At 41.0% G+C, this 57,671-nt stretch carries 48 protein-coding genes (1 of these 48 running past the window's edge); 30 read left to right on the forward strand and 18 right to left on the reverse strand.

The genetic code is table 11. The features are described 5' to 3' along the window. Nucleotides 1-830: 830 nt before the first annotated feature. From EXT43_RS05870 to EXT43_RS05920, 11 genes are all read left to right on the forward strand, one after another. The gene (locus EXT43_RS05870; protein WP_130166558.1) at nt 831-2,267 is read left to right on the forward strand and encodes an alpha/beta hydrolase; all 1,437 of its coding nucleotides are present in this window, start codon (nt 831-833) and stop codon (nt 2,265-2,267) included. Next, entirely contained in the window at nt 2,251-3,123 is an 873-nt protein-coding gene (locus EXT43_RS05875) for a hypothetical protein (RefSeq protein ID WP_130166559.1), read from the forward strand. The genes EXT43_RS05870 and EXT43_RS05875 overlap by 17 nt, the downstream gene beginning before the upstream one ends. Nucleotides 3,124-3,331: 208 nt before the next feature. Then, a complete protein-coding gene (locus tag EXT43_RS20815) occupies nt 3,332-4,582 on the forward strand; it encodes a hypothetical protein (protein ID WP_240701473.1) in 1,251 nt (416 codons plus the stop codon). Nucleotides 4,583-4,610: 28 nt separating this feature from the next. Further along, on the forward strand, nt 4,611-5,987 hold the full coding sequence (locus EXT43_RS05885) for an SH3 domain-containing protein (RefSeq protein WP_130166560.1): 1,377 nt from the start codon (nt 4,611-4,613) through the stop codon (nt 5,985-5,987). A gap of 8 nt (nt 5,988-5,995) precedes the next feature. After that, entirely contained in the window at nt 5,996-7,108 is a 1,113-nt protein-coding gene (locus EXT43_RS05890; protein WP_130166561.1) for a dipeptide epimerase, read from the forward strand. Next, entirely contained in the window at nt 7,105-7,854 is a 750-nt protein-coding gene (locus EXT43_RS05895; protein ID WP_130166562.1) for a L,D-transpeptidase family protein, read from the forward strand. Before EXT43_RS05890 ends, EXT43_RS05895 begins: the two co-directional genes overlap by 4 nt. Before the next feature lie 80 nt (nt 7,855-7,934). Beyond that, complete coding sequence (locus EXT43_RS05900; RefSeq protein WP_130166563.1) at nt 7,935-9,503, forward strand: sodium:solute symporter; 1,569 nt, start codon at nt 7,935-7,937, stop codon at nt 9,501-9,503. Then, nucleotides 9,504-10,415, forward strand: coding sequence for a BadF/BadG/BcrA/BcrD ATPase family protein (locus tag EXT43_RS05905; protein ID WP_130166564.1), 912 nt, complete (start codon nt 9,504-9,506; stop codon nt 10,413-10,415). Beyond that, on the forward strand, nt 10,405-11,340 hold the full coding sequence (gene murQ / locus EXT43_RS05910) for an N-acetylmuramic acid 6-phosphate etherase (RefSeq protein WP_105174798.1): 936 nt from the start codon (nt 10,405-10,407) through the stop codon (nt 11,338-11,340). The genes EXT43_RS05905 and murQ overlap by 11 nt, the downstream gene beginning before the upstream one ends. Beyond that, nucleotides 11,340-12,518, forward strand: coding sequence for a DUF1343 domain-containing protein (locus EXT43_RS05915; protein WP_130166565.1), 1,179 nt, complete (start codon nt 11,340-11,342; stop codon nt 12,516-12,518). Before murQ ends, EXT43_RS05915 begins: the two co-directional genes overlap by 1 nt. A gap of 102 nt (nt 12,519-12,620) precedes the next feature. Beyond that, entirely contained in the window at nt 12,621-13,049 is a 429-nt protein-coding gene (locus tag EXT43_RS05920; protein ID WP_062564910.1) for an energy transducer TonB, read from the forward strand. Nucleotides 13,050-13,113: 64 nt separating this feature from the next. Here EXT43_RS05920 and EXT43_RS05925 read toward each other — a convergent pair whose 3' ends face one another. Next, on the reverse strand, nt 13,114-16,134 hold the full coding sequence (locus tag EXT43_RS05925; RefSeq protein WP_130166566.1) for a carboxypeptidase regulatory-like domain-containing protein: 3,021 nt from the start codon (nt 16,132-16,134) through the stop codon (nt 13,114-13,116). Nucleotides 16,135-16,512: 378 nt separating this feature from the next. After that, the gene (locus EXT43_RS05930) at nt 16,513-17,358 is read right to left on the reverse strand and encodes an SIS domain-containing protein (protein WP_054560797.1); all 846 of its coding nucleotides are present in this window, start codon (nt 17,356-17,358) and stop codon (nt 16,513-16,515) included. Between the two features lie 337 nt (nt 17,359-17,695). Between EXT43_RS05930 and pbp4b the strand changes: the two genes are divergently transcribed. Both pbp4b and EXT43_RS05940 read left to right on the forward strand, forming a co-directional pair. After that, nucleotides 17,696-20,143 carry a penicillin binding protein PBP4B gene (gene pbp4b, locus EXT43_RS05935; RefSeq protein ID WP_130166567.1) on the forward strand — a complete coding sequence of 816 codons (2,448 nt, stop codon included), beginning with the start codon at nt 17,696-17,698 and terminating at the stop codon, nt 20,141-20,143. Between the two features lie 94 nt (nt 20,144-20,237). Then, nucleotides 20,238-21,614 carry a Na+/H+ antiporter NhaC family protein gene (locus EXT43_RS05940; protein WP_054560796.1) on the forward strand — a complete coding sequence of 459 codons (1,377 nt, stop codon included), beginning with the start codon at nt 20,238-20,240 and terminating at the stop codon, nt 21,612-21,614. 222 nt (nt 21,615-21,836) lie between these two features. On the opposite strand, the gene EXT43_RS05945 is transcribed toward EXT43_RS05940, so the two are convergent. Continuing rightward, nucleotides 21,837-22,973 (reverse strand): PQQ-dependent sugar dehydrogenase, encoded by a 1,137-nt coding sequence (locus tag EXT43_RS05945; RefSeq protein ID WP_063703431.1) that lies wholly within the window; start codon nt 22,971-22,973, stop codon nt 21,837-21,839. Between the two features lie 510 nt (nt 22,974-23,483). On the opposite strand from EXT43_RS05945, the gene EXT43_RS05950 reads away from it, so the two are divergent. Next, nucleotides 23,484-27,386: a hypothetical protein gene (locus EXT43_RS05950; protein ID WP_130166568.1), complete on the forward strand. Its 3,903-nt coding sequence runs from the start codon at nt 23,484-23,486 to the stop codon at nt 27,384-27,386. Between the two features lie 766 nt (nt 27,387-28,152). Here the strand turns inward: EXT43_RS05950 and EXT43_RS05955 are convergent. The 3 genes from EXT43_RS05955 to EXT43_RS05965 are packed head-to-tail and all read right to left on the reverse strand — an operon-like array spanning nt 28,153 to nt 29,947. Next, entirely contained in the window at nt 28,153-28,752 is a 600-nt protein-coding gene (locus EXT43_RS05955) for a hypothetical protein (RefSeq protein ID WP_130166569.1), read from the reverse strand. Beyond that, on the reverse strand, nt 28,742-29,293 hold the full coding sequence (locus EXT43_RS05960; RefSeq protein ID WP_130166570.1) for an RNA polymerase sigma factor: 552 nt from the start codon (nt 29,291-29,293) through the stop codon (nt 28,742-28,744). Before EXT43_RS05960 ends, EXT43_RS05955 begins: the two co-directional genes overlap by 11 nt. 6 nt (nt 29,294-29,299) lie before the next feature. Then, nucleotides 29,300-29,947 carry an energy transducer TonB gene (locus tag EXT43_RS05965; RefSeq protein ID WP_062564916.1) on the reverse strand — a complete coding sequence of 216 codons (648 nt, stop codon included), beginning with the start codon at nt 29,945-29,947 and terminating at the stop codon, nt 29,300-29,302. 106 nt (nt 29,948-30,053) lie between these two features. Between EXT43_RS05965 and EXT43_RS05970 the strand changes: the two genes are divergently transcribed. After that, nucleotides 30,054-30,560 carry a DUF3087 domain-containing protein gene (locus EXT43_RS05970; RefSeq protein ID WP_058585678.1) on the forward strand — a complete coding sequence of 169 codons (507 nt, stop codon included), beginning with the start codon at nt 30,054-30,056 and terminating at the stop codon, nt 30,558-30,560. A 9-nt stretch (nt 30,561-30,569) separates the two neighbouring features. Then, a complete protein-coding gene (locus tag EXT43_RS05975) occupies nt 30,570-31,019 on the forward strand; it encodes a low molecular weight protein-tyrosine-phosphatase (RefSeq protein WP_130166571.1) in 450 nt (149 codons plus the stop codon). Between the two features lie 26 nt (nt 31,020-31,045). On the opposite strand, the gene EXT43_RS05980 is transcribed toward EXT43_RS05975, so the two are convergent. The 4 genes from EXT43_RS05980 to EXT43_RS05995 all read right to left on the reverse strand — a co-directional run bounded on the left by EXT43_RS05980 (nt 31,046) and on the right by EXT43_RS05995 (nt 34,657). Continuing rightward, on the reverse strand, nt 31,046-32,119 hold the full coding sequence (locus tag EXT43_RS05980) for an energy transducer TonB (protein WP_130166572.1): 1,074 nt from the start codon (nt 32,117-32,119) through the stop codon (nt 31,046-31,048). 189 nt (nt 32,120-32,308) lie between these two features. Continuing rightward, entirely contained in the window at nt 32,309-33,241 is a 933-nt protein-coding gene (locus EXT43_RS05985; protein ID WP_130166573.1) for a nuclear transport factor 2 family protein, read from the reverse strand. Further along, the gene (locus EXT43_RS05990; RefSeq protein WP_130166574.1) at nt 33,238-34,200 is read right to left on the reverse strand and encodes a TIGR03571 family LLM class oxidoreductase; all 963 of its coding nucleotides are present in this window, start codon (nt 34,198-34,200) and stop codon (nt 33,238-33,240) included. Before EXT43_RS05990 ends, EXT43_RS05985 begins: the two co-directional genes overlap by 4 nt. 1 nt (nt 34,201) lies before the next feature. Next, the gene (locus EXT43_RS05995) at nt 34,202-34,657 is read right to left on the reverse strand and encodes a nuclear transport factor 2 family protein (RefSeq protein WP_130166575.1); all 456 of its coding nucleotides are present in this window, start codon (nt 34,655-34,657) and stop codon (nt 34,202-34,204) included. Between the two features lie 97 nt (nt 34,658-34,754). On the opposite strand from EXT43_RS05995, the gene EXT43_RS06000 reads away from it, so the two are divergent. The 7 genes from EXT43_RS06000 to csrA all read left to right on the forward strand — a co-directional run bounded on the left by EXT43_RS06000 (nt 34,755) and on the right by csrA (nt 42,158). Further along, a complete protein-coding gene (locus EXT43_RS06000) occupies nt 34,755-35,684 on the forward strand; it encodes a LysR family transcriptional regulator (protein ID WP_055022021.1) in 930 nt (309 codons plus the stop codon). 395 nt (nt 35,685-36,079) lie between these two features. Continuing rightward, nucleotides 36,080-36,706 (forward strand): GTP cyclohydrolase II, encoded by a 627-nt coding sequence (ribA, locus tag EXT43_RS06005; protein WP_062564923.1) that lies wholly within the window; start codon nt 36,080-36,082, stop codon nt 36,704-36,706. 78 nt (nt 36,707-36,784) lie between these two features. Beyond that, nucleotides 36,785-37,579 (forward strand): BPSS1780 family membrane protein, encoded by a 795-nt coding sequence (locus tag EXT43_RS06010; RefSeq protein WP_062564924.1) that lies wholly within the window; start codon nt 36,785-36,787, stop codon nt 37,577-37,579. Beyond that, nucleotides 37,579-38,031, forward strand: a complete 453-nt coding sequence (locus EXT43_RS06015) for a regulatory protein RecX (protein WP_054551279.1) — start codon at nt 37,579-37,581, stop codon at nt 38,029-38,031. The genes EXT43_RS06010 and EXT43_RS06015 overlap by 1 nt, the downstream gene beginning before the upstream one ends. Before the next feature lie 17 nt (nt 38,032-38,048). Continuing rightward, nucleotides 38,049-40,649 carry an alanine--tRNA ligase gene (gene alaS / locus EXT43_RS06020; RefSeq protein WP_058585668.1) on the forward strand — a complete coding sequence of 867 codons (2,601 nt, stop codon included), beginning with the start codon at nt 38,049-38,051 and terminating at the stop codon, nt 40,647-40,649. A 6-nt stretch (nt 40,650-40,655) separates the two neighbouring features. Further along, a complete protein-coding gene (locus EXT43_RS06025) occupies nt 40,656-41,873 on the forward strand; it encodes an aspartate kinase (RefSeq protein ID WP_058585667.1) in 1,218 nt (405 codons plus the stop codon). Nucleotides 41,874-41,966: 93 nt separating this feature from the next. Continuing rightward, nucleotides 41,967-42,158 (forward strand): carbon storage regulator CsrA, encoded by a 192-nt coding sequence (csrA, locus tag EXT43_RS06030; protein WP_036970495.1) that lies wholly within the window; start codon nt 41,967-41,969, stop codon nt 42,156-42,158. Between the two features lie 27 nt (nt 42,159-42,185). Here the strand turns inward: csrA and EXT43_RS06035 are convergent, their stop codons facing one another. After that, complete coding sequence (locus EXT43_RS06035; protein ID WP_130166576.1) at nt 42,186-42,653, reverse strand: YcxB family protein; 468 nt, start codon at nt 42,651-42,653, stop codon at nt 42,186-42,188. Between the two features lie 124 nt (nt 42,654-42,777). Here EXT43_RS06035 and EXT43_RS06040 point away from each other — a divergent pair, with 124 nt between their 5' ends. Further along, entirely contained in the window at nt 42,778-43,701 is a 924-nt protein-coding gene (locus tag EXT43_RS06040) for a hypothetical protein (protein WP_062564926.1), read from the forward strand. Nucleotides 43,702-44,378: 677 nt separating this feature from the next. On the opposite strand, the gene EXT43_RS06045 is transcribed toward EXT43_RS06040, so the two are convergent. Continuing rightward, on the reverse strand, nt 44,379-44,570 hold the full coding sequence (locus EXT43_RS06045) for a hypothetical protein (RefSeq protein WP_054551284.1): 192 nt from the start codon (nt 44,568-44,570) through the stop codon (nt 44,379-44,381). Nucleotides 44,571-44,621: 51 nt separating this feature from the next. Further along, complete coding sequence (locus tag EXT43_RS06050; RefSeq protein ID WP_064971747.1) at nt 44,622-44,795, reverse strand: DUF1328 family protein; 174 nt, start codon at nt 44,793-44,795, stop codon at nt 44,622-44,624. A gap of 534 nt (nt 44,796-45,329) precedes the next feature. Here EXT43_RS06050 and EXT43_RS06055 point away from each other — a divergent pair. The 4 genes from EXT43_RS06055 (at nt 45,330) to EXT43_RS20665 (ending at nt 48,811) form a co-directional block, all read left to right on the forward strand. Then, nucleotides 45,330-45,578, forward strand: a complete 249-nt coding sequence (locus EXT43_RS06055) for an OadG family transporter subunit (protein WP_062564927.1) — start codon at nt 45,330-45,332, stop codon at nt 45,576-45,578. A 15-nt stretch (nt 45,579-45,593) separates the two neighbouring features. After that, nucleotides 45,594-47,366 carry a sodium-extruding oxaloacetate decarboxylase subunit alpha gene (oadA, locus tag EXT43_RS06060; protein WP_055198140.1) on the forward strand — a complete coding sequence of 591 codons (1,773 nt, stop codon included), beginning with the start codon at nt 45,594-45,596 and terminating at the stop codon, nt 47,364-47,366. 10 nt (nt 47,367-47,376) lie between these two features. Continuing rightward, the gene (locus EXT43_RS06065) at nt 47,377-48,507 is read left to right on the forward strand and encodes a sodium ion-translocating decarboxylase subunit beta (RefSeq protein WP_062564928.1); all 1,131 of its coding nucleotides are present in this window, start codon (nt 47,377-47,379) and stop codon (nt 48,505-48,507) included. Between the two features lie 127 nt (nt 48,508-48,634). Then, nucleotides 48,635-48,811, forward strand: coding sequence for a hypothetical protein (locus tag EXT43_RS20665; RefSeq protein ID WP_165385086.1), 177 nt, complete (start codon nt 48,635-48,637; stop codon nt 48,809-48,811). Nucleotides 48,812-48,936: 125 nt separating this feature from the next. On the opposite strand, the gene EXT43_RS06070 is transcribed toward EXT43_RS20665, so the two are convergent. Beyond that, nucleotides 48,937-50,253 (reverse strand): peptidoglycan DD-metalloendopeptidase family protein, encoded by a 1,317-nt coding sequence (locus EXT43_RS06070; protein WP_062564929.1) that lies wholly within the window; start codon nt 50,251-50,253, stop codon nt 48,937-48,939. 398 nt (nt 50,254-50,651) lie between these two features. Here EXT43_RS06070 and tyrS point away from each other — a divergent pair, with 398 nt between their 5' ends. Beyond that, nucleotides 50,652-51,851, forward strand: a complete 1,200-nt coding sequence (gene tyrS / locus EXT43_RS06075) for a tyrosine--tRNA ligase (protein WP_054560777.1) — start codon at nt 50,652-50,654, stop codon at nt 51,849-51,851. Between the two features lie 58 nt (nt 51,852-51,909). Here tyrS and EXT43_RS06080 read toward each other — a convergent pair whose 3' ends face one another. The 4 genes from EXT43_RS06080 to folE2 all read right to left on the reverse strand — a co-directional run bounded on the left by EXT43_RS06080 (nt 51,910) and on the right by folE2 (nt 55,268). Continuing rightward, a complete protein-coding gene (locus tag EXT43_RS06080) occupies nt 51,910-52,860 on the reverse strand; it encodes a cobalamin biosynthesis protein (protein WP_058585663.1) in 951 nt (316 codons plus the stop codon). 1 nt (nt 52,861) lies between these two features. Beyond that, entirely contained in the window at nt 52,862-53,569 is a 708-nt protein-coding gene (mtnN, locus tag EXT43_RS06085) for a 5'-methylthioadenosine/S-adenosylhomocysteine nucleosidase (protein ID WP_054551291.1), read from the reverse strand. A gap of 103 nt (nt 53,570-53,672) precedes the next feature. Continuing rightward, on the reverse strand, nt 53,673-54,266 hold the full coding sequence (locus EXT43_RS06090; protein WP_062564930.1) for a DUF2726 domain-containing protein: 594 nt from the start codon (nt 54,264-54,266) through the stop codon (nt 53,673-53,675). An 81-nt stretch (nt 54,267-54,347) separates the two neighbouring features. Then, nucleotides 54,348-55,268 carry a GTP cyclohydrolase FolE2 gene (gene folE2 / locus EXT43_RS06095; protein ID WP_062564931.1) on the reverse strand — a complete coding sequence of 307 codons (921 nt, stop codon included), beginning with the start codon at nt 55,266-55,268 and terminating at the stop codon, nt 54,348-54,350. A gap of 173 nt (nt 55,269-55,441) precedes the next feature. Between folE2 and arcB the strand changes: the two genes are divergently transcribed. Continuing rightward, a protein-coding gene (gene arcB / locus EXT43_RS06100) for an aerobic respiration two-component sensor histidine kinase ArcB (RefSeq protein ID WP_062564932.1) crosses the window boundary here: on the forward strand, nt 55,442-57,671 show its 5' portion. The gene runs 98 nt beyond the window's last position; only the first 2,230 of its 2,328 coding nucleotides appear in the window; its start codon is at nt 55,442-55,444; the stop codon falls past the right edge of the window.

A 57,671-nucleotide genomic window follows, 5' to 3' on the forward strand; every position in this document is an offset into this window, starting at 1 on the left:
GCGTAGCTCAGCTGGATAGAGTACCTGGCTACGAACCAGGCGGTCGGAGGTTCGAATCCTCCCGCGTCCGCCACTTTCTCTTTGAAAGTGACATAAACCGACGGAAGTCGGTTTTTTTTTGCCCGCAATTCGCGTAGGAGCGACTTCAGTCGCGAACAACTCACTTCCACGCCACAAATTAAACCCCAAACTCAAAATACAAAAAATGCACCCCGTACGCGTGAAACGTGTTTCAGGCGTATCAAGATGCTGTCGCCATAAATGACGACCTACAGGGTAGGAGCGACTTTAGTCGCGAACATCATGCTTCCACACCACAAATTAAAACCCAACTCAAAATATAAAAAATGCATCCTGTAGGTGTGAAGCTTGTTTCGCGCGTATCATGATGCTGTCGCCATAAATGACAACCTACAGGTAGGAGCGACTTCAGTCGCGAACACCTCACTTCCACTCCACAAATAAAACCCCCAACTCAAAATACAAAAAATGCACCCCGTAGGCGTGAAACTTGTTTCGCGCGTATCACGATGATGTCGCCATAAATGACGACCTACAGGGTAGGAGCGACTTTAGTCGCGAACACCTCACTTCCACTCCACAAATTAAACCCCAAACTCAAAATACAAAAAATGCACCCCGTAGGCGTGAAACTTGTTTCGCGCGAATCAAGATGTAGTCGCCATGAATGATGATCTACACCTCTCACATCTTGCTATCTATCCCAGAATAAGCATTTCTCAATGTTAGGTTCATGCTCATGCATTATTTACATTTAACCGACAAAGGGTACAATCTCGCTAATACAATAATAATTAAACCAATATCCCTTGCGTCTATTTCACTTATTCTTTTTTTATTGCATTTTGCTTGGTTCGTTTGCAGCGCAAAGCGAGCCAGTTGTATCGCAATCAACACCATTAAACCAACAACAAATCCAAGCACTCAAATTTGAATCTCCTATTAAAGCAGATTGGTTGTTTAGTACTTACCAAGAGTCCGTATTTAATTCATCAATTTTGGTCTTAGAGGCCGGTGATAAAATGGCGCCGCCTTTGCTGCTCGTGCATGGTTTAGGCGTATTAGGTATGCAAGATTGGTTTGGGGTTATCCCTGAACTCACTAAGCATTATCATGTTATTGCGATTGATTTACCTGGTTTTTCTCACTCAGAAAGCCCCGAAGGGCGTTACTCTCCTCGCAATTATGCTGCTGTTCTGGCAGAAGTTGTCGATCTCTATATTGCTGAACCAACCACGGTTGTGGGTCATTCGATGGGGGGCGCGGTCAGCCTGTATTTTGCTGGCAAATACCCGGATAAACTCAATAAACTGGTGCTAGTCGACGCAGCGGGTATCTTACATAAAGTGGCATTTATAAAGCCTATCTCCAACGTACCTAAGCCTAATACTAAGCTACCTAAATTTCTCTCAACTAAGTTAGCTCAGCTCAATGATTTTACAACCGGACTCATTGAAGAAGGGGCGATTGATTCATACCTGACAGAGTTATTGCAGCGTAGTGATGGTGCGTGGAAGCTAGTAATGGGTGAAACACCAAATATGAATGCAGCGCTGAGTTTAGTTGAAGAAGACTTTAGCGAGATTGTCAGCAATCTGAAAATAGAAACACATATTATTTGGGGTGAAGAAGATGCGGTAGCTCCATTACGAACTGCAAAAGTATTGAACAGCCAGCTAATCAATAGTGATTTAGCTACTTTGTCTGATGTGGGCCATGTGCCAATGAAGCAACAGCCCAGCCAGTTTTTAGCTTTATTAAATCGTGCATTAACTGGGGAAGTTAAAAAAGCAGCCAGTGCAGAAGTTTCTGATAAACAAATCGAGACATTTCATTGTGAAGATCAGCACAGCCGCGAGTTTTCAGGCCATTACCGTCATATGATCATTGAAGACTGTAATAATGTGTTACTTAAAAATGTGGTTGCTGAATCTATCCGTATTAAAGATTCTTTAGTGAGATTAGAAAGTGTAAGCTTATCAGGGGCTAAACTCGCTTTAAATATTAAGCGTTCTGTGGTTGAACTAACCAATGTCACTATTACGGCACAACAAGGTGTAAAACTGAATGAAAGCCGATTTGATGGTGCTGGTGTGCAAATCAATGCATCTGAGCATGCAATAAGCGTTGTCGATGACAGCAATATTATATTCTCGTTAAGTAGAATCCATAGCCCGATATACCAAGGTTTGGCACATGATGCCATAGAAGTAGAAAAAGGAATTATTGATGACCGCTTTAAATAGCATCCCTTTTGTTAAATTAGCAGCGTGCTCGCTGTTTTGTGTCGCTTTACTAAGTGGTTGCAAATCAACAAAGACTGAGCAACAACAATATGCTGATCTACAAGATAGTTTTAGTTATGAAACGTACAAGGGAGTGTCGAATTCCAGTGTCGATACCATTGCTTATGGTTATAACAAACTGCAAAAAGAACAGTTAGAGCAAATAGGTCCTATTGAGCCAACACTGACTCATGCCATGATGAGCTACATTTTGAGCCTTGGTGTAAGTAAAGATTTTGCAATTGCAGAAAGCGACTTAGCGCTTGCTAAAGCGACTGATATGCGGGGCAAATATTTAGCATACAGTGCTCAGTCTTTAGCTTTTTATAACAAAGGCTGGCGTAAAATGGCTAAACAAAAAGCTGACTTCATTCGCACCGATCCTTTGTTTGCGACAGTGAGCCAGAGCTATCCAAAAGAGCAGCTTATTTCTTATCTCATTATTGGCAGTGTTGCAGTACGTGATGGTGACCTAGCAACAGCACAAAACATGTTTTATGTGATTGGTGAGCAGATTGAAAAACCCTGGTTACCAAGCTTAGCAAAAGCGTTAACGGTAACCCTAAATGGCTCAACAATAGACTCATTAATCATGCTAAAAGATATCAGCACAGATCCCTCTTTAAACGGCTATGAACGTGAGAAAATAGCCGAGCTGATGGATGTTGCGCAAAGCAAATTAAGCGATAAAAAGAAGCGTCAAAAAATCACCCGTATTGCTGACGATTTCTTTCTCGACCGCATTAAGGATAAAAGCTCAACGCTATATCGTGATTTGATCACTGACTTACAAAAATACACTGAGCAAGTTCTGTAATCTCTTTATAAGTTGAGTGTAGTTTCACACTCAACTTTGCCTAAATCCTCACTGTTATAAATCCTTTACGCATTAAAACCGAGTTAATTTGCTTCACGGTCAATTTGTGTTAGATTTAATAAAATATTCCAAAAATAATAACAAGTGGGAATTTTATTTTATGTATGCGAAAGGTGCATATCAAAAACGGCTGGCTATAAGTTGCGGCTTGATGCTTTTGACTGGTTGTGAAGCCAACACAGAAAAAGCCCCATTAACCGACCAACAATACTTTGAGCAAGTAATGTTAGCACCCGCTATTTTGCCAAAAGACTTATCTAATAGCGGCTGTTTATCACTCGAAAATGAAAGCAACCTGCAAGGTTATAAATCAGCGGCTGAGGTTAATTACCAGCAGGCGGGTTGGCAAAACAGAGTTGCGGCCGATTGGCAGTATTTTTTAGCCCCAGAGCAACCGGGCAAGCTACTCCTAATTGATTATCAAGTTCAAGCAGGGCAATTAGCTTACCGGTATTTAAGTGACGGCAGCCACAATGAGTTGTATGAACCTTGGAGTTCATCAAAAATTCAAGCGTTTAGCGGTACGCTGTCAAAAGTAAGGCAAACCCATCCAGAGCTTGGTGCTGCATCTTTTGCCGGGGATACTGCACTCGCCGATTTGATCAGCAGTATTAATAGTTACGAAGCATTTGGCAAAGCCGATGGTAACTCAAATGCGATAGCCAGTTATTTTGTCAATGTGGCAGGGCGCGAATATTTACGTGGGCTTTTTAATGACGGCTGGCTAAAACTGCAGGATGAGCGTTTGTTATTTAACGGCGCATATGGCTCAGAGCAGTTTATGCCATCAGACGAATACTGGCATAACCCTGCCAATAATGAGCTTGATGCAAAGATAGCTCGGTTCAAAGCAAGCAGTGATGATCCTGGCTATTTAGGGTATCGTTGTGAGAGTTGTGGTTTAACGGGCAACAAAGCAATGACCACACTTGCTCAAGCGGAATGGTTAAAACGTCTGGTTAGTCATCGGCGTGAACCAAGTACGCAAATGCCTTATTTACAAGCAAGTGATGTTGATGTGCTACTTAACGGCACAGGTCATACAGATGAACATGCTCAAGTTGGCGGTATGATGGTAGGTATCAGTCATATCGTTACAAATGCATTGGCAAATGTTATTGCGCCAAATGATAGTCGCTCTGCAAAAGAAGTGCTCGATAGCGCAACGAATGGGCAGTGGCGTGTTTGGCAAAAAATTGGTTGGGGGCCAAGTGAAACGCGCTCCACCACAGAAACCGTAATGTTGGCACATGTGTGTTTAGGCAATTACCAAGGTGGCCGTGAGTTTACTTTTAGTGTGCAGCAATCAACTTCGGGGGCCGACGAAGCCAATTTGCCAATAGTCGGTAAGCAAATGCAGCAAAAGTTGCAGCATGCTTTTACAAAATTATTAGATTAACGCGTTCAATAAGAATTAAGGTACAGCTATGCGTCGTTCAATTATCGCTTTATCAATTACTTTAGGTGTTGCTTTTAGTGCACCTATGCATGCTGAGGGTTGGCAATCAGATGTTATCGGGGTCACGCAGTCACAGCTATCGCCCAGCTACTGGCTAGCACAAGGTGCATCGGCAAAAGTGATCATGACAGAGGCGCAAATTGCGGCCTTCAACGAGAAACTAGTAAAAGATAATAAATACATTGTTGATCCTCTGTCATTTCAAAAATCGCTCAGTAAAGACGAGTTAACAAGCGCCATTCATTCAGCAAGTTCAATTCCAAAAAGCCCGCGCTTTTTTACCGATGGCCGCCAACTTACCGCGAAAGACTTTGCCAAATATCAGGAAAACTTAAACCTTAACAAGGTCGTAGATAACAATGAGGTACGTTTTGCTGTAGTCATTAAGCGCACTGCATTACGTACTTTTCCAACTTGGGATCGGGTTTTAAATAGCGGCCTTGATCAAGACTTAGATCGCTTTCAAGAAAGCGGAATGTTTCCGGGCGAAGCGGTTGCTGTATTGCATCAAAGCGCAGATAAAAAATGGTTGTTAGTACGTGCTTACAACTACCTAGCGTGGACGCCTGCAGAAGATCTTGCCTTTGCTGATGCAGATAAAATAAAAGCCTATCGTGAACAAGATGACTTCTTGGTTGTAACCGGTGCAAAAGTAAATACTGCTTATGTGCCAAATGATGAAGGCCTCTCAGAAGTTCAGCTCGATATGGGAGTACGCTTACCATTGGTTGATAGTGAGCAAGTACCTTATTTGCTAAATGGTCAAAACAGCTATGCTAGCCATGTTGTACAGTTACCAACCCGCGATGAGCAAGGCAAACTTGTTATTAAACCGGCGATGATTAGTAAAACTGCCGATGTAAATTTAGGCTACCTAGACTACAACGAACAGAATCTGATTAAACAAGGCTTTAAGTTTTTAGGTGAGCGTTATGGTTGGGGTCATGATTATAATGGTCGTGACTGCACTGGGTTTGTTGGTGAAATTTATAAGAGCTTTGGCCTACTAATGCCTCGTAATTCAGGACAGCAAGGTAGTAGTGAATACGGGCAAAATAATCGCTTTGATAAAAATACTGCGGCAGATGATAAGTTGCCATCGGTTAAAAACATGGCGATTGGCGATCTAATTTATATTCCGGGTCATGTAATGATGTACCTAGGGGAGCATCATGGTGAGCCTTATGTTATTCATGACGTTAAAGGCTTAGGTTATAACAAAGGCGATGGTAGTTTTTATAATAGTGCCTTGAATGGGGTGTCGGTCACGCCATTATTACCACTTAGATTATCTCAAGAAACCAGCTACTTAGACCGTGTTTATAACATTAAGCGTATTCGCTAGAGGCCAATATGAAAATTAAAGCTGTTCGCTTTGCAAAGCTCAAAGTGCCATTAGTTACCCCATTTAAAACAGCACTAAGAGAAGTCAGTTTTATTGAGGATTTAGTGGTTTTAATCGACACCGAATGTGGCCAAATTGGCTATGGCTCTGCGGCCTCAACTCCGGTTATTACAGGCGATACTCATCAAGGAATGATAGCGGTCATTCAGCAGTTTATTGCCCCTAAATTAGTGGGGCAAGAAATCGAAAACATCAATCAGCTTACCCACATTATTCAATCAACGGTGGTTGGTAACAGTAGTGCAAAAGCGGCTTTAGAGTTGGCGGTTTACGACTTGTGGGGCAAGCTCTATAAAGCGCCTTTATATAAGTTACTTGGCGGTGGTAAGTCAGCGCTGAAAACCGATATCACCATAAGTGTCGATAACATAGATAAAATGCTCAGTGATTGTCAGCGAGCGGTTGAGCAAGGTTTTGATGTATTAAAAATAAAAATCGGCAATAACCTTAATCAAGATATTGAACGAGTAAAAGCAATCCATGCAGGGTTTGCCGCTAAGGCGCAGCTGCGTTTAGATGTAAACCAAGGCTGGAATGCAAAACAAACTGTGTTTGCACTACAGCAACTTGAGCAAGCAGGCGTGGTATTAGAGTTGGTTGAGCAGCCAGTAAAAAGCAGCGATATTCAAGGTCTCAAATATATTACTGAGCGAGTGAACACCCCGATTATGGCTGATGAAAGCGCCTTTTCACCGAAGCAAGTAATACAACTTTTAGAGCTTGGCGCAGTTGATATTATCAATATTAAATTAATGAAAACGGGCGGTTTAAGCCGAGCAATTGAGATTGCTAATATCACAGCCCAATACCAAGCAGAGTGTATGATAGGTTGTATGCTAGAGGGCAGTATTGCCGTTGCTGGTGCTGCACATTTAGCCTCTGCCAAAGCGCAGCAAATCAGTAAAATCGATTTAGATGGCCCAGCCCTTGGTCAGTATGACCCAGTTCAAGGGGGCGTTGAATTTAGCGGCCCACAAATACGCTTATCGGATGCCCCTGGTCTTGGCATTGAATCAATAACGGGGCTTGAACTAATTACAAACGGAGTATGGCCAGCATGAAAAAACTAGTCAGTCTTATTGCAGTTATGAGTTTATCGGCTTGTGCCAGCAAAGAATCACCTACACCTATTATTGATAACAGTCATCAGCAGCTCGTCGTGGTGGTAGCCAATGACAGTGATGCCATTGATGCCACTCTTTATCGCTTTGAAAAAACCGCTGGTAGCTGGCAACAACAAGGCCAGCAACACGCGGTGGTACTGGGTCGTACTGGCCTTGCGTGGGGAGTGGGGCTGCATCCTGCACAACCCGGTCAGCAAAAACAAGAAGGCGATGGTAAAGCACCTGCGGGTATTTTTGAGCTTGGTACTGCATTTGGTTATTTAGATTCATTGCAAACGAACCTCAGTTATCAAGCAATGACAGCAAATGATTATTGTATTGATGTGAAAGGCTCACCGTTTTACAACCAGTTGGTTGATAAAGCACAAGTAGGTGAAGACGCCGTAAAAGACTCTTCAGAATGGATGCGTCGTGATATTTACAGTCAAGATAACCTTTATAAAAAAGGCATTGTTGTTAAGCATAACCCAAGCAATATCAATGGTGCGGGCAGTTGTATCTTTATGCATTTATGGCGGGCACCAAGTAAGCCAACAGCAGGTTGTACAGCAATGACAGAAAGCGATATGGATGCGTTACTTGCTTGGTTAGATGAGCGTAAAAAACCGTTATTAGTCAGCTTGACCAAAGCGCAATATCAACAAAAGCAAAGTCAGTGGCAATTACCTAACTTAGCTAAATAAAAATAATAAAATAAAAGTATTTTAATTTTGTCATAATGGTGGAATAATATATTCCATCAAGGTTTGGGTTAGGATAATAAATGAGTGCAAATTACGCTTTTCTCGATTGGCTCGTATTCGCAAGTTACGGTGCAATTTTATTGCTAAGTGGCTGGTGGTTTAATCGCAAACGCGCTAACTCAAGCCAAGATTTTTTTCTAGGCGGAAATAGCATGCCAACTTGGATGGTGGCTATTTCTGTTTTAGCTACTTCGCAATCTGCGGCAACGTTTATTGGTGGGCCTGATCAAGGCTATCAAGGTGATTTTTCATATATTGCGACCAATATCGGTGCGTTTATTGCGGCATTTATTGTATCGGCGTTTTTAATTCCAAAGTTTTACCAGCAAAAAGTGTATACCGTTTACGAACTGCTTGAAAAACGTATCGGACCAAAAGCTAAGCGCCGTAGTGGCTTGATGTATTTATTTGGCCGTGTGTTTGCCAGTGGCGCCCGTTTGTATATGGCAGCGATTGCTGTGGCGATGATTCTATATGGCAATATCGATGCAGATAGTGTGGTTATCGCAACTTTAGTACTGGCGCTTGCAGGTCTGCTTTATACCTTTTTGGGTGGCATTCGCAGCGTTATTTATTCTGATGTACTGCAAAGTATCGTTTATGTGAGTGCAGCTATTGCGGTTATTTGGTGCTTGCTGAATGTTATTCCGGCTGATTTCTCAACCATAATTGCAACTTTGAGTGAGCCAAGTCCTGGTGCAGACTCAAAACTTGCGCTGTTTAAATTTGATTTAGACTTTGGCCCGTCAGGGGTGTTTAACATGGCCTCTGTGTTAACGGGGTTTGTGCTATTAAATATCGCCGCATTTGGTTTAGACCAAGATATGACGCAGCGCTTATTAACTTGTAAAAGTCCAAAAGAAGGCAGTAAAGCGTTATTACTATCGGTAGTGATGGTGATCCCGGTTATGGCTATTTTTATCTTTATTGGTTTGCTGCTTTATATTGTTTATCAGCAACCTGCATTAATGAATAACGAAGCTGGGCAAACGGTTGTACAAGAATTTAATGGCGAAAAAATCACTATCTTTATGTACTACGTATTAAACGAAGTACCAGCCGGGGTTAAAGGTTTAGTCAGCGTGGGTATTATTGCTGCGGCTATTTCTACTTTGAACTCTGGGCTTAGTTCGATGTCTTCAGTCATCGTACAAGATATTTATCGCCCGTATTTAGAAAAACATAACAAGCAAGTAAGCGATCATCACTTTGTAAAAGCGGGTCGTGTAGGGATGGCACTGGTTAGCCTTGCCTTAGCGCTGATGGCTATTCTTTGTTATTTCTGGCAGCAATACAGTGATATGCCATTATTAAAATTTGCGCTAAGTGTCATGGTGTTTTCGTACAGCGGCTTGTTAGGTGTGTATTTTACGACCTTGTTCACCAAACGAGGCAGTGAAGGCTCAGTGTTAGCTGCGCTAATAGCGGGCTTTATGGTGACCTTATTAATGCAGCCGTACATGATTGACTGGCTACTACCCGAATCAATGCGTTTTTACTTAGGCTTTACTTGGCAGCTGTGCATTGGCACTTTGCTTGCGACATTGGTGTGTTGCCTTGGTAAAGCGGCAGACGAGAAGAGTGCGTAAATGGCCGTACGCTATGTTTTAGCCATCGATGGTGGCGGCACCAAAGTGTTAGCAGAGCTAAAAGAGCAGGCAAGTGGCGCGACTTTTCGTGCCCAAGCGGGTTCGGCATCAATTTCGAATGATCTTGATTTAGCGTTAGAAAACATTGTTAAAGTAACCCGTGATGTTTGCCAGCAAAGTGGCGCAGATCCAAGTGAAATTGTCACCGTTATGGGTGTTGCTGGTGGCTCATCGCAGAGCCTTGCAGAGCAATTAACAGTGATGCTCAAGCTGGTGTACGAAATAGAATTTGCCAGTTTGCAAATTACCAGTGATGCAATTACGTCATTATATGGTGCTAATCTTGGTGACCCATGTGTGGTTATTGCCCTTGGCACCGGTGCTGTTGGCGCACGATTAAACGCCCAAAAGCAAACTAAGTTGGTGAGTGGCTGGGGTTTTACCGTTGATGATTTTGGCGGTGGCGGACGTATAGGCCTGATGGCTGTGCAGCAATTATTAAACGATATAGATATTTATGATTTACCAAAAAGCCGATTAACGATTCGTTTGAGTGAGCAGCTAGGATGCACTCGTCAAACAATTAGTAGTTGGCTTAAACAAGCAAAACCCGCGGATTATGCTGCATTTAGCCCGTTGGTGTTTAGCTTACAAAACGACTGTGAGGCGGCAAAAGAGGTATTAACGGAGCACACCCAATCGGTGGTTCGGTTAATAAATAAAAGCCGAGGTAACTCGCCGTTACCGGTGATTTTAATTGGTGGTTTGGCGAAAGTCAGCCAACCGTTATTGCCACTTGCCTTACAAAACGAATTATCTCCTTGTAAGGGAGATTCATTAACTGGTGCCGCCATTTTAGCGGCAAAGCATTACCATGACATTATTGAAAAAGGACAACCCAATGAGCCCTGAGCACGTCTTTAAGCAACAACGTGAGTTACTCGAAGAGTTAAACGGTATTGTCTCTGAAGGACAAAACCCAGACACTTTGGATATCGATCTGCTCAGCTCCACTGAGATCCTCACTAAAATCAATAATGAAGATCACAAAGTAGCGGGTGCCGTGAAGCTTGTGATCCCACAAATTAGTGAAGCTGTCGATCATGTGGTAGAAGCATTTCAACAAGGTGGCAGGTTAATATACATTGGTGCTGGCACCAGTGGTCGTTTGGGTATTTTGGATGCGGTTGAATGTGCGCCTACTTACAGCGTAAGCGATCAACAGGTGCTCGGTATTATTGCTGGTGGTGACACCGCGGTTAAAAAAGCCGTAGAAGGCGCTGAAGATAGTACCACGTTTGCTATTGAAGACTTAAAAAATGCCAATTTAACCAGTAAAGATGTCGTGGTTGGTATTGCCGCCAGTGGTCGTACACCGTATGTTTGCTCGGCAATTGAATACGCTAAATCACTTGGTTGTGTCACTGTGGGTGTCACTTGTAACCCTGATTCAGCGGTGATGCGTTTGCCACAAATTGGTATTTGCCCCGTGGTGGGTGCTGAAGCTGTGACTGGCTCTACACGTATGAAATCGGGCACTGCACAGAAACTCGTACTGAATATGCTAAGTACAGCCAGCATGATCCGCACAGGCAAGGTGTATAAAAACCTGATGGTTGATGTGAATGCTAGTAACGAAAAGCTGCACGCTCGTGCTATTCGTATTGTGATGCAAGCAACAGATTGTACACAGCAGCAAGCAGTGGATGCATTAAAGCAAGCAGAGCAAAGCGCAAAACTGGCTATTTTAATTGTGTTAACCGGAAAACCAGCTCCTGAAGCAAAACAGTTATTGTCAAAAGCGGGTGGCTTTTTACGTAAGGCGGTTGAAGAATAATGCGTTTTTTAGCTGTTTTACTCGTCAGTTGTTTTGCGCTTTTAGGTTGCCAAGAAGCGCCTGAAAATGTGCCTAAAAATGCACAGCCTTTACAGGTTGGCGCAGCCAATTTTCAAGCTTATGTACCTGCATTAACTGGGAAGCGTGTTGGCTTGGTCGTTAATCAAACATCAGTGGTGAATGGCCAACATTTGGTTGATGCATTACTTGATAAAGGCGTTGTGGTTAGCAAAATATTTGCCCCAGAGCATGGTTTTCGCGGTGATCATGACGCTGGAGCTCACGTTAAAAGCACAGTAGATGCTAAAACCGGCATTGATGTTGTGTCGATTTATGGCAGTAATAAAAAGCCAAGCCCTGAGATGCTTGCTGATTTAGACGTCATTATTTTTGATATTCAAGATGTTGGTGTTCGTTTTTACACTTATATCAGCTCAATGCACTACGTGATGGAAGCTGCCGCTGAAAATGGTAAAGAGGTTGTGGTACTCGATAGACCAAACCCGAATATAGCTTATATGGATGGGCCTATCCTTGACCCAAAATTTCGCTCATTTGTTGGTATGCACGAAATACCTGTTTTACACGGTTTGACAGTGGCTGAGCTTGCTCAGATGATCAAAGGTGAAGGTTGGATAAATGACGCTGATAAGCTTAAGCTGAGTGTCGTGCCTGTTGTGAATTATGACCGCACTATGGCTTATGAGCTACCAATAAAGCCAAGTCCTAACTTACCAAATGCCCAATCAATTGCGCTTTATCCATCTTTGTGTTTCTTTGAAGCTACGCCTGTGACTATTGGCCGCGGTACTGATTTTCCGTTTCAAGTTGTCGGTTACTCGCCAGTTAAACTGGGCGAATTTAGTTTTACGCCTAGGGCGATTAAAGGCGCTTCAATGCACCCTAAATTCAAAGGGGTCGAAGTATTTGGTCAAGACTTACGAGATGCTGATATTCATGGCCTAGATTTAAGCTTGTTTATTTCGGTTTATCAAAAGCTAAGTGCGAATGAGCAAACGTTTTTTGAACGCGCTGATTTTATGGATAAACTTGCAGGGACTGATAAATTGCGTTTAGCCATTGAAGCAGGCCAAACTGAGCAGCAAATAAAGCAAAGCTGGCAAGCCGACTTAAGTGCTTTTAAACGCAAGCGCTCCCCGTATTTGCTGTATCAATAATAACTAGTTAACTTGTTGAATAAGAACGAGGCACTTGCCTCGTTTTTTTATGCCTATAAAAAGCTATGTTATATTCATGAACTTGATTTGTAAGGATATAGCATGAAAGTTCATTTAATTGCCGTATTTGCATTACTCGCTGGCTGTTCACAACTCCCAAACACTACAACAACTAACTCAACCGATGTACTCGATCTTCGTGATGATAAAAACGCAGCAGAGCAGCTGTGGACACTTAAACATGCAACAAAGCCCAGTTACCCTAAAGCAGCTTTAATATCTAAGCAGACGGGCTGTGCGCGCTTTATTATTACTATTGATAAACAAGGTAATACCACCGATATCCGTTTTGTAGAGAGCTTCCCAGAAGGACTATTTATCGATGTGTCGCGAGAGTCGCTTAAAACTTGGCACTGGCAGGCAAGGGAAAGTAACAGCAAATCGAGAGCGATTATTCGAACTGTGCAACTCGACTACTTTATGAAAGAAGCGAGTAATATGGATGCCGCAAAAGCATTTTGTACAATTTAAGCTTTTACTGTTTTTAAGGCATAAAAAAGGGCCGCAATAGCGGCCCCCAACAGGATTGATAAACTTAGAACTTGAAGTTAAACGACAGCTGCACTCGACGTGGGCTGTAGTAGTTGCGATACTCACCAAAGGTTTCTGACGAGACATAAGGGTTATTGTTATAACCTGTTTGACGGTCAAATACGTTGAAGATATCAGCGCGGAATTGTAGTTCCATGTCACCTGAGAATTTAAAGTCTTGGGTGTAGTTTAAGTCAAGTTGCCAGTGGCTTGGGCTACGACGGCTACCCGCAGGCTCGCTGTAACGTGTGGTACCACTTGAGTAACCGTAGATTGAACCATCCCATGCTTCCCAAGGTTTACCCGACTGGAATACAAAGTATGCACCGATGTTCGCATCCCATGGCACAGTGTAGTAACCATAGACTTTTACTTTATGTGGCTTATCACCTGATAATGTACCGTATTTGTAATCCCAAGGGTAACGACCACGGCCATCGCCATAGTTTGATGAACCAATGAAGGTATTAGCATCTGTTGTTGCGGTAGTGTTATCTTGGTCGAAGTTACCGTAGTAATGGCTCCAAACATAAGAGGCATTGATGTAGCTGTTTTCACCTAGGTATTCAGCTTCGATGCTAGCTTCCCAGTACTTGGTTTCTCCGCCATCTACTTCGGCAATAACATAAGAAGAACCACCAATTTCATCACGGATTTCATCTAGGTTATCTACATATAAACCTTTATCTGCAATATGCTGTGGTACGCCATCAGCATCAACGCCAGAGTAGTCAGTTAAACGCGCATTGTTTGGCATATCTTCCCAGAAATGCGATGCCTTACGGTGACGAACATGAGCACGTAATACTAAATCAGAACCCACATATTTAGTGGTACCAAGTGTAAATTCTTTGATTTGACGAGGTGTTAAATCATCAGCAAATACTTTACCTGATGAGCCTTGACGTGGCTCTGCGTAAATTACGTTACCCGCTTCATCAAATTCAACTTCGATTTCGGCACGGGTATTACGGTCCCAAGATGCAGCACGCGCTAATGAGCTTGCTTCAGGGTTATACATTGAGAAGTTTGCAAATACTGAGTCTTGATCTGCATAATTCCAATTCACACCTAAACGCGGTTGGATCATATCTGACCAATCTGTTTGGTACATTTTGTATTTTTCGCCTGGTGCTAACTCATAACCAGAAAGCGTGCCAGATGCCGATTTAAGACCTTGGCCATACCAAGTATCGCGGCTTACGAGTACACCCACATTGTAAGTCCAATCACCTACTTCAATGGTATCGTTGATTTCGAAATTCAGTGTTTCCATTTCTGAGTTGATAGCAGAAACGGCGTCTTCACCAGCAACCAAGCTCATTTGTTGTACGCGAGCACGGTAAATAACCGGGGCAGAGCTGCCTTCTTCTAAGCTTTCATCGAGGCCGCCAACATAAGAGATTCTACCCCAACCGTTTGAAAGGCGAGACAGTACTTCTTTGCTTTCTTTCCATTCACCACCTACATGTAACGTATGGTAAGTATCGCCCCAGCTAAATTCATGCTCTAGGTTTAATTCAAAGCTATCACGGTAAAAGTCGATATTATCGTATTGGTAATACGCACCAACACCGCCGCCGCCAAGCATTTCGCCGTTTTCAGTATAACCGTATTGTGCAATTAAAGGTGCGGCGCCTGCATTAAACGCAGCTATTTGCTCTGCTGTGTAGTTATCATCAGCATCTAATAAGCTTGGTACACTGAAGTAACCCATTTCAGTTAAGTTACTTAAGTCAAGTTGACCCGTTAACGATGGCACTACAGATAGTTCTGTATCAGGTGTGGTACCAGACTCAAGTTCAAATTTACTGTACTGGAATGAAAGGGTTGTTGCATCACCTAAAAGCCATGAACCATCTAAGGTAAAGATATCTTGGTCAGCTACATCACCTGCAGAGACGCTGTCTGTTTCGTAAGCGCCAACTGAGCGACCTTCAATGGTCTTTTCTGAGGTACGCTGTGAAATATTAAGTAAAATATCGTCAGTAGGCGCCCAAGTTAACTTACCAAAGTATTCATCACGCACACTCTTATAGTCTTTTACTTCACCATAAGCAGTATCTTTATTAGTACGAGTTTCCTCAGGACGATAATAAGAAGTGTAGAAGTATAAAGAGTCCTCAATAAGCGGGCCGCCTAAGCTTGCTGTTAACCAGCTTTTATCTAGCTCATAGCTTTCTTGGCCTGTTGGTGTTGCCACTAAACTCTTAGGTTGAACTTTGTATTCAACATTACCGTGGAATTCGTCAGTACCAGATTTTGATACGGTATTGATTGAGAAACCGCCTGAGCGGTTAAAACCAACGGCTTTTGCACCACCGCGGTCCATAGTTACGTAAGCAACGTCATGAGTTGATGGCTCTGATGCTAGGTTACCAAACATAGGTAGAGATACATCAACACCATCAAAACCATACGAGTTATCAACCCCTGAACCACCCGCAGATGGGCCTAGCGTTGCGTTTTCAGATAGTTCAACACCCGGTACTAGTTTTAATAGGTCACGGTAATCTTGACCAACTGGTACGCTATTGATTGCTTCTTCACCAAGTGAGTTAGTCAGTGCAGACTTACCTTGGCGGAATAATTTACTGCCGGTAACCGTGATGACTTCAACGTTTTCGTTAGCACCACCCATAGTGACGTTTAGGCTCGAAGTTTGTTCAAGTAAAACATCCACAGTCATAGTTTGAGTTACACCGTTTTTATCGGTGAAAGTCAGTTCATAAGTACCCGGTTTTAACTGCGGTAAGTCATAGCTGCCGTCTTCTCGCGTAACAACGGTACGTGGCTTTGGCATCACATTACTTTTTGCTGTTACTGTGATCCCCGCCAGTGACTGCTGTGCTTCTGGTGATGATACCTTACCTTTGATCCCCCCGGTTAGATTTGCAAAGGCTGGCGCGCTGGCTAGCGCCGCGGCCATAACAACACCTGTAAAGGCTGTTTTCTTTGCGCGAAGTGCATTGCTAGTCGCTTTTGCTATATAGCTCATTGCGAGTGTGGATGCATGTTGTTTCATTGTTTCCCGTCCTTATATTTATATGCTTTGCTGGACTACTTACCCAATTGAGACTTATGAACTTTAAAATTATGTTGCCCATATATTAAACAGGTGTTATTTAAGTTGGTCAAGAATATTTTTTCATTTAAAGGTTGGTTTTTAGGAATAAAATATATAACCTATTTTAGGTAAAGATCAGTAATGACTTGCTTTAACGGGGTGCTAATTTATTCTTAGTACAATTTTGTAAGAAATTATGATTTTAAAGTCAGTCGCTTATCGCAATTGTTTGGTAGTTTAGAGGGGAAAGGGGATTGTTAAACTGCATCCTAAATTAGGCATAAAAAAAAGCAGCCTGAGCTGCTTTAAAGTATTTATATAACCTTATTGAAGAAATTAGTTATTCTTAAATTCGCCAACAACTTCATTAGAATGTTCTAGTAACTTACGACCTTGGCGGCTTGACTGTGTTAGAGCAATAAACAAAATATCAATGACAAAATCTTGTGCCGTACGCGCTAAAATTGACGATAAACGTACAGACTCGCCTTCAGCAACCGAATAAAGTTTTACATCAGCTGAGTCAGCAACAAGGCTACTACCAAATTTAGTCACTGAGATCACCGAGCTTGAGTTTTTCTTAGCTTGCTTAACAACTTCGGCAATTTCGCGAGTCATACCTGACTCACTTATCGCAATAACCAAATCACCTTTTGAAAACGTCGCAACATACGCAAGTTGTGCATGGCCATCTGGCTCTGCAATAGCTGGCATACCGAGTTTTTGTAATTTATAAGAAAAATCTTTTGCGACCAGTGCTGAGCCACCTAAACCACAAATTAAAATGCGCTTTGCAGATTTTAATAGCTCTACCGCCTTTTCGACAGCTGGTGCTTCGTTGAGGTTTTTGGTTTCGGTTAACACCGCCAATTTACTGCTTAATAGTTTTTCGGCGATTTGCTCTAGCGAGTCATTCAGAGTGATCTTGCCATGTAGCTTAGGTTCGCTGCTTTCATCGTTAAGTGCATCAATTACCGCAAGTTTAAAAGCAGGGAAGCCTTTATAACCTAACTTTTGCGAAAACTTCACCACACTTGATTGGCTTACACCAACCACTTTTGCTAGTTCAACCGATGATAAATTACGAATGGCATTCGCTGAATTTAACGTAAAGTCAGCAAGCTTAGCTTCGCTGCTCGATAGAGATTGGCGTAAGGCTTTAATTTTTACAAAAGTAGACATAGGGCTCACTTTGTTTGCTTAACTTAGTCAAAGCGCAAAGCGATGGTTCTATTATAAACACAGGGCTTGGGCGCATTGTTTGCTTAACACGACGACTTATTTTTGTTTTAGCAGACCTAAGTTTGGAATATTTTTCTTAATTTAGATGGAATAATATAGTTTTATTCCATAATAGATACAACTCTAATTATTGAGATAGCTCTATTTTTAGTAACTTAGCGATAATGTATGCTTTTTATTCTTTGATTGTGAAATAAAATATTTTACATGTTAAGTGGGTGTTGCTACTGTATGGCTGAGAATCGTCAACGCTTAAATCATCAGGTATGAATCTGTTATGAGTTTTACCCCTTTGAAAACATTACTTAAACAGCTGTGTTATCTAAGTAGTGCGGCATTATTAGTAAGCTGTGCCAGTAATCCATATACCTATACACAATCAGCTAACTACAGCCATCGTGTTAAATTCTTAGTGATGCATTACACCGCCATTGATTACGAAAAATCAATGCGTGCGCTCGTGGATGAAGGGGGCTTAAGTTCACATTATTTATTACCTGAATCAGGCGACCCGAGTTATCCAAAAGATGAATTAGAAATTATTCAGCTGGTTGATGAAAGAGATAGGGCATGGCACGCCGGACGCAGTTTTTGGCAAGGCCGCGAAGATTTAAATGATCATTCTATTGGTATTGAAATTGTTAATGTACCAACCTGTCATATTCCTGAGCAAGCAAACCTTGCGATGGAAAATGACGCCAGTAAGTTATGTATTTTTCCAGACTATGATGCCAAGCAAATAGAGCTACTAATAAAACTTAGTAAAGATATTCTTGCCCGTAACCCTGATATTGGCCCAACTCAAGTGATTGGCCATTCTGATATTGCTCCAAGCCGTAAGAACGATCCAGGCCCGCGTTTTCCTTGGTATCAACTGTATAAAGCTGGTATCGGTGCATGGTATGAAAGCGACACTGTTGATAAATATTGGCAGTTATTTAGCGCATCAAAACCTTCTGTTGAATTAATGCAAAAAGCATTACGCAGTTACGGCTATGAGGTGATTGCAACGGGTCAGCTTGATTCGCAAACGCTCGATGCCCTAAGTGCCTTTCAAATGCACTTTTTACCTTGGCATGTAAGCGGTAATAGTGATGCAAGAAGTGCGGCTGTGCTATTTGCATTATTAGATAAATACTTTCCTAAAAAGCTAGAGCGGTTATTTAAAGAATATCAGCAGCAACAGCAAGCGGTTGAGCCAGCGCCAAAAACACTGGCCAATGCACAAGTTATAGCGCGTATTCCTGCTCTTGATCCAAGTAGTCGCGCGCTTGTTAACGACCGAGGCACATTTACAGCCTATAAAGGTCGCGGTGAGATCATCATTGAAAACCAAGATGCAACCAGTGCTGATATTTTCATAAATGGTGAAAAAATTAATATTGCCTCACCATTAACAGCCGAAAAAATATATCAATACAGTTTGGCTAAACGCACCCGCGATGGCATAAACACGTATAAAGTAGAAAATGTATTGCCTGAAGGGGCAAGCTTAACCTTACGTTTTCCTTACCCAACGCTTGATAAAAACAGTACTCAAAAGCGTTTTAGTGCCGTTGATGAATTAATTAATCAAGAGATTAAAGAGGGCTTTCCGGGTGCGGTACTCGCTGTTGTTAAAGATGGCAAGTTGATTAAACTAAGCCATTATGGCGCGGCTAAAAAGTATCATGCTGATGGCAGTGAGCTTACAAGCCCACAAGCCATGCAAAACGATACCTTGTTTGATATAGCTTCAAACTCAAAAATGTTTGCCACTAACTTTGCGCTGATGAAGCTTGCCAGTGAAGGGAAACTCGACGTAGAAAAACCGCTGTTTTATTACCTACCAGAATTTAGAGGCAGCGGCCGTGAACAGCGTTTAGTAAAAGATTTACTCACCCACAGTGCGGGTTATCCTGCGGTGGTTGATTTTCATCGTAAAGACAATAAATTTGGTGAGCGCTTTTTTTCTCAAAACAGCCTGCGTACTAAAAACCTACTGTTAACAGGTGTCCCTTTCGTGGCTGGTCGTAACGTAAAACACCTATATTCTGATATCGATTATATGTTGCTTGGTGTACTGGTAGAGCGTATTAGTGGTATGGCGCTCGATACCTATGTAGAAAGCCAAATTTATCAGCCGCTTGGTTTAACGCATACGGTTTATAACCCATTGCAAAAGGGTTTTTTATCTTCGCAAATTGCCGCCACTGAGATTAACGGCAATACCCGAGGTGGTCGCATCGAGTTTGAAAATATTCGAACCGATGTGCTGCAAGGTGAAGTACATGATGAAAAGGCATTTTATGCTCTAGGTGGCGTAGCGGGGCATGCAGGGCTTTTTAGTACCGCCGGTGATTTATCCGTGCTTATGCAAGTGTTACTCAATGGGGGTGGCTACGACAACAAGCAAATTTTTACACCACAAGTACTTGAGCAATTCACAAACTCCCAAGCAAGTGATGAGACTTATGGTTTAGGATGGCGTAGAGCGGGGCATCAAGCGCGTAAATGGCATTTTGGCCCTTATGCTAGCCCGCGCGCTTTTGGTCATACCGGCTGGACAGGCACCGTGACCGTTATTGATCCTGAGTATGACCTTGCTATTGTGCTATTAACCAATGCCCGTCATACACCGATTGAAGGTTCACAAGAAAATTACCAGTTTGTCGGCAAGCGTTTCGAAACAGGTAAGTATGGCTCTATTATCTCGCTGATTTATGAGAGTATATTAAATCACTAGTCGAATTAAGTTGAGTTTGGTGGCAAAGCCATTAAGCTTAGCGAGTTTTCGCATAATAAAAATAAAATGTTGTTCTTAATTTAAAAGGGTTTTTATGTCTTGGTATTCAATTTTACCACCCTTGATTGCTATCTTAATTGTGTTTTGGCGCAAAGAAGTGATCATGGCGTTATTGGTCGCGGTTGCGTCGTCTGAGTTTTTACTTGCTCTGAATGGTGAAGGTAATACCTTGTTTTTCACCTTTATCAACACTATCGAGCGAGTCATTGAGGTTGCCAGCTCCCCTGGTAATAGCCGCATACTTATTTTTAGTATCTTAATCGGTGCTTTACTTGCCTATATTCGTGAATCTGGCGGTGTAGCCGCTACGGTTAATTTGCTGATGAACAAAGGGGTTGCTAAAAGTAAGCGCCAAGTCGGTTACTTAACCATGTTCTCGGGTATTGCGGTATTCATTGAATCGAACTTAAGCGTATTAACCTCGGGAATTTTATCGCGTGGTTTATTCGATAAATTTAAAATGAGCCGAGCGCGCCTTGCTTACATTATCGATAGTACCAGCGCACCTGTGTGTATTTTAATCTTGCTAAATGGATGGGGCGCATACGTACTGGGCCTTCTTGGCAACTACGAAATGGAAGAGTCTGCGGTTTCGGTATTGTGGGGCAGTATAGGCTATAACTTTTACGCCATTATCACTTTACTTATCGTGTTCTACACCATTACCTTTGACAAGGTGCATGGCCCACTAAAGCAAGCAGAAGAAAACCTAGAGCAACAAGAAACCGAACTAACAGAAGAAGTGAAAGGTTCAAAAGCACGTTACATGCTTGTGCCTCTAATTACCTTAATTGGTAGTATGGTTGGCTTTATGTTCTGGACTGGCGATGGCGATATTGCCAGCGGTAGTGGTTCTAAATCAGTGCTGTATGCAACTATTTTAGCCTGTGTTGTGGCTTACTTCTTAATGATTAGCTCGCGTGAATTTACACACCATAAGCTGGTAGATATTGGCTTTAAAGGAATGGGTGAGTTACTGCCATTAGTGTCTATTGTATTGCTATCACTCACGTTAGGCGCAAGCTTAAAAGACTTAGGTACCGGTGTGTTTGTAGCAGGCCTAGTAGGTGATTTCTTACCAATTTATTTAGTTGTGCCAGTGCTATTTATTACAGGTGCGGTTATTTCATTTACCACAGGCACCTCATGGGGCACTTTCGCAATACTTATTCCAATTGGTGTACCGCTCATTCAAGCATTAGGTTTACCACCTTCGTTGGTCATTGCTGCTATTTTAGGTGGTGGTGTGTTTGGCGATCACTGCTCGCCAATCTCAGATACTAGTGCGGTATCGGCTATTGCATCAGGGTGTGATTTATTAACTCACGTAAAAACCCAAATGCCATACGCTCTATTCGGCGGCGCATTAACCTTCATTGCTTACCTAGTGACGAGCATAATTGTTTTATAAGTAATAGCTTTAAGCTGTAAGTCTTAAGTTATAAGTAAAAAACCACAGAGAAGTCTGTGGTTTTTTATTGCTTGAATTTCGATGACTTGCATATTCAAGTCTGATAGCCGTCAGCCGTCAGCCGTCAGCCATAAGAAACCATCGCGCGAAATAAATTTCACGCCTAGGTTACTCCTTTACTCTTTCCCCTTGTAACTCGCTAACTTGTTTTAAATCTGATAGCTATATTTTTGGTACAACCTTATAAACACCGACACCATCAACGCCTAGATATAAATCACCATTAGGGTGGGTGGCTAGGCTGCGCACGCGACCTACACCTTCAAAAACCTTGCTGTGGCCTGTTACTTTGTCACCATCAAGTTTCACCAAAACAAGGTGGCCAAACTTCATCGAACCTACGGCAATTTGGCCTTGCCACTGTGGGTATTTATCGCTGGTGATAAATTCCATTCCAGAAGGGGCAATTGAAGGCACCCAATACCAATCAGGTTGTTCCATTCCCTCGCGACTAGTTTCGTCGGTAATTTTTGTACCAATGTAGTTGATCCCATAAGTGATCTCAGGCCAACCATAGTTTGCACCTGCTTTAACTATGTTGATTTCATCGCCGCCACGAGGGCCATGTTCATGGCTCCAAATAACCCCCGTTTCAGGGTGCATCGCCATACCTTGTGGGTTACGGTGTCCATACGAATAAATACTTTTGTGAGTTGTTTTATGGTCATAAAACGGGTTTGATTTAGGGATAGAGCCATCGCTATTGATACGGTGAATTTTGCCAGCATCATAGTCTAGACTTTGTGGGTGAACGTCTCTTTTGCCACGGTCGCCAATAGAGAAGTACAAGTAACCTTCTTTGTCGAACTCAATACGCGAACCATAGTGTTTTGTTGTTTCAATATTTGGCTCGCCATCAAACAATAATTGCTGATCAACAAGAGCCATATCTTTAAAGCGGGCACGCATAATTGAGGTATTGTAACCCTCACCATCGCCCTCATAGCCAGAGTACGAAAAGTAAATCCAACCATTGTCGGCAAAGTTCGGATCAAGTTCTATATCTAGTAAGCCTCCTTGACCTTCATCATGTACTTTAGGTGTGCCTTTAACTGCTTGCTCAACGAGTTTGCCATCACGAATCAATCTAAGCTCGCCACGTCGATCAGTAACGAGTAAGTCACGCTCGTTAAGCCAAGCCATACCCCAAGGAATTTGAATCCCTTCGCTTACTAATTCTAGTTTGTAGTTATTAGCGCTGGCATCCAGAGGAATCTTTTGCTCCGGCTGAGCACACGCTTGCAAGCTCGATAAGCTAATTGAGGCAATGATTAAACTGTTAAACAAAGACCTTTTCATGGTAACTCCATAATATTTAAACACGATGTTACTAGCCTAGCTGGTTCAGCATTAAATTGTTATTAACATTAGAGCAATGTGCGATTATTGGTAGGAAAAGCGAGGTAAAGAGCGGAGTATTAGCCGTTAGCCCTCACACTCGTACGGGGGAAACTTATTCCGCGCGATTTGCGATAAGTATATAAAAATCTTTTTTCAAGGTTTGTCGCCCCCTCTCTGGGCTCTCCCAGCACTACTCTAGCATCATGCGTAATCCTATATAGTGTATTAATGTTATCGTAAGCTACGAAGGTAGGCTATCTATAGCCTAGTTTAGCCTTATCGCGCATCCATACGATAGATTACTCATCAATAAGCTATTTCCAGGTATTTCCAGGGGGGGATGGGGAGGAAGATTAAATGTGGGATTGGTATTTTCATCTCTTACAATTAGGCTTTAGCTATGTTTTTATTCAAAAAATTAAGATATGCTGAATTTTATTTATTTAATTTATTTTTCAAGAGGTTGATATGGAGGTTGGTGAGGAAGATAAAAAGCAAATAGGTGAATATACTCCTTTTTTCCTTAGTGCAACAGACGAAGCTGAAATTGATAAAGATGTATCGAATGTTTTTGACCAAGTAATTGCATCTGATAAAGCATACAATATAGCGATTACAGGACCATATTCATCTGGAAAATCTAGCTTCGTGAGTTCTTATAAAAAGAAGAATTCTGAGTTTGCTGAAACTTCAATTGATGTTTCTTTAGCTTCTTTTCAGGTTGATGAAATTGAGGGAAATGAGACTTCAAATAAATCAGAGGCTTTTAACTTTGCAGATATAGAAAAAAGCATTATTCAACAAATTATTTATAAAGTGCCTTCTTCAACAATCCCGAAATCTCGCTTTAGTAAATTAGCTAACTCAAAAGATACTACTAAGTGGAGGAGTTACATATTTTCTTCGCTTTGGCTTCTGTCTGTTTTTTATATTTTTAATCCAAAAAGTTATATTTTTATTGACCCTGTTAGGCCAATAATCGGGAAGAATCTAGAGTTTTTTAACATTGGCTTATCTTTACTTATGCTTACAGGTTGCTTGCTTGGTGTTGCATTTATATTCAAGCATTTAAAGAACAACCTACCACTATCTAAAATAAGTTATTTAAATCCTACCAATGCAGAAGTGAGTTTTTTTTCAGAGTCAGATTCAGTGTTAAATAGAACTCTGGATGAACTCGTATATTTCTTTTCCAGCTCGAAATATAACAAAATAATATTTGAAGACTTGGAAAGGCTAAATAAGCCTGAGATTTTTACAAAATTACGTGAAATAAACATTATATTAAACAATAGCTTTGCAGTCCGGGAAAAGCACAAGGATGGTGTCAAGTTTATTTATGTGACAAAGGATGATTGTTTTTCCGCAACTGAAAGAACTAAGTTTTTTGATTTTATCCTTCCTATAATTCCAATAATCCATTCAAATAACTCATATGAAAAGCTTTTAGAGTTAATTTCTTCTATCAGAAATGAAAACCTGTCAAGAAGTTATTTAAGGGATGTAACAGTATTTATTTCTGATATGAGGGTTTTGCAGAATATAGTTAATGAGTTCTATTTTTATCGGAAACTAGTAAATCATGATCAAAGTTTATCTGACGACAACTTGTTCTCATTAGTTTTATGTAAAAACATGTTTCCAGTTGAGTTTGAGCTACTTCAAAAAAATCGGGGGAAAATATTTTCCGCTTTTGATACATCAAAAGTGAAAAGAGAGATGATTTTAGAGAGTAAATTAACTGTTGAAGAGTGTGAGGAGGAAATTAAAAAAATTAAAAACGCGATTAAGCTTTCTGAAAACGAGTATAAGACGTTAATAAGGTGGAAGATTGATACAATTTTAAGTCAGTTTCAATCAGTCAGTAACTGGAGACTAGGTCAGGATATTATTAGTGTTCGTGATTATGAGAATATTTATTTAGGGCTGCGGAAAGGTCATGAGCTGAAATTAACTTCATATGGCTCAATTGAATCTCTGGCTGAAAATGGAGAGTATTTAGAAATCCAACGCTACATCGAAAAGCTAGAACTTTTAGATGAACCAGATGAGCAAATTGATTTACTGAATAGAAAGATAACCGAAAAGTTAAGAACTATAAATAGAATTGAAGATGCTTCTCTTAAGGATATGTGCTCTCTTTTTGAAAGCAGAAGAGAGAATCTTACAGGCTATAAGTCAGATCACATTATTCATTACCTGTTGAGGAAAGGATATATTTATGAAGACTATCAAAAGTATATTTCAATATTCTATGAGGGGGAGTTAACCCGAAATGACTTTACTTTCAAAAATAATATTGTCTATGGGAAAAAGCCGAACTTTGAGTACCAATTGAGTCGTCCAGCAGACATTGTTAAGTTACTAGATGATAATAGCTTTTCTCAAACATCTGTTCTTAATTTTAATCTTTTTGAGTATCTGATCTCTAAAAAACATCAGCTCTTAAAAAAAACTCCCATTATATTTGATATCAACCCTAAAATTCTGATTGAGTTTATTGATAAGTTAGAAAGTAGTTGTGATATTGATATATCACCAGTGCTCGAAATTTTAGTAAGTAGTAGAGCTAACTTTCTTGAATTAAGTAAAAGTTATACTGATAAGTTTGGTGAATGGTGTTATAAATTATGTATGAGTAAAGACTTTTCAAGTGTCGATTTTGATAATTATCTTTTTTTGACGAATTATTTAAATGAAAACGTCAAAATTGTTATTGAAATCGCGAGCAAAGAAAAGGAAATCAGAGAAAGAGTTCTTGATAACATAATCTCACTGGAGCCTTTGTTAGAGTTGGTCGAATTTGATCACGAAAACTATGAGCAATGTGAGGTTTATATACTTCTTTTTAAAACTGGTTGTATAAGAATAAACCCAATTAGTTTGTATAGTTATTTCAAATGTTCTTACAAAAGCGAAGTTTTCTCTTTAGATTTTATTCTTAAATCTAAAGATGAGTTGTTAATCGAAAATACATATGATATTGATTTATTTCAGCAGTTAGTTGAAAAATACTGGATAGAAACAACTAAGAAAGGTGACGAAAGCGAAGATTCAATTGTTCACATGTTGAAGTCTGAAATAGGAATAGAAATTAAGCATGAACTAATCAGTAACTTAAATGCTCCACTATCAAGGATACGTGATGCAAGCTTTGATTATGCCACCAATATAGAACTTTCAAGGCAAGACAAAGTTATCCCTTCTATTGAAAATTTAGTCGCTTTTTTTGATAGTTTCGATGTGGTCAAGGATGACGAACTCTTCAAGGAATATAATTCAGAAGTAGATAGGGTAATCTCTGCCAATAAAGAATCTATCCTTACAGAAATTAAAGGATTGGATATTGACAGTACACTTTCAAGTTTTACTGGAATAATTTTGTTTGATGTGGTGCAGATGGCTACGTTTAAACAATTAATTCAACCCCTGTCTAAATATATACCTGATTACGACCTAGATAAATTAACTAATCAGAAGTATGAATATTTAATCAAAGAAAAATTGGTTATTTATTCTGATGAGCTTAAAAGCGAATTCGAGGAGGGTAGAACAGCTCTTCTTCCACTATTAATTTCGTGCAACAAAGATAAATTTGCAGAAACAAATTACTTTGACGATCTGTTAGATGAAACTCTATGCTCCATTGCCAAATTAGAGATTCTTAGTAATGCTGAGGTATTGACTATTTTTGAAAGCTTAAGTGAAAGAAGATTCTTTGATTCTGATGAATTGGCTTCTTGTTTTGCTGATTTGCTAATAATTCAACCTTCTGAACAAGTCTCTGAAGATTTGTTTGGTTATTTAGTTGAGCATATTGTTGAACCTCGATCAGATAAAGGCCAGCTCTTAATTCGTTCAATGCATGATAAGTTCGATCCCATTTATCTTATAGAGTATATGCCTTTTGATTGTATTCCTTTTTTCTCACTCAAAGACAGAATTTGTATTTTTGAAAGTGGTGAAGTAAGTGATAAGAACAAGTTATTGGCGATTGCAAGTTTAAGCGATGAAGAATTTCAAAGCCCCGCAATAGATACTATTTATTTAAGTACTTTAGCTTGTGAAATGAAGTTTGATGGAGTTAAAGAAGTTAACATAATCAAGTTAGCTTCAGAATTAAATACTGACTTCGATTTAATTAAACTTTTAACTTACCAAATGGATTTATTATCTAAGGATGGAGTAAAAGATATCTGTGGCTTTTCTACAGAGCAGATTGCAAAAATTAATACAGCTAAAACTCACTTTGAGTTACCAGATTCTGAAGAGTATGATCTTTTTTCTTCATTGATGTTAGATAAAAAATTGATTAAAAGAAAACAGATCACAAAGTCAGGTAAAATTAGAGTTTATTTAGCTCAAATCTAAAATGGTAGTCATTGATTGAAAGCGGGTAACGCTCACTTTTTCAAGTTAATGTGTCAGATCTTATTTTTACTAATACAGAATAAGTAATTTTAGTACACTTTAGCTATGAGTTATTTTAGGTACTACGCGGGGTAAACCCGCTGCTACTTAAAAGCTTGTAACTTTACTCTTGTAGCCCGCTAACTTGTTTTAAATCTGATAGCTGACGGCTTCGAGTGTGTTTGGGTTTTACTCCGTTCTACCCAACGTCACGTAGGTCGTCATTTATGGCGAAACATGTTTTATCACTCATATGTGGCGGGCTAAAGCCAGACTTACAGCCGCATAAATTGAGAGAATCGCGCGAAATAAATTTCACGCCTACGCGGGGTAAACCCGCTGCTACTTAAAAACTTGCGACTTTACTCTTGTAGCTCGCTAAATTGTTTTAAATCTGATAGCTGAAAGCTCTGAGTGTGTTGGGTTTCGCTTCGTTCTACCAAACGTCACGTAGGTCGTCATTTATGGCGACAAATTATCTTTTCATTAACGGGCTAAAGCCCGACCTACAAGAGTATGGATTGAGGCCATCGCGCGAAATAAATTTCACGCCTACGGTACTCCTTTACTCTTTCCCCTTGTAACTCGCTAACTCGTTGGGTTTCGCTACGCTCTACCCAACCTACGAACTCCTTTACTCTTTCCCCTTGTAGCTCGCTAACTTTTTTAAAGCTGACAGCTCTGAGTGTGTTGGGTTTCGCTACGCTCTACCCAACCTACGAGCTCGCTAACTCGTACACTTTTCCGCTTCATGGGTCAGTTGTTTAAGTGCGATGATTTGGCCTTGTTTGTTTTGGTCTAGGGCGAGTAGGTCTCCTTGGTGAATATGAGTATCTAGGGTGCCGTGTTTTTGTAGTTCTTCAAGGAGTGATTGTTTAATTTGTACTATGACATTTTGCTCGCAGTCAGCGATATACCAGTCGTTATCAACACTGACTAGACGGCCGGTGAAGCTAGTGCGGGCTTGGTGATTGGCTAATGCTTGTTGGTAGTTAGCATCTAGGTTTTGTTTTTGTTGTTTAAGATTACTCACATAGCTGCCTTTGGCGTCGAGTTCGTGTACTTCTAGCCATTGATAGTCCGATAAATCCACGGCATAAACATGGGTTAACTCGCGGTTGTTGTATTGCAGCATGACAAAACCAAGAATCGCTAAAGCAGCAAAAACTCCGGTCATTTGCAGGCCTAAAAAGCGCTGTGGCCTTGGCGTTGCCAACTGTGGCTTTTGCATATGTGAAAGCTCGTCGCTGCTTAAGCTGTGCTCTGCCTTACGTTTTTGAAAATGTGCTTTTAAATCAGCATCGAGTTGCTCGTCGTTACGCTTCATGATGGCCTCCTAGTTGTTGTTTCAGGTTTTGACGGGCATATCGCAGCCGAGTTTTAATGGTCTCTGGGTTACTTTGTGTGATAGCAACAATATCTTCAAGACTAAAGCCTTCTTGTTGTAAGGTCAGCGCTTCACGTTGTACAAAGCTAAGTCCCATCAGTGCTTTATCAAAGGCTTCGTAGTCGTAGTGATAACTTGCATCCTGAGATTCAGTAAATAGTTGGTTGTCTTCTAATTCAACGAACTTTTGCTGCTTACGAAATTCATCAATTAATAAATTACGTGCTAATCGAAAAAGCCACGCTTTTGGGTTGTTTTGATCATTGTAAAAGTCGCGTTTATCAATGACTTTTAACCAGGTTTGTTGGCATATATCAAGGGCAAGATCTTTATCACTTTGGGTGACTAGATAGTGATAAAGATCGTTCCCATATTGAGCAACGAGTTGGTTAAGGTAACGGTTGTCGCCCGTTTTGGCATACTGCGCCAAACAATCTGTGCTTGGCTTGTCAAATAACCATGTCTTGATGCTCATTAGCATAGGCAGTTATCCATCTATTTTAAAATCAAGTTGAACGCTTTGGTTTGTTTGTAATTGTGCCACACCTTCAACAACTTTAGGGCGATATTTCCAACGTTTAATGGCGCGAATTGCTTCACGGTCAAATACCCGTTTAGGCTCGGCATCAATAATAACAGGGTCAATCACTTCGCCAGTCGGTGAAATGCTAAAGCTAATTTGTACCCAACCTTCAATGCCATCACGAGCTGCTACCGGAGGGTATTTAGGGTTTATACGCACAATTGGTGTCGCATCTCCTGTTGGTTGGTTAATGCTTTTGCTAAGCGTGTCGCCAATGTTATCGAAAGTCATAGTTGGTGTTAAATCCGCAACTACAACAGTGTCGGTCGTATCAATGGTTGGTCGCGGTGGTACTTTTGGTGGCATTTTAGCAACTGGCGGTGGCGGCAGTGTTTGCTTTACTTGCACTTTTGAGTCTTCCGGTACTTCATAAATTTCAACTGTGATATCTGGGCCTGTTTTAACATCGGCTCTTTGCTCAGCAGAAATTAAGTACTGCATAAATGCAAATGCTGCAAAGGTCATGACACCGCCACCAATAATTGCTGCGGTTGTCTTTAAAGCAGCATTGCTGTTATTCAAGCTTGCTGAGTTTAGTGGTAAAGTATGCATAGCCGTTCCTCTTTGGATAATTGCTTTCATAGCTAAAACGGCTGGCAAATAAAAAAGGGGTGAAATTTTTTTCACTTTTTATTTTTCACAAGTTTTTTAGGTTGTTATGAAACTTATTCAAATAGATAAAGCCCGTTACCGTAAACATTTAAACCAAGTAATTATTGCTTGTGTAATTGCTTTAGCCGTTGGCAGTTTAGCCATTTCACAAACGTTAATAGCGTTATTTCCTGACCCAAGCGGTAGCCATTTTCATTGGAACCTATTAGGTGTTGTTGTGTGTAGTTTGCTGGTGGGCTTTGTGCTTAATAAATACCGCAATCATGATTACATGACTGAAATTGTCTATGTGTGGGAGCTTAAAAAAGCGCTGAATAAAATCACCCGTAAAATGCCAAAGTTAAAAGCAGCAGGGCGTGAGGGCAATGCAGATGCTTTATTAGCAATTCATTACAGCTATGCGGGATCACGTTTGTTATGGCAACTTGATGACAACACTATTACCATGGATGAGTTGGCAATTAAGCAGGCAGAGCTTGATAGTGTTGCAGATAAATACAACCTCTCGCTTGATGCAGAACGTTATGATGAGTCAATCTTAAAGCAATTTTAAGGACGAATAATGAAAAAGGTTTTGATTGTTTGCTTAGGCAATATTTGTCGTTCACCTACTGCTGAAGCGGTACTTCGTAGTCGTGCCAAGGCGTTGGGTGTCAATGTCAAAGTTGATTCTGCTGGCACCATTGGTTACCACCAAGGTAATCCACCAGATTCACGTTCAAAAGCAGCAGCCGAAAAGCGCGGTTATAGTTTTAAAGGCATCTATTCGCGACCAGTGACTCAAGCTGATTTTCATGAGTTTGACTTAATTCTCGCAGCCGACAAGCAAAATCTTGCTGATTTACAAGCCCAGTGCCCAGAGCGCTTACAATATAAGTTGTCGCTATTTTTAAGTCATGGTGATGCAGGGGTGAGTGAGATCCCAGATCCCTATTATGGTGGCGATCAAGGTTTCGAAAAGGTACTCGATTTAATTGAGGACGCAGCCGATAACTTGCTTAAAAAGTTATAAAAAGGGTCGCATTGCGACCCTGTTATTTATCTTTTTATTTTAAAGTCTAATTGCACCCGAGAAGTCGCAGCAATGGCTTGACCATTTTCAAACTTAGGCGCATAACGCCATTTTTTCATTGCTTTTACTGCTTCTCTTTCAAATGCAGTACCACCTTCAGAGTCAACCACAGTTATGTTGTCTACAAAGCCTGACGGGGTTACTTCAAATTCCATCACGACAATGCCGTCTTCCATACGTTGTGCTTTTGACATTGGATATTTCGGCGGCACACGGTACAACGGCTCTTGTTCTTGGCTTTCTTTCCAAGGCACCATTTTCGCAATCGCTAAGCAATGTTTGGTTGCTTCGTCGCTTTTACCTGTTTTTTCGTATAAGTGAACCAACTTCGAATGGGCGTTTAATTCAGTTTGATGATCAAAGTCTAGCTCTTGATCAAATACACTTACTACGTGATTCAATCGCTCAATAGCGGTGCTGTATTTACGTTGGTTTTCTGCAAATGCGGCAACTAAAAAGTCTGCGCTAATACGATCGACAGCGTTATTTGGTAAGTTTTCTTGGTAGTACTTATCAGCTTCTTCAAGATATTCCTTTGCTGTGTAATAGCGCTCGCCAGTGCCTTTATAAGCAAGGATACGAGCAGCGGTCATTTTTGCATCAGCAACAAGCTTGTCTGAGTTTTGTTTTTCAGCAATAGCAATGACATCATCAAGATACGTATCAGCGCGCTTAGCTGAGGGAGTTGATTCTGCCATGCCGATTAATGAATCATACACTTGTACACTTAGCTTGCCGTGGTTTTTTTCGAGTATTTCGTAGGCTGTGCGATATAACTCAAAGCGTTGTTCTTGTTCGCTTTTATCTAGACTGTTTGCATAGTTAATAGCAAGATTGGCTGTGTTGTCGGCGCTTTCACCATAAATTTCTTTGCCAAGCTCAAACGCTTTTTTAGCAAGCTCACTACTGTCTTGCTTATTTTCTACAGCAGCGACATAAGCGCGGTAGGTGTCGTTAAATTCTTGGGTGGTCGTTTCATTGGCAATGCCTTGCTGACTAAATAGTAATGCAACACATAAAGCAAGTGAGCTCTTTTTCATAATATTCCTTATTATTTTGCCCAGATAAGAGGGGATTAATACTTGTTGATGATAATCATTATCATCATGAGGTACAAGGTATCTAGTAATTTTTAATGTATCATTGTTTTTAATTTAAGCAAAAACAGTGATTAAGCTTAACCGGTCGCAGGTATTTATGAAAAAGCGCTCACATTGAGCGCTTTATTGTTAGATTATAAACTCGGGCAAATTCTGTTCATCAAACCAACCCGATATGTAATGCGACTCGTAAAGTCGCCAACAGTTATCTGACTCTAATCTTGCTGCTAACTGATAGTGAGCTGCATAGATCTTTTGATTGCTATCATTCACGGGTTTTTCGGGAATGATTCGGGCAATGATAAATCGAGCTGTTTTTTTATCTTGGCTAATCTCCATTTTGACCAACTCTGCAAAGTGCTGCCAAAATGGCGCAAGCAGTCTAAAGTTTTTTAAACTCCCTATAACACTTTCTCTACCAGATAAATCACCTAAAGGAGGAAAGCTGCCATGTATATCTTGGCTGTAGCAATCAATAAGTAAATTAATATCACAATTATCAACAGCAAATGCATACTTGTTATAGAGATCAATGAGAGCTTGCTTTGGCTCAGAGGCTTTAAACTTACGAATTAATGCCCATGGAGAGTGTAATTCACTCACAATTGTTGGTTCGCCATCAACAAGCTGCCAGCCCTGAACTCCAGGAAGCATGTTCCAGTTAGGAAGCAAGGATTGTTGTCCTTTATTCCAGTTAACCTGAAATTTAATGTGGTTAATAAGCCATTGCTGGTTTTCATAAATGAAATGAAAAATAAACGTACAACCACATAAAAAGCGTTTTTGCCCATGATTTACATCTACATAAGCGTAGCTGCTTGCTGCAGCAAAATCTTTTTGGTGTGCAGTAAACGTATTTGTAAATTCAGCATTCGTTGCATAGTTTTTGAAATCTTCACTCAAGGTTGTTGATACATGCTTTTGCCTATTTACAGAACCATGATGCTGGCTTTTGAAATCGATATCAGAACTAAACAGCTTTGCTAACGAGTGCTTATCCGAGCGTAACCAGCTATCTTTAAACTGAGTTATTAAGTTTTCGAGCTGTTCTTGAGTACTCATACTGCAGGCTCTCTTTGCTCTTTTTCAAGAGCAGGAATAACAAAGTTACCCAATTCATCAATTACATCTTGGGCAGCCCTTCGAGAAGGTTTTAAGTTTAGCGCAATGTGTTTTACGCCAAGCTCTCTGTGTTTTAACAGTCGCTCAATAAGGGCATTTCGACCAATTCGTACAACGTTATAAAAACGCTGGTACGGGGCGTCAGGGTTTTTATCTAAATCAAAAAATGTCGCATAGCCGTAATGTGGGCTTGTGTTGCTATTGCTTGCAATTGATAGGTTGTTAATGATTTCACTGATGGCTTGTTCATTATCAACAGCCCAAATCCAAGCATTAACATTATTAGCCAACCACTCAAATGATTGCCTAGAACGACCAACGGCCATAACGGGTATTTGCTGGTTTACTGGTTTTGGATAAAGGTCAAGTGAACCATCAAGCTCACCGTAATATTGGCTAATGTGTTTAGGAAAACTTTGTTGGTGTAATGTTTTGATAATTTCAACTGACTCTCTGTAGCGCTCAGCACGCGCGTTAAAATCGACACCAAAAGCCGGGTATTCAACTGGCCTGTCTCCGGTTGAAACTCCTAACACAAAACGACCATTACTTAGATGATCAACTGAGGCTGCTTGTTTGGCAACCATGATAGGATCGCGTAATGGTAAAACGGCCCCTGCGGTGCCTAAAGTAATTGTATTTGTATGTGCAGCAATGAAACCTGCGTAAGTGAATGGATCAAGCATCTGCGCAGCATCACCAAAATTAGGATCATAAAAAGGCACATCCCTAAACCAAATACTGGCAATACCTGCTTGTTCAGCTTGCTTAGCCGTTGCTATATCAGCATTGAGGGTAGGGAAAGGGCTGCTAGGGTAAGCTTCAAGGGGAGTGAGCAATCCCAGCGTTAATTTGTTGTCGGCAAATACATTTGTAAAGCTAGTTGGTAGATTATTCATGTTACTGCTCTCCCGAATTCGCTGGCCAGACAACATCAAGTTTAGAGTGGCTAATGCGCCATTGACCGTCGATTTTTTCATAGCGATCTAAGTACCGGCCCACTAATAAAAGCGGAGATTCGCTTGGCTCCCTACTTGTAACAAAGTCAATTAGGTAGCACTCACCCTGTGCTGTCGTTTTATCTGTTAGTACTATTTGATGGTTCATCACTGCATGAACAAAAGGGAAGTGCTTTCTATTGTGGGTATCGAATTCATCATAAGCATTTTTTAATCCTTGCTTTATCTGTTCAATTCCATTCATTTCTCCCACTGTTACTTCGACTCGTGCGTCGCTAGTAAATACTTCTTCCATTTTATGAATTTGACCAGAGTCTAAAAGCTGACTGTAGTTTAAGCGAAGAGTTCGGATCTCTTCTTTTTCGAGTAAATCGAGAAGTTTGCGTTCGCTCATCATGTTTCTCTATTGCTGAATAAGTGAACATTATTTTATTATCTTCTTTTTAAATGATAACCTAGCTAATATTCCATTTATTCTGTCCTGAGATTCCATAATGAAACCAGAAGATAGCCCTTTCTTTGGTATTCGAGAGTTTGTTGAAACATTACGCATGGGTACATTCACAGCAGCTGGTAATCGGTTAGGTTTAACAGGCTCAGCTGTTGGCAAAACTGTTACTAGGCTTGAAAGTAAGTTAGGTACAAAGCTACTGCATCGAACAACGCGTAAAATTATGGCAACCCCAGAAGGGCAGCATTATTTTGAAGGCTGGGTAAAAATACTGGCTGAAATAGATAGCCTAGAGCAAGCGGTCACTGCCGGTAGCCATAATGTTTCAGGGCAAGTAAAGCTTCACTTACCTGCGGCATTCGGCCGTAAGTATGTAATGCCAATACTTTCTAAATTAGCAAACAAGTATCCTAAACTAGAGCTTGCGGTTCACTTTAGTGAAAGTCGTATCAATTTAATAAATGAAAATGTTGATTTGGTGGTACGTATCGGCACATTAGAAGATGATGCTGATCTGGTAGCAAAATTGTTGGGTTATCAAAAATTAACAGTGTGTGGTAGTCAAGATTATTTTGACCAACATGGTGTGCCAGACACTCCTGCGGATTTGCTCACTCATGATTGTATTATTGGCAGTAAGCGCTCTTCGCAGCCAACATGGTTGTTCAAAGATAGTAAAAAGCAGTCATTTAACCAGCTAATCAATGCCAGATATATGCTCAGTGATGGAGATGCGATGCTAGATGCCGCACTTAATGGTTTAGGTGTTGCACAATTACCTACTTGGCTTATTCAAGAGCAGCTAGATAGTAATAGACTAACTAGTGTTTTAGATACCTTTTCAGGTGCGGTTATGCCAATCAATGTTGTTTGGCCACGCTCAAGATATTTAAAGCTTAGTCAAAGGGTTATAATTGATGAATTAGCAGAGCAGTTTAAGCTTCAAGCATCACTATTTGGTTATTCCTCATAATTGTTTTATCTAGCGCTTTTAGTACGTTATTAATCAGCGCTGAGACACATCATAACACTGTTATTTTTATTATTTTGATAGGTGGTTGATAAAGGCTTAGCGGTTTATTGAGATTAAACTAATCTATTTTTTCGAATATCTGCAGGTGTTTGTTTAGCAATTTATTGTATTTCAAAGATCTACTTCTAAAAAGTAGAGCTTTTGAGGTGTTTTTTTAGCGCCACTAAAGCGAGGCGCAAAGCTCGTATCTTGGGGTGGTTTGAGTGTATAATACTTGAATTGCTGGTAACTGCCTCAATATTAGTTATCACTCGTCGTATGTTGCATCCTTACAACCTTCAAGCTGTTGTAATCACATTTGCAGTATCGCATTTATTTTTTAATTTGGATTTGTCGTGGCGCAAGTAAGAGCAAGAGTCCAGCTGAATGTTGGCAAAAACAGTGATATCCCTGCAGAAATCGTATCTTTCAGTGGCTTAAATGATGGCCAAGAACATGTTGCTTTAGTGTTTAATCAAGCTGACACAGAGCAAGATGTCCCTTTAATTCGTATGCATTCAGAGTGTTTAACGGGCGATGTATTCCATTCATCACGTTGTGATTGTGGTGAGCAATTAAATGAGTGTATCGAGATGATGCACCAACAAGGCGGTATTTTACTGTATTTACGCCAAGAGGGGCGTGGCATTGGTTTATACAATAAAATTGATGCTTACGTATTACAGTCGCAAGGTATGAATACGTACGAAGCGAATAACCACTTGGGTTTTGCTGATGATTTACGTGATTTTTCAGACGCGGTATTAATGCTTGAAGCACTCAATCAAAAGCATGTTAAGTTAATGACTAACAACCCTAATAAGCTTAAAGCACTGCGTGATGCAGGTATTGAAGTTGATTCAGTGGTTGGCACTCATGCGCACATTAAAGCGGGTGTGGTAGGTAACCAAGCTTACCTCGAAACGAAAATCAAACATGGCTCGCACATGCTTGATATTAAAAAAATTAAAAAGCCTGAGTAAATTTCACTACAGGTGACTATAAACAAGTAGCGCACCCAGTTATACTCGGTGCGTTTTGTCGTTATTGAATGAGAAACTATGTCGATCGAAGTACGTATTTTTAAAGCTGATGCAGGCGTTAAATGGTTTAAAGCTGGATGGGAAATCTTTAAGCTGCAACCTTTGACTTTTATTTTAATGCATCTGCTAATCGTGATAATTAGCTTTTTGGCATTGCTGCTACCTTTACTGCAAGTTGTTGGTGCATTTGTAACCCCGTTTTTGATGGCAGGTTTTTATCAAGCTGTGTTAACTAAGCAGCAAGGCGGGACTATCAGCCAAGCTGATATTTTTAAGCCATTTAGTAATAAAGGAAACCGTATAGGTTTAGTGCGCGTCGCCGTGTATCAGATGGCGGCAGGTATTTTATTAGCCTTACTGTCTAATTTCATTTTTGCAGATGCCTACGCAGTTATTTCGAGTCAGACTTTCGATCCACAAAACCAATCACATATTGCAGATTTATTGGCAACCATTTCAATGGGGCAAGTTGCGGTATTCTTAGTGGCGATCTGTGTGTATTTAACCGCTTTTGCCTATGCAGTGCCTTTGGTTTATTTTCAAAAGCAAAGCAATATGTTTCAGGTTTTAAAAACCTCATTCATGGTGTTTTACCATAATATGGCGCCATTGAGTGTTTATGGCCTAATTTGCGCTGTTTTAATGGTGATCTGTATTCCTTTATCGTTTATTCCTCTATTGGTTTTAATGCCAATTTGTTACATTAGCTTCTTCGTGTCTTTTCAGGCTATTTTTATGCCGGTTGTGCCAAAAGGTGATGGCCAAACAAAAGCACCTGAAGCGCCGTCACAATCAGGACGCTTTGACGCGTAATGGATGATAAAGAACAAAAGTTAAAAAATTACGTACTTTGGTTATTGTCTCGACAAGATTATTCGCGTCGGGATTTAACGCGAAAGTTACAGCAAAAAGAGGCGACGCCCGAGTTCACAGAGCGCTTGTTAGATTGGTGTGAATCACACAATTTTATTAACGAACAGCGCTATTGCGAAGGGTTTGTACGCCGCCATTTAGCTAAGTATCATGGTGTAAAACGCATTCAGAGCGAAGCAATGGCAAAAGGGATAGACCGAGCACTATTAGATAAAACGCTCGAGGAGTTTGAAGTCGATTGGTTCGAACTCGCAAAGGACGCATATTTAAAGAAGTTTTCAAATTCAGGTAAAGAACTCGACCAGAAAGAAAGAGCGAAACGTGTACGCTACTTGATGTATCGAGGCTTTAATTACGAACAAATTGATTTTGCAATGCAAGCACAGCAATAAACGGGTGAGATTTTCACATGCAGCATATGACTACCGCACAGATCAGGCAACAGTTCTTAGACTTTTTTGCCTCTAAACAACACCAAATTGTTCCTTCAAGCTCGCTGATCCCGGGTAACGATGCCACGTTATTATTCAATAACGCTGGTATGGTGCAATTTAAAGATGTATTTTTAGGTGCGGAAAGCCGCCCTTATTCACGTGCAACCAGCTCACAACGTTGTGTACGCGCCGGTGGTAAACATAACGACCTTGAAAACGTAGGTTACACTGCACGTCACCATACATTCTTCGAAATGTTAGGTAACTTCAGCTTTGGTGATTACTTCAAGCAAGACGCAATCAAGTTTGCTTGGGAGTTTTTAACTGATGTTGTAAAACTACCTCAAGAAAAGCTACTTGTTACCATTTATCACGATGATGAAGAAGCCTTCAACATTTGGCACAAAGAAGTGGGTCTAAGTGAAGACCGTATTATTCGCATTGCAACCAGCGATAACTTCTGGTCAATGGGAGATACAGGTCCTTGTGGTCCATGTTCTGAAATCTTTTACGATCACGGTGAAGAAATTTGGGGTGGTCCTCCAGGTTCTCCTGAAGAAGACGGTGACCGTTTCATCGAGATCTGGAACCTAGTATTTATGCAGTATAACCGCCATGCCGACGGTACAATGGAGCCGCTTCCTAAGCAGTCTGTTGATACAGGTATGGGTCTTGAGCGTATCTCTGCAATTTTACAAGGCGTGCACTCAAACTACGAAATCGATTTATTCCAAGCTCTAATTGCAGCAGCGGCTAAAGTAACAAACGCACAAGATTTAGACGATAAATCGTTACGCGTTGTGGCTGACCACATTCGTTCGTGTGCGTTCTTAGTATCTGACGGCGTTATGCCATCAAACGAAGGCCGTGGTTATGTACTACGTCGTATTATTCGTCGTGCCGTTCGTCATGGTAATAAGCTAGGCGCGAAAGGTGCATTCTTCTACAAGCTAGTTGCTGCACTAATTGAGCAAATGGGTCAAGCGTACCCAGAGCTTGCTAAACAACAAGAAATTATCGAAAAAGTACTGCGTATCGAAGAAGAGCAGTTTGGTAAAACACTTGAGCGTGGTCTGGCTATTTTAGAAGAAAGCCTAACTGACATCGAAGGTGATGTGATCCCAGGTGACTTAGTATTCAAACTTTACGACACTTACGGTTTCCCAGCTGATTTAACGGCTGACGTTGCGCGCGAGCGTTTCATGACGATTGATGAGCACGGCTTCCAAGAGTGTATGGCTGTTCAGCGTAAGCAAGCACAGCAAGCAGGTAAGTTTGGTGCTGATTACAACCAACAACTTAAGTCTGAAAAACACACAGACTTTAAAGGTTACGATGCAGAACATTACACAGGTACTGTGGTTGAACTTTTCTCTGAAGGTCAATCGGTTTCAGTACTTGAAGATGGTCAAGAAGGTATCGCAATCTTAGACCGCACACCGTTTTATGCTGAATCAGGTGGTCAGGTTGGTGACACAGGTGTGTTAAAAGTTGCTGGCGGTGAGTTTGTAGTGACTAACACCACGAAACTTGGTAATGCATTTGCACACCATGGTCGTGTACAAGGCCGTATTGGTACAAACGATAAAGCAGAGGCAACAATTGATGCAGCTCGTCGCGATAGCATCAAGAAAAACCACACTGCAACACACATTTTACATGAAACGTTACGTCAAATTTTAGGTGAGCACGTAAATCAAAAAGGTTCACTTGTTGACCCTGAGCGTTTACGTTTTGACTTCTCTCACTTTGAAGCGGTAACAAAAGACGAATTACGCCAAATCGAGCGCGCAGTAAACGATGAAATCCGTCGTAACTTTGCTCTTGAAACTGAGCTAATGGCTATCGAAGATGCTAAAGCAAAAGGTGCAATGGCATTATTCGGTGAAAAATACGACGACGAAGTTCGCGTAGTAACCATTGGTGACTACTCAATCGAGCTATGTGGTGGTACTCACGTTAAGCGTGCAGGTGATATCGGTTTATTTAAAATCGTATCAGAAAGCGGTATCGCAGCCGGTATCCGCCGTATTGAAGCGGTAACAGGTGCTGAAGCGGTTGCTTATGTAAGTGAGCAAGAGCAACAACTAAACGATGTTGCAGCACTAGTTAAAGGTGATAGCAGCACAGTACTTGAAAAAGTAACGGCGTTACTTGAGAAATCAAAAGGCCTTGAGAAGCAAATTGCACAGCTTAACGACAAGCTAGCAAGTGCGGCTGGTGCATCGTTACTTGACTCTGTTGTTGAAGTGAACGGTATTAAACTACTGGTTGCTGATGTTGCAGGTACTGAGTCTAAAGCACTACGTGGCATGGTTGATGACCTGAAAACGAAGATTGGCTCAGGTGTTATTGCCCTTGGCGTAGCTAATGGCGATAAAGTAAGCCTAATTGCAGGTGTAACTAAAGACCTAACAGGTAAAGTGAAAGCCGGTGAGCTTGTAAATCACATGGCTGCACAAGTAGGCGGTAAGGGCGGTGGTCGTCCTGATATGGCACAAGCTGGTGGTACTCAGCCAGAGAACCTAGCTGCAGCCTTAGAAAGTGTAACTGGTTGGTTATCTGAGCGTTCTTAACTACTAGTGGCACTTATCGTCCAAAAATTCGGTGGCACCTCAGTTGGCTCAATAGAGCGAATTGAGGCAGTCGCCGACCTTGTTGTAAAAACCAAGCAACAAGGCCATCAAGTTGTGGTGGTACTCTCGGCTATGTCGGGAGAAACTAACCGTCTAATTAAACTCGCTAAACAAATCGATTCTCGACCTAGTGCTCGTGAGCTTGATGTATTGCTAACCACCGGTGAGCAAGTGTCAGTCTCTCTGCTGGCAATGGCTATCATCAAACGTGGTCACTCAGCGGTAAGCTTGCTTGCTGATCAGGTCAACATTCGCACCGATAATATGTTTGGCAAAGCGCGCATTGAAGAGATTGCTGCGACTCGTCTTAAGCATGAACTTGAGCATAACCGTATTGCCATTATAGCGGGCTTTCAGGGCCGTGATATTGAAGGCAATATCACTACGCTTGGTCGCGGTGGAACAGATACCTCTGCGGTTGAGATTGCAGGTGCTATCAATGCCGACGAATGCCAAATTTACACTGATGTTGATGGGGTATATACCACCGACCCGCGTATTGAACCAAATGCGCGACGTATGAGCCATGTCACCTTCGAAGAAATGCTCGAAATGGCCAGCCTTGGGGCTAAGGTGCTACATATTCGTAGTGTCGAAGCCGCAGGAAAATATAATATACCGCTCAGAGTGTTATCGAGTTTTAACCCGGATCAAGGGACCTTGATCAGTTTTGAGGAGCCGGATGTGCAAGCAAACATTGTGTCGGGTATCGCCTTTAATCGTGACGAAAGTCTGATTTACGTTAATGGCGTGCACCAAGGAACGGAAAACCTTGCAAAAATTTTGAAACTTTTTGCAGAATTCGGCATCGAAATAGATATGATTAATCAAGTTAATCATAACTTTGAAAAAATAGACTATGCTTTTACTGTGCACACGAATGATTTTGAGCAAGCGCTTGAAATTTTGACCAGTAACCAAGATGGTATCAGCGCAGAATCTATAAAAGGGATCAGCAATGTTGCTAAGGTGTCTGCAGTAGGTGTAGGGATGAAATCTCACTCTGGTGTGGCAAGTTTATTTTTTAATGCCCTTGCCGATGAAAACATCAAAGTGATGCTTGTATCGACATCAGAAATAAAGATATCAGTTTTAATTGACGAAAAGTATTTAGAACTGGCTGTACGTGCGCTACACAAAGTTTTTTTAACTGAAAATGAATAAGATCTAGAGTTTTTACTTACTTTTAAGTCTATATTTCATTAGAATGTTTTTGACGCGGAATCTTTTAATTTTTTGGAACATGGGAGCAATAGAATGCTAATACTAACTCGTAGAGTAGGTGAAACCCTTATGATCGGTGACGAAGTAACAGTTACTGTTCTTGGTGTTAAAGGAAATCAAGTTCGCATTGGTGTAAATGCACCTAAAGATGTATCAGTACATCGTGAAGAAATCTACATGCGAATCCAAGCAGAGAAATCTAACCCAAATCCGGGCAACGTTTAATCAGCGACAGATATTTTTAAGAGCCACTCACTGAGTGGCTCTTTTATTTAGTTCAGCTGTTATTTCATCATTTAGCGCTTGTTTAGAAATATATTGCATACCGCGCTGAGCCTTTAAAATATAACCTCGCTCAGTTTCAATGATCTCACTAATTTGTTGCCAGCTTAATTGGTAGCTTTTATGCGGGTTTTCGGCTTTAACGCCTTCATCATCAAATACGACAGTGACTTCGCTACCTGATGCACGACTCATCATTTGTCTTGCGACCCACCATGGGCGCTTGTAATAAAACGATAAGCACTCAACCACGGCAAGCATAATCATAAAGCTGCCTAAATAATGATTATCTAATTGATAAAAAGCCAACAAGCCTAAGGTTATTAATAATACCAACAACGGGTATTTGGGTTTGGCTTGAGATGAATAAGGTAAAGACTCATCAAAGCATTCGTAATAATACGGTTTATCTAATTTGTAAGTTGTACTTAATGTCATTCGTAGGCTCACTTAATTTGCTGGCGGCAGTTTAACATTGATAGAAAAAATCTTCTGTAGTTGGTTTTCATTTAGTTGTCATTGTGAGAGCTTAAGATATGCGTATTTTAAAGGTGTAAGTTGTATGTTTGTTAGTTCAATGTCATTAGCACTTGCAATGACCACAAATACTTTTTTAGTTATGGGCGATATGCCATACACCCCGATTGATGAAATCAATCTCGGCAAAGATGGAAAAATTGCCAAGGCAATCGCAGCAACACCTCATGGCTTTTTAATGCATCTTGGTGATATGAAATCAGGAGCGTTTGCTTGCACGAATAAGCTTTTGCAAACTAATAAAGCGTTATTGACGTCGTTGACCCCGCAGCCTTTTATTTACACCCCAGGTGATAATGAATGGACCGATTGCGACCGAGAAAAACTATCGGTGCGTTTTGATGAGCTTGAACGGCTAAGCTTTGTTAAAGGCTTGATGTTTGACGATGCTTATACAAAAAAAACACAACAACTTCAGGGTTATGCAACCCAAGCTGAAATGCTAGAAAATGCTCGCTGGCAGTTTGATGGCATTGAGTTTCGCACTTTGCATATACCGGGCACTTTTAATGGTCGCTCACAAATTTTAAAAAGTGATAAAAACGCGGCACTAGATGCCGCCGACAAACGTGATAAGTACAACTTAACTTGGTTGAAACAAGCACTTGTTCAGCAAGATGCTAAGGCCTATGTATTTGGTTTTCAGGCTGATATTTACCACCCGACCAGTAAACCCGCTTGCAGCGAGTCACAACGTTCTAATTGTGATGCATTTAGAGTGTACCGTGATGCTATCAGCGACTTCGCAAAGCACACCAATAAGCCTGTACTTGTAATGCATGGCGATACCGGCCCATATTGCCAGCAGCAGTTAGCGAGCAACTTAACGCGTTTAAATGTCCCCGGTGATTTTGCCGTTAGCGATGTAGCTAAGGTGAGTTTTATTGACGGCCAGTGGCATATAGCGAGTGTAACGACAAACGAGCCCCTCACAACGGGTTGTAAATGAAAGCTTAAAGTTAGCGAGTTTCTAGATAAAGAAGCTATCAGCTTTCAGCCGTCAGCTATCAGATTAAAACAAAAGAGCTCGTAGGTTGGGTAGAGCGGAGCGAAACCCAACAAGTTAGCGAGTTTCTAGGGGAAAGAGTAAAGTTATCGAGTTTGAGGCTCACGTAGGCGTGAAATTTATTTTGCGCGATGTTTCTTAAATCTACGTGTAAGTCGTAGGTCGGGCTTTAGCCCGTCAATGTTAGCGGTTATGTGTCGCCATAAATGACGACCTACATGATGTAGGGTAGAGCGGAGCGACACCCAACAAATTAATGAGTTTCTAGGGGGAAAAAGTAAAGTTGCGAGCCTAAGGTAGCTGCGGGTTTATCCCTCGTAGGCGTGAAATTTATTTCGCGCGGTTCTCTGAATTAATGCGGCTGTAGGTCGGGCTTTAGCCCGTCAATGTTAGCGGTTATGTGTCGCCATAAATGGCGACCTACATGATGTAGGGTAGAGCGGAGCGACACCCAACAAGTTAGCGGGTTTCTAGGGGAAAGAGTAAAGTTAGCAAGCTGCTTGACACAAGCTGCAGGCAGCCTAGAGTCGCTAACTCGCTAACTCGCTAACTCGCTAACTCGCTAACTTACATACACAAAAAAGCGGCACTTGGCCGCTTTTCTTAAGTAAGGTGTGTTATTAGCAGTTAGTTTCTTCTGCGTTAACACCTTCTTTTACTTCTTCACATGCATCTTCAACTGCATTTTGTGTATCAGTAATTGCTTCATCAATACGCTCACCTGCGTCTTCAGCAGAGTTGTCTTCACAACCCATGATGAATAAACCTGAAAATAGGGCGATAGTAGCGGCTTTTAAAGTTGAATTTTTCATAATGAAATTCCTTGTAAATTTAAAATAAAGTAAGTGGTTATCTGCTTTTAACTACTTAGGGACACTGCCTCTAAGTGCTCCTGATACCAGCGAAATAACTAGTAATACTAAAAATATAAAAAAGATAATCTTAGCGATGCCTGCAGCGGCTCCTGCGATACCGCCAAAACCTAACACTGCTGCGATTAACGCGATAACTAAAAAAGTAATTGTCCAGCGTAACATAGTGGTCTCCTTGGCTATTTAAATTTTCTTAAGTTCGATGTAACTGAAGCGAGTTCTGTGCCAGAAGTTTTATTTTATATATTTCAATGGGTTGTGTGTTTTTGTCGTTCTTTATAGGGTTCATCATTTGGTAACTTTTACGAGTAAGCATGTAACTTATTCATAGTGATATTTTTTCATATTGAGATGAATGAGGAAAAAGAGAATTGCTGTGGTTATTGGTAAGACCAATTTAACTTTATTTTAAGTGGATAGCTCTAACGCCTTGTTGTGCGTGGTTTTTAGGCTTTTTACTACGGTTGGTTAATAGCTGAACATATAACGTCTGGCTATATTGACTATTTATATCATCTATAACGGGGCTTTAAATGCGCTAATAGTAGGGTGTTAATTATATGTGCGTCATGTTATTTTAAATTTAATTGGTTTTACCAATTTACAATGGTGCTATACAAATGAATTTTGTTTGTTATTATTGGTGCATAATTATTTAACAAAAATAACTTTTTATTTTAAGTAAGCGAGGGGAGTCGTATGGATATAGGTGGATTACTCACCACTGCGGCCAGTTTGATGGTGACAGGCATGGTAGGCGTGTTTGTTTTTCTGACTATTTTGATTTCAGCAGTCACTTTAATGTCAAAGGTAGTGGGTCGATTTGATGATCCTGCAACTGTAGAACCTACGCGTACAGCAAAAATTCAACCTCAACAGGGTGTGCCACAGGCACATATTGCAGCAATCAGCGCTGCAATTGCTCAATTTCGAAATAAACAAAAATAACGGGGCAGCTTAAACATGGCTAAATTAAAATTAACCGAATTAGTATTGCGTGACGCACACCAGTCTCTTTTGGCAACGCGTATGCGCTTAGACGACATGCTACCCATGGCAGAAAAACTCGATAATGCGGGTTATTGGTCAATTGAATCATGGGGTGGTGCGACGTTTGACTCGTGTATCCGTTATTTAGGTGAAGATCCTTGGCAACGTATTCGCGAGCTAAAAGCGGCAATGCCAAACACTAAGCAACAAATGCTACTTCGTGGACAAAATCTTCTAGGTTACCGTCATTATGCTGATGATGTAGTCGAAAAGTTTGTTGAGCGTGCCCACAAAAACGGTGTTGATGTATTCCGTATTTTTGATGCGATGAACGATGTACGTAACCTTGAAACTGCCATTAAAGCCGCAGTTAAAGTAGGTGCTCATGCCCAAGGTACTATTTCGTACACAGTAAGCCCAGTCCATACGCTTGATATGTGGCTTGAGCTGGCAAAACAACTAGAAGATCTTGGCTGTCATTCAATTTGTATTAAAGATATGGCGGGTTTATTAAAGCCATATGATTGCGAGCAGTTGATCAAAGGCTTAAAAGAAACTGTATCTATTCCTATCGCAATGCAATGCCACGCGACGACAGGTTTAAGTACTGCAACTTACCAAAAAGCAATCGATGCGGGTATCGATATGCTTGATACGGCTATTTCGTCAATGAGTATGACCTACGGTCATAGTGCCACAGAAACTATTGTTTCAATTGTAGAAGGCACTGAGCGTGACACCGGCCTTAATTTAAATGAGTTAGAAGAAATTGCCGCTTATTTCCGTGATGTACGTAAGAAATACGCTGCATTTGAAGGCAGCCTTAAAGGTGTTGATGGTCGTATCTTATTAGCCCAAGTACCTGGCGGTATGTTAACTAACATGGAAAATCAGCTTAAAGAGCAAGGTGCTGCTGATAAGCTTGATCAAGTATTACTTGAGATCCCGCGTGTACGTGAAGACTTAGGTTACATTCCTTTAGTTACACCAACGTCGCAAATTGTAGGTACTCAAGCGGTACTCAATGTACTGACTGGCGAGCGTTATAAAACCATCACTAAAGAAACTGCGGGTGTACTTAAAGGTGAGTATGGTGCAACACCGGCGCCAATGAATAAAGAGCTACAAGAGCGTGTACTAGAGGGCGCTGAAGCAATTACGTGCCGTCCTGCTGATAAGCTTGAACCTGAACTTGAGAAGCTTGAAGCAGAGTTATTAAGTGAAGCTAAAGAGCAAGGTTTAGAGCTTGCTGATGACGTGATTGATGATGTGCTTACTTACGCATTATTCCCTCAAATCGGCCTTAAGTTTATTAAAAACCGTAACAACCCTGATGCGTTTGAAGCAATTCCAACGGGTGAAGTCGCTAAGTCAGAAACTAAGCCAGCCTCTACAAGCCCTGCAAAAGCAGAGCAATACAGCGTTAAAGTTGATGGCAAAGTTTACGATGTAGTTGTAGCGCAAGGTGGTGAGCTCAAAGAGGTAACCCTAAAAGACAGTGAGTTAATTCCTCAGTCAGCTTCAGCGTCTGTTAGCGAAACCTTAAACGCGCCGTTAGCAGGCAATATTTTCAAAGTGAAGGTAAAAGCTGGCCAAACAGTAAACGAAGGTGATGTGGTTATCATTATGGAAGCGATGAAAATGGAAACAGAAGTTCGCGCTGCACACTCAGGCACAATAGCTGAAGTATTAGTAGCAGAAGGCGACTCTGTTGCCACTGGCGATGCGCTAATCGCACTGGCATAGGAGACAGAGGATGGATGGTGTTTTAAACCTCTGGCATGCCACGGGTATTGCTAACTTTACTTTTCCGGCATTGATCATGATTGCGGTTGGTTGCTTGTTACTCTATTTAGCAATCTCCCGTAACTTTGAGCCACTGTTGTTATTACCTATCGGCTTTGGGGCTATTTTAACTAATATCCCAGTTGCTGGGTTATCTGAGCCGGGTGGTCTTTTATATTACGTGTACCATATCGGGATTGACTCTGGGGTATTCCCACTTTTGATCTTTATGGGCGTTGGGGCGCTTACAGACTTTAGTGCCCTGATAGCAAATCCGCGTATGTTGCTGTTGGGCGCGGCTGCGCAGTTTGGTATTTTTGCTACTTTATTTGGTGCAATTCTACTTAACTTTATTCCTGGCTTTGAATTTTCGCTACAGGATGCATCGGCCATCGCCATTATTGGTGGGGCAGATGGTCCAACAGCTATTTTCTTAGCATCTAAGTTGGCACCTGATTTACTTGGTGCAATCGCAGTAGCGGCTTATTCATACATGGCACTTGTGCCAATTATTCAGCCGCCAATTATGCGCGCACTAACAACGCAAGAAGAGCGCGAAATTCAAATGCCGCAACTTCGTACAGTATCGAAAAAAGAGAAAATTGTTTTTCCATTAATGGTGCTTAGTTTAACTATCTTGTTTTTACCTGCGGCAACACCGCTGGTAGGTATGTTCTGCTTAGGTAACTTGATGCGTGAATCGGGCGTGGTTGATCGTTTAAGCAATAGTGCACAAAACGAAATCATCAACATTACCACCATTTTCTTAGGCTTAGCGGTAGGCTCAAAGCTTGCAGCCGATAAGTTCTTAACCGTAGAAACAATCGGTATTTTGGTGTTAGGTGCTTTAGCCTTTGCAATCGGTACAGCTTCAGGGGTGTTTATGGCAAAAGGTCTTAATAAGATCTCTAAATCGCCAATCAACCCATTAGTAGGCGCAGCCGGTGTGTCAGCGGTACCAATGGCAGCACGTGTGGTTAATAAGGTAGGCCTTGAGAGCAACCCGCATAACTTCTTGTTAATGCATGCCATGGGACCAAACGTAGCAGGGGTATTAGGAAGTGCCGTTGCAGCAGGTATTTTGTTAGCGATTGTTGGCTAACAACACGATTAAGTCGATTTACTTCCAACCGACTGGCGCAGTAATTTTACTGCGCTTTTTTTTGCCTATAGACTAGGGTCACCCTAAAGAAATTGTAGTTAAATGATAGTTGTGTAAGGAAGCCACCATGAATATCTTTATTATCTTACTATGCCTTTTTGTTGCTTTGGTTATTCTAATACCGCTACTTGAAAAGTATCAGTCTAAAATGGGGCTTGATGGCGCGACAAAGTATGCAAAGTACATTTGGCCACTGGTGATGATTTCGCTAATTATTCAACTTATCTATGTTCTTTTAAGGTAATAATTGTATTAACCCGCAGTGCCTTCAGTACTCGTTTTAGTAAAGTCTATAATAGTTTTAGCCGGATTTATTCTAGGCACAAAAAAGCCGCTTCAAGTTGAAGCGGCTTTTACATGTTTACCTAACTACTTATTTAACGCTAATTGTAACTCACGGTTACGCTGTAATTGAGCTAAGAAGTTATCAGCAATCGGTTTAAACTTAGCTAACTCATCGCGCGGTAGAGGCTCTGATTTAGGTAGTTTGACCGTTTTAGGGTTACGGTGAACACCGTTTACTAAGAATTCATAGTGTAAGTGTGGGCCCGTCACACGACCTGTTGCGCCAACGGTACCAATCTTCTGGCCTTGCTTCACTTTCTGACCAGTTCTAACCATCTTTTTGTCTAAGTGTAAGTACTTAGTCACATACTGTGTGCCATGGCTAATAAATACATAGTTACCATTGTATTTACTGTAGCCTGCTTTAATCACTTTACCATTACCCGATGATACAACTGGCGTACCGGTACGCGCTGCGTAATCAATACCGTTATGTGGTTTTACCGTTTTAGTCACTGGGTGTAAGCGACGAGGGTTAAAGCTCGAACTAATATACTTAAAGTTAACAGGCGCACGTAAGAAGGCTTTTTTCATGCTACGGCCTTCAGGCGTGTAGAAGTTACCATCAGTATGGCGAATAGCGGTATAACGCTCACCTTGGTTAATAAATTCTGCGGCAATAATTTTACCATCACCAATGTACTCACCATCAACATAGTGAGCTTCATAAATGAGACCAAATTGGTCACCTTTACGAATGTCATTAGCAAAGTCGACATCCCAACCGAAGATGTCAGCAAAATTCATAATTTGACGCTCGCTTAAACCTGCTGCAATGCCTGACGTCCAAAAGCTATTAGAGATCTCACCGCCAGCCGACTTACTTAGCGTTTCGATTTCTTTGCTATCGATAGAAGTGTCGTAGTTACCTTCGTCATTTAATGTAACGTATAAGGTGTCTGTTTTTGAGATCACATAACGTAGCTGAGCTAAAGAGCCATCTTCAGCTGTTGCAAAGCTTAAGATTTCGCCTGGGTGAATTTTTGTTAATTTACGAGTTTCTGCGTTGGTATTAACAAGTTTGTGTAATGTTTGCGCTGAGAAGCCCGCACGTTTAAAGATAAGTGCTAAATTATCGCCATTTCGTACTTCATGGTCGATAAGCTCGTATTCTGGAAGTTTTGCTGCTGCTTGCTGCGAATTAAGCTCAGTTAGTTTTTCGTTATCATCAACTTTAACTTGTAATTCGTAGCGTTTGCCAATTTCAAGTGCTTTTGCACTGTTATCCTTTGAAGCGGTGGCTTTTTCAGAAGGCAATAATGCCAAGCCAACAATAGCAGAAACCAAACCGAGAATAAGCAGTTTGTGTTTTTTGGGAAGTTTGTGCACTACGTGAACCATATCGTGCCTTTTCTGCTGTCAAGAAATTTAAATACTAATATCGCAGGATATACCTAAAATAGAGCAAATACCAGTGTTTTGTAGATTTAAACTGGCGCTATTTTACGCTAGAATTGCTCAGCGCGTTAAACTTTTTTGGTTAAAATTGCAGCAGATGCCTATGGTTAAACTAAATCTATATTAGTTAACTAAAGTACCTTCATTAAATTGCAATAACGCGGTATAAAGAACAATCATGCGCGCTGCCTTCAGGGCTGTTTCTTAAACTATTTAAGTTAGGCTTTTTTCTAGTGTCGCTTTTTGGTGCTAACTAGCTAAATTTTAAAGTTTTTAGCTCTATATTTATAACCCTGACAGGCCACCACGCCCCGGTAGCTGAATTTTTGGAGTAATACACAGTGGATTTACAAACCGCTCTAGCTGAGATAAAACGCGGTGCAGAAGAGATATTAATTGAAGACGAATTAGTCGAAAAGCTAAAGTCTGGTAAGAAACTTAAGATCAAAGCGGGTTTCGATCCAACTGCGCCTGATCTGCATTTAGGTCATACAGTTCTTATCAACAAAATGAAAACCTTCCAAGACCTAGGTCATGAAGTGATTTTCTTAATCGGTGACTTCACCGGTATGATTGGTGATCCAACGGGTAAAAACGTAACGCGTAAACCGTTAACTCGTGAAGATGTTTTAGCTAATGCTGAAACCTATAAAGAGCAAGTATTTAAAATTCTTGATCCTGCTAAAACAACTGTTGCATTCAACTCTGCTTGGATGGAGAACTTAGGTGCAGCAGGTATGATTAAACTGGCTGCGCGTCAAACAGTAGCACGTATGCTAGAACGTGATGACTTTAAAAAGCGTTATGCCAACGGCCAATCAATTGCTATCCACGAATTTTTATATCCACTGGTACAAGGTTGGGACTCAGTTGCATTAGAAGCTGATGTTGAGCTTGGCGGTACAGACCAACGTTTTAACCTATTAATGGGTCGTGAATTACAAAAAGACGAAGGTCAAAAGCCACAAACAGTACTTATGATGCCACTGCTTGAAGGTACTGATGGCGTTCAGAAAATGTCCAAGTCATTAGGTAATTACATTGGTATTACTGATGAGCCAAACGACATGTTTGGTAAAGTAATGTCTATCAGCGATGATCTAATGTGGCGTTACTATGACTTATTAAGTGCATTATCTATCGAAGAAATTGCTGCGCTTAAACAGCGTGTTGCTGATGGTGCAAACCCGCGCGACATCAAGATTGAACTTGCCAAAGAAATGATTGCACGTTTCCACAGTGAAGAAGCAGCCGAAGGTGCTCATCAAGATTTCATCAAGCGTTTCCAAAAGAATGCATTACCAGATGAGATCCCAGAAGTGACAGTAACAATTGCTGAAGACACTGTGTTTATTACTAATCTATTAAAAGAAGCTAACCTTGTAGCTAGTACGTCAGAAGCAATGCGTATGATTAAACAAGGTGCTGTAAAGATTAATGGTGAAGAGAAAGTAACGGATACTAAGCTTGAAGTTGCTAAAGGCACAACACAGATTTACCAAGTAGGTAAACGTAAGTTTGCTAAAATCACCTTAGCTTAATAAAGCTAATTGGTATAAAAAACCAGCTGCGGCTGGTTTTTTTGTGCTTATATTTTGATTAGTTTGTGAATAGGCTAATTACTTCAATCCCGACTATCAGTAGTAACCAAAATGCTTTCGCTTGATTTAAGCGATTCACTAAAGCAGGAATATCATCGGCATCTGGTAGGCGATCAGTCCCAACACGCATTTTATTAAAGCGCTCACCTTGGTAAAGGGCAGGGCCGCCTAACTGTACTTGCAAAGCAGCCGATGTAACACTTAACAGCCATCCTGTATTGGTTTGATAAAAGTGTCTGCCATAGTGTTTTATATAATGAATACATTGTTTACTGGCATTAGTTGCTGCAATCGTTAATGCAACTAATCGAGTGGGTAACCACTCCAATACAAATAGTAATTTAGCAATCGGAGCCAAAAACGGGTTGTTGGGTTTTAGGTTTTTTCGCCATGCCTGATGAATTAATGTGAGTAAGCGATAAACCAAAGCAAGGATAGCGCCGCCAAGTAGATAAAAGAATATAACGGCAAAATAATGCCGCGCACTTTGAAGCACCAGTGACTCCATGGTTGCTTTGCAAATGCCTGGGGCTGATAAACGTGATACATCACGGGCAACGAGGCTAGCTAGTAGCTCTCTTGCAGTCGCTTTTTGGTTGAGCTTGAGTAATCTGGCAATACGTAATGATTTCTTCTCTTGAGCGCGGCTACTGAGTAACAGATATAAAATTAAGCCATTTAATAGCTCAGGGTAAAAAGCAAACTCTAAAAACAGCACAACCAATGTCACTATCACTAAAATGGTGAGAGTAAAAGCTAAGGTTGAGGCTAAATATTGATAGCTTTTGGGGTTCGTTGGGTTGTATAAACGCTCGCTAAGCGCAGAGAAAATAACGGTTAAAAAGGTATTAGGATGATACCAACTAACCAAAGGAAAGAAGCGCTCAGCTAAGAGCGCTACAAAAAATACAATAATGTCCAAATGGTTTTGAACAATATTTGCAATCACCTTATAAACTCACCGATGTTAGCTTCTCTAAAAGAGCAACAACCATTTTAGATGAGTTGATAGATGCAGTTTCGATATACTCTTCAAATGATTGCGGCGACTCTTTGCCAGCAATGTCAGACATTGAACGAATAACAACAAATGGTGTTTCTAGCACATGACAAGCTTGTGCAATTGCTGCACCTTCCATTTCTACTGCAAGCATAGTTGGGAATTCAGCACGTGTTTTTTCAATTCGTACCGGGTCACACATGAATGAATCACCAGTACAAATTAGGCCAATCATGGTTTTAACATCGCTGATTTGACTTACGCTTTGCTCTGCCGCTTCAATCAGTTTAGGGTGCGCAGCAAAGCCAGCTGGCATTTGTGGTACTTGACCGATTTCGTAACCGAATGCAGTTACGTCTACATCATGGTGACGAACTTCTGAAGAAATAACCACATCGCCTACATTTAGCGATGGCTCAAAACCACCTGCAGAACCTGTGTTGATCACACAATCTGGACTGAAGTTATCGATTAGTAGTGTTGTTGCTACTGCAGAAGCCACTTTACCAATACCAGATTGAACTAAAGTAACTGTGTTACCCGCTAGTTCACCGGTGTAAAAGGTAAAACCAGCTTTAGTCATGATGCTTGGGTTTACCATTGCTTCGCGTAAGATTTTTACTTCTGGCTCCATCGCGCCAATAATACCAACGTGCATAATATTTGATTCCTTAGATTGAATAGGATGATTATACCTAAAAATGCCTGAAACAAACAAAAAAGCAGACCTTAAAGTCTGCTTTTGCCAATATTGTGACAGGTTATATTTCTGCAAGCGCCGTTGAGTGTGCTTTTGCTTGTGATGGTGATAATACCGCAGGTTTAGTAATGCGGTTGCGTGCAGGTCTTGCAGGCGCTGCTGCAGGTTTACCAAGTTTAAACATGATTGCATCACGTACTTCTCTTGGTTGATAGCCTGATTTTACCTTCATGCGAATATGCGGGATGCCCGCCGCTTCTAATGCGCCACTAACAAACCAATCACGTTGTGCTTTATGGCCGTCGCGGTTGGTGTTATTTACTAAATCAACAGCGGCAACAATAGTAAGTTTGTCTTTGTCGATAAGTACGTAATCTAACTGTTTGTTTTTGGCTTTAGCCATTGCAGCACGTTTTGCTTTGACAGATAAGCCTTGCTTGCAGTCGATTAAATCAATGAGTTTAACGCGGCTGACGATTTTATATTGGTCGCCTACAGCACGTTCTAGAAGATGTAAAAAAGCACTCTCAACTTGCGTAAAAACAGTTTGCTTACGAGTGAAAGGGTAAGGGTTTCCGCCTTCATCGGTAAACTTTGACGCAACAACAGAGGCTACTACGACTAAAACTAAAATTGATAATAAAGCGAATTCCATACGGTAACTCCACAACAACAAATTGACACTGAAAATTAAAAGCAATTAGCGTGCCTAAGTGTGTGGAGTCACCAGAAATTTTTAAGCTGTGTATCCGCCAGTAACCCCTTTAACAGCGATAGCTACTGCGTCGTGGGCATGAAGTGATTCGTAGTGATTTATTTGCAGCCAATAATCGGCGTAGTTTTGCTGTTCTAGTAAGCCTTTAATTTTACGTGCAGCATCTTCGCAGAACATGAGGTTTTGACCATTTAAGCGGGCAAACTCTTGCTCATCTTCACGTTTAACTGCCGCTTGTACTGGCGTTTTTAGCTCAGCTTCTAAAGCATCAATTAAGCCAACCACATCAAAACTGTCAATTTGGCTGTCGAGTTTTACTTTCACGTTTGCAATTGAACGCTGTGAGTGTGGTGTAGCAACAATGCCGTCTGTTGTGCCTAGCCATTCTAAAACAGTTTGCTTATCAATGTTTTGCTCAGCAAATTTTTCGCTAAAGGCATTTTGAATTAATTGACGAGCAAGAGCCGCTGAACATGGGCATGTAGACGAGTAAGTAACATCAACCATTAACTCAAAGCTTACAATGCCTTGGTTGATCTTAGCGATCAAATGAACAGGGTAGTTTTTCCAACCTACTTTGCCACTTAATAAAGATTTACGACGCAGAGGTAGCTCAAATTTAAATTCGATTTGTGCTTGGTCACTTAAATCATCATGGCTGCTAATAAAGGCATCAAGAGCTTGTTTAAGAGTTTGTGGATTAACTTGCTGCTCGGTTGATAAGGTATCAAGGGCTAAAAATAGACGCGACATATGAATGCCTTTTGCGTCTTCTTTATGCAAGTTTACAAAAGCGCGTGCCTTGGCAATTACATTTACAGGGGCAATATTGCGAGTTTCAAAAATGAAAGGAAGTTCAATTTCGCCCATGCCAACCCAGTCTAATTTACCTGTTTGTAAGGCGGGAGCCGTATCAGCAATATCTGGCATTGTGGTTTGCATGGTAATACTCATTCTTTGCAATTATTAAAGCGCGGTATTTTACATGAAAAAATATAAAAAAGCGGCGTTGATGAAAAAATTCTATGTTTATCGCACAATATGAATATTTCTAAAGGAATAGTGATAAAATTAGCTATGCTGTTTTTTTTCGATTATGTGCCTAAGCTTTATATATGATTGATTCTTCTTTGAGTCCGTGGGCTCGCACTCTCTCAAGCTTTATTTCTAAGTACGGTGAGTTTAAAACTGCCGCCGCCTGTTATGCCTTATTATTGGTCATGTCGCTGATCTTATCGTGCATGTTTTATTATGTTGCAGTTGGAACGGTGACTTTAGTTGATGTTTTGGCCGTGATGTTCTTCACTGCGGTGGTATCGCCGATTTTAATCACTGTACTGCTTAACTCAATTCGCCAATTAGAAGCTTCTTATAGCTACCTAGATAGCGCAACCAAACAAGAAAAACTGCTTAACCAAACGCTAAAAGACAACATCAGTCGCTTAAACGAAGAGATTGATGAGCGTAAAATGGCGTTTCATGCCAAGCATAGAGCGATTGAAGAGCTTAGACGCGAAATCGCCGAGCGTAAAAAAACTCAACAAGAGCTTGCGCAACAAGGCATGCTATTGCGCTCTATTGTCGACTCATCTCCCGATTTATTTTATTACCGCGATAACAATGGTGTATTTGCTGGCTGTAATAAAATGTTTGAACAAGTGATAGGTAAAAGCAGCGATGAGTTAATCGGTAAGAGTGTTGAAGAAATCTACCCAAGTGATTATTTACCAGAAGTACTGCGCACCGACAAAAAAGTATCTCAAACCCACCAAGCTCTTACACTTGACGTTGAATACCCCGTTGATGGTGAAAAGCGCTGGTTTGAAATGCGTAAGCTACCTTTTATTAATGAAAAAGGTGAGTACATAGGTTTACTTGCCTTTGGCCGTGATATCACCAGTCGTAAAGAGGCAGCTCAAGCCCTTGAAGCAGCTTATAAAGATAAAGGTAAGTTCATTGCAACTTTAAGCCATGAATTAAGAACGCCGCTTAACGGTATTGTGGGTTTAACCCGCATGCTACTTGATACTGAACTCGATAAACAGCAACGTAGTTGGTGTAATACGGTGTTTTCAAGTGCTGAAACCCTTGGCAATATTTTTAACGATATTATCGACTTGGATAAAATTGACCGTGAGCAGCTCGATATTGTTGCTGACTCAGTTAATGTGGCCGATTTTATTAATGACGTAGTGAATTTTGCAGGCTTAATTGCTGAACAAAAAGGTCTTGAGTTCAATATTAAACGTAAAGGCACACTGGATGTTTACGCGTCTCTTGATCCGACCCGTTTACGCCAAGTTGTTTGGAACCTTATCAATAATGCCGTTAAGTTTACTCAGCAAGGCCATGTAGAGCTTGAATGTCGTCGTGAGAATCGTGCCGATGGTCCGTGGTTAGTGATGCGTGTGAGCGACACGGGTCAAGGTATTCCACAAGAGCAGCTGCATCGTATTTTTGACATGTACTACAAAGCACCAGATATCAACGGCACTAATGCTATTGGCTCTGGTATCGGCCTTGCGGTAACAAAAGCACTTGTTAGCGCAATGAAAGGTGAAATTAATGTCAGCAGTACTGAAGGTGAGGGCAGTGTTTTTGTTGTTGAAATACCGCTTAAGCTTTGTATTGCGCCTACCGAGCAAAGTTATGCGGTACGCAGCTTAAACATTCTTTTAGTAGAAGATGTGCCGCTAAATGCTGAAATTGCTACTAACTTACTTGAGCAGCGTGGCCACGAAGTTATTTGGGCTGAAACTGGTGAGGATGCGCTGTCGTTTGTTTACACAGAAGATGACTTAGACCTAGTTTTACTTGATATGCAATTACCTGATATCAATGGTGATGAAGTTGCTCGTCAAATTCGTGACGATGAACACTTTGATAACTTACCAATCGTTGCCTTGACTGCCAACGTGCGTAGCGCCGAAGAAGAGCTTGCTGGTATTAATATTCAAGGCGCACTCGCTAAGCCTATCAACACCACAAAACTCGATAAAATGCTCGGTGAGTTATTTGATATCAAGCAGCAACAAAACTGTCAGCCTGAGCCAATCAAAGCAGTAGCTGAAAAAGACTTATCGGGTATTCGTGTTGAGCTGCTCGATATAGAAACCATCGAAGACTTTGTAGGCTCAATGGGGCTGGTTATATTTAATCGCAGCTGTGAGTTATTTAATAAGTTAAACCCTCAGTACCAAACTGAGCTGGCAGATGCGTTAGCGGCAGATGATAGAGAAGAGTACAAATCGGTGGCACATAAATTAAAAGGTGCAGCTGGCTCTGTAGGCTTAAACGATGTGCAGTTACATGCTAAGAAGATGGAACATGGGGCGCTTGAAGAGA

This window comes from Pseudoalteromonas sp. CO109Y (assembly GCF_004208935.1).
GTDB lineage: Bacteria > Pseudomonadota > Gammaproteobacteria > Enterobacterales > Alteromonadaceae > Pseudoalteromonas > Pseudoalteromonas shioyasakiensis.

Coding starts and splice junctions, on each gene's coding strand:
- EXT43_RS06050 (WP_064971747.1), bottom strand. CDS start 44,795: ATGTTACGCTGGACAATTACTTTTTTAGTTATCGCGTTAATCGCAGCA.
- EXT43_RS05960 (WP_130166570.1), bottom strand. CDS start 29,293: ATGCTAATGAGCATCAAGACATGGTTATTTGACAAGCCAAGCACAGAT.
- EXT43_RS06070 (WP_062564929.1), bottom strand. CDS start 50,253: ATGGTTCACGTAGTGCACAAACTTCCCAAAAAACACAAACTGCTTATT.
- alaS (WP_058585668.1), top strand. CDS start 38,049: ATGCAGCATATGACTACCGCACAGATCAGGCAACAGTTCTTAGACTTT.
- EXT43_RS06010 (WP_062564924.1), top strand. CDS start 36,785: ATGTCGATCGAAGTACGTATTTTTAAAGCTGATGCAGGCGTTAAATGG.
- EXT43_RS05920 (WP_062564910.1), top strand. CDS start 12,621: ATGAAAGTTCATTTAATTGCCGTATTTGCATTACTCGCTGGCTGTTCA.
- EXT43_RS05970 (WP_058585678.1), top strand. CDS start 30,054: ATGAAACTTATTCAAATAGATAAAGCCCGTTACCGTAAACATTTAAAC.
- EXT43_RS05885 (WP_130166560.1), top strand. CDS start 4,611: ATGCGTCGTTCAATTATCGCTTTATCAATTACTTTAGGTGTTGCTTTT.
- EXT43_RS05955 (WP_130166569.1), bottom strand. CDS start 28,752: ATGAAGCGTAACGACGAGCAACTCGATGCTGATTTAAAAGCACATTTT.
- EXT43_RS05965 (WP_062564916.1), bottom strand. CDS start 29,947: ATGCATACTTTACCACTAAACTCAGCAAGCTTGAATAACAGCAATGCT.
- oadA (WP_055198140.1), top strand. CDS start 45,594: ATGGCTAAATTAAAATTAACCGAATTAGTATTGCGTGACGCACACCAG.
- EXT43_RS05930 (WP_054560797.1), bottom strand. CDS start 17,358: ATGTCTACTTTTGTAAAAATTAAAGCCTTACGCCAATCTCTATCGAGC.
- EXT43_RS06000 (WP_055022021.1), top strand. CDS start 34,755: ATGAAACCAGAAGATAGCCCTTTCTTTGGTATTCGAGAGTTTGTTGAA.
- EXT43_RS06065 (WP_062564928.1), top strand. CDS start 47,377: ATGGATGGTGTTTTAAACCTCTGGCATGCCACGGGTATTGCTAACTTT.
- EXT43_RS05985 (WP_130166573.1), bottom strand. CDS start 33,241: ATGAGTACTCAAGAACAGCTCGAAAACTTAATAACTCAGTTTAAAGAT.
- EXT43_RS06040 (WP_062564926.1), top strand. CDS start 42,778: ATGTTTGTTAGTTCAATGTCATTAGCACTTGCAATGACCACAAATACT.
- murQ (WP_105174798.1), top strand. CDS start 10,405: ATGAGCCCTGAGCACGTCTTTAAGCAACAACGTGAGTTACTCGAAGAG.
- EXT43_RS05905 (WP_130166564.1), top strand. CDS start 9,504: ATGGCCGTACGCTATGTTTTAGCCATCGATGGTGGCGGCACCAAAGTG.
- EXT43_RS06035 (WP_130166576.1), bottom strand. CDS start 42,653: ATGACATTAAGTACAACTTACAAATTAGATAAACCGTATTATTACGAA.
- EXT43_RS05950 (WP_130166568.1), top strand. CDS start 23,484: ATGGAGGTTGGTGAGGAAGATAAAAAGCAAATAGGTGAATATACTCCT.
- csrA (WP_036970495.1), top strand. CDS start 41,967: ATGCTAATACTAACTCGTAGAGTAGGTGAAACCCTTATGATCGGTGAC.
- EXT43_RS06090 (WP_062564930.1), bottom strand. CDS start 54,266: ATGGAATTCGCTTTATTATCAATTTTAGTTTTAGTCGTAGTAGCCTCT.
- EXT43_RS05945 (WP_063703431.1), bottom strand. CDS start 22,973: ATGAAAAGGTCTTTGTTTAACAGTTTAATCATTGCCTCAATTAGCTTA.
- pbp4b (WP_130166567.1), top strand. CDS start 17,696: ATGAGTTTTACCCCTTTGAAAACATTACTTAAACAGCTGTGTTATCTA.
- EXT43_RS06055 (WP_062564927.1), top strand. CDS start 45,330: ATGGATATAGGTGGATTACTCACCACTGCGGCCAGTTTGATGGTGACA.
- EXT43_RS05890 (WP_130166561.1), top strand. CDS start 5,996: ATGAAAATTAAAGCTGTTCGCTTTGCAAAGCTCAAAGTGCCATTAGTT.
- EXT43_RS06015 (WP_054551279.1), top strand. CDS start 37,579: ATGGATGATAAAGAACAAAAGTTAAAAAATTACGTACTTTGGTTATTG.
- EXT43_RS05900 (WP_130166563.1), top strand. CDS start 7,935: ATGAGTGCAAATTACGCTTTTCTCGATTGGCTCGTATTCGCAAGTTAC.
- folE2 (WP_062564931.1), bottom strand. CDS start 55,268: ATGCAAACCACAATGCCAGATATTGCTGATACGGCTCCCGCCTTACAA.
- EXT43_RS05990 (WP_130166574.1), bottom strand. CDS start 34,200: ATGAATAATCTACCAACTAGCTTTACAAATGTATTTGCCGACAACAAA.
- EXT43_RS05980 (WP_130166572.1), bottom strand. CDS start 32,119: ATGAAAAAGAGCTCACTTGCTTTATGTGTTGCATTACTATTTAGTCAG.
- EXT43_RS06045 (WP_054551284.1), bottom strand. CDS start 44,570: ATGAAAAATTCAACTTTAAAAGCCGCTACTATCGCCCTATTTTCAGGT.
- EXT43_RS05915 (WP_130166565.1), top strand. CDS start 11,340: ATGCGTTTTTTAGCTGTTTTACTCGTCAGTTGTTTTGCGCTTTTAGGT.
- EXT43_RS20665 (WP_165385086.1), top strand. CDS start 48,635: ATGAATATCTTTATTATCTTACTATGCCTTTTTGTTGCTTTGGTTATT.
- EXT43_RS05975 (WP_130166571.1), top strand. CDS start 30,570: ATGAAAAAGGTTTTGATTGTTTGCTTAGGCAATATTTGTCGTTCACCT.
- EXT43_RS05895 (WP_130166562.1), top strand. CDS start 7,105: ATGAAAAAACTAGTCAGTCTTATTGCAGTTATGAGTTTATCGGCTTGT.
- mtnN (WP_054551291.1), bottom strand. CDS start 53,569: ATGCACGTTGGTATTATTGGCGCGATGGAGCCAGAAGTAAAAATCTTA.
- EXT43_RS05925 (WP_130166566.1), bottom strand. CDS start 16,134: ATGAAACAACATGCATCCACACTCGCAATGAGCTATATAGCAAAAGCG.
- EXT43_RS05995 (WP_130166575.1), bottom strand. CDS start 34,657: ATGATGAGCGAACGCAAACTTCTCGATTTACTCGAAAAAGAAGAGATC.
- EXT43_RS05875 (WP_130166559.1), top strand. CDS start 2,251: ATGACCGCTTTAAATAGCATCCCTTTTGTTAAATTAGCAGCGTGCTCG.
- EXT43_RS05940 (WP_054560796.1), top strand. CDS start 20,238: ATGTCTTGGTATTCAATTTTACCACCCTTGATTGCTATCTTAATTGTG.